Consider the following 57,060-nt stretch of genomic DNA (forward strand, 5'->3'; position numbering starts at 1 on the left):
CAGGATGCGGGCGGATCGGGATGATGGGACCGGCCTGCCGGTCACAGCAGACCCACTATTGGACAATGCCAGGGCCGGGGTGAGCGCGCTTTAGCGCGTCGATCCCCTGCCCTGTCCAATAATCAATGTGAACCGCGCGCCGCGCGCGGGTCTCAATTCACCGTTTGCGTGGTCTTGTCAGAAAACAAAAGCACGCGTGTTATCCTGCGCCGACAGAAACACTATATTTAGTATACTTACGTTAAGCACCCACAATATGATTGCTTTTGAACTCCTTTTGTTCTATTCTTTTGCTAAGCTGCCAAGGGGAAAAACTTATGTCCGAAACTGCCATTTCAGAGACACAGACAGCACTGCCAGCAACGGCAAAGCAACTTGCCTATGCACGCAAGTTGGCAGAGCAACAAAACGTCGTTTTGCCCTGGGAAATCCAGCAAGATCGGCGCGCGATGAGCCAATGGATCGACACGCAGAGATCAGCACCTCGCGTTCGCGATACAAGGCCAAGCTCGAAGCAGGTGGCATTTGCGGAACGCATCGCCCGGATCAAGCGCAGTCCTGTTCCGGACGAGTGCTTTCGGGATCGCACTCTGATGTCCCGCTGGATCGATAGCAACAAGCCCTGAACAATATCACGCTGGCTTGGCATCTTTAGCGTTGTTTTGCCATGTTGAAAGAACCTCCGATGCGGTGCTTTCATACATGCCTCGCTGCACACCATTCCATTGAATATGGCCGCATCATCCAACCATGGGATCAAACACCTATGCTCCGACCGGAATATAGCCTCGGCGACGTTTTTGTTTTTCAAGTTTATGAAGCGCATCAGCAGCCTGGGCTTCGTCATCATACGTAACCATCATGGCTTGCCCGTTTGTGCCAATACGTCCCCAGGTGCGAAGAACGGACACTTCCCCGAATAAGGTCGACTGCAACTCTATTCCGTAGAACCGTGCCATGTTGACGTCCGGGTCCACATGGATCAGGTGGACAGGTGTGGTGTCTGTCAGCTCCATGCTTCCAGTATTGCTTGGCACAGCCCAGCTGTCCAATGACATTGCGATATCTATTCTCCGGGAGCGATTCATACCCGTGATGTGAGGCGGCACGGGTTTCACCCGGCCTTATCGATCTGGTCGCACCGTAGGCTGGCTGAAGACCTTTGCAGTCCCTCCAGGCGCCGGATCGGGGTTGACGCGCCCAGCCTTTGTGGCGTCCGCTGTGTGCATGGACATAGATGAGAACAAGGTGGATGAGGCTGTCCTGGCGCTGCTCTGGTTGACGCTGCATGACGAGCGTCGTGCGTGGAAGGGATTTGACTGGGATGCGCTTGACCGCTTGCACCGCAAAGGGTTGATCCTGGATCCGGTTGGGAAGGCAAAATCGGTGGTGTTGACCGATCAAGGCCTGCATCGATCCAAAGAACTTTTCACAGAGCTTTTTGGGCGGGAGCCAAAGACATAGCCTTCGCCGTGACGAGACCCTCTATGTAACGCAGTTCGGCACAAGCTTGTGGTCTGGCTGGCGGTTGCAATCTGCGCTAGATCGCCTCTGTCCGGTAAACAGGGAGAAGCTGAAAATGACAACGGGGAACGATCTTGGTGGGTTCATTCGGTTTATCACCCGTGACGAGATTTGGCACGAGCGGCTCGCGGGTGTGTTGGACGAGCATTTTCTGCCAAGTCTCGAAGCCTTTGATCTCGATTTCGAGGATTTGGGCGACCTGCTGGGCGATGACTGGCCAATGGTCCTGTGGGGCGGTGGCCTTGAAGACTTGCTGGGCAGGACATTCGGACCGGACGCCGAAAACGCTGCAGATGCCTATCTGAAAGCAAGCGGTTCCAAGGAGAGTGCGCAATCCCGCGCCTATATCAAAGGATTGCGGGACGCGCCGGTCAGCCTTTATGAGGTGAGCGAGATAGACCCCGGAAAATCCATAGTGCTGAAGGACCTGCTTTCAGACGCAGAGCCGGTCACCGTCCGGGAACACAGCGCGACGCAGATGCTGCAGCGATGGGATCGCATTGCAGCTCGGGTTATCATCCAAGGCGATCACAATGTGATCTCGGGGGCGCTGCTTCCCTTCGAGCCGGGCACCGTCGCGTTGTTTGAGGATGGGCTCCGCTCCGTGTTGAAATTGAACCCAGACGTTGAACTGAGGCTGACACAGGATCAGCTGCACCGTTCCGCACCCCTCTTCACCAATGCCTGGCTCTTCGCACATCTGCCGAACCTGCTGGATCCGGAACCACCACAAATCAGCAACAGCGATGGCGACAACCTGCTCTTTCACGACATGCGCTTCCCCCTCGCCAGCAAAGTGACGCAAAGCCAGGTATCTGAGAAGCTAACACAGTCCGCAGAGCTCGTGATCTCAGGCCAGAAGGATTGGACCTGGCTTGACCTCGACACCCCGTCAGGCACCAAGCACGGCACCGGCCTCGTGTTGGACAAATCAATGTCAGGGGCCTCCGTGCTTGGGTCCCTAGATCTGAAAGGTCGGACACTCACACTTTCTGTGAACTCTGCAGCGCGCGCTGAACGCGGCGAAGCCCTGGTCCGGGACCTCCTGGGCGACCTGGTGAAATCTCCGCTGACATCAATCCAGACCGCCGAACAGATGATGGCGGATGACAGCCTGGAGAGCGAAGTGGCAGAAGAAGAGGACATCCCCCCTGCCCTTGCCCATCAGATTGCCCACGAACATCTCGACCATCACTACCGTGACACGCTTGATCAGCCGATCCCGGCCCTGGATGGCAAGACCCCGCGTCAGGCCATTCGCAGCACCGCGGGCAGGAAAAACGTCATCGACTGGCTGAAGACAATCGAAAACCGCAGCGCGCGCCAGACCGGCTCTCCGGTGGCTGAGTATGATTTCGGCTGGATGTGGGACGAGCTTGGTCTGTCAGACTACCGAAATTGGACCAGCGATGGTTCTTGCAAAAACCGTTCCAAAGCTTCGCCTCCTGAACCCATCGACTAACCCATGTTTTCCCGGCTGCGTCTTGCAGATATGTGGCAAGGGTTATGCTGTCGCTGCGCGTCCAGATGGTTTGCCTCGTGACAGCTGGGGCACAACAAAATTTCAGTCTCCGTGGACACACCGGTTTCATAATCGAAACAGTACTCTTGACCACATATTTCCAGCACCTCTCCACTCTTGGCCAGTTCCGAACTTGTCACCTCGCAGTGATCACAAATTCCGTCCAAGAGAGCTGATTGGAGTTCAGAAAGAACCACTGTTTTCTGAAAATTGCACACTCTGTCACTCATAACCGCTTCAGGCTTTCACAAAATGGTGAATAGAGAAAGCTTGTGAAACAAGAATTCAAGGGAATGTGACATAGCCCAATGGGTTCGAGATTTAGTTTAGCCGATCATTGCCTGTATGCTGCGGGGCGCGTCGAACTTTCACGTCAGCCTCCATCCGACAACAGACCCGTGCACATCAAAATACAATCTGGGCTAGTCCTCCCAGCGAAACGCGTCGTTGTCCGCCTTCACCCGACCAATAGACGGCAAAGCGAAGTGGTTTCCGAGCACAATACATCCTTTTTCCGACGCGCTTTCCAACATTTTCCGACGGCATGTCACGGCCATCTCAGCATCGGAATCAAACGTAAAATGCCACTCGGGATGCCCGCACTGGGCGGTTGTATGGATTGCATCACCTGTTATCAGAGCGCAACGGTCGCCACTTGTGATTTCGACCGAGACATGACCTGGTGTATGGCCTGGCGTGGGGATCAGAGTGACGGAATACACCCTGTCGCAGTCCTAAGGTTCACAGGAGGCCCGAGACAAAGTAGGGTTCTTGTGCAGAGGTAACGGCAATAGGCGTGGATCAGAATGGCGCGACAGCTCCCACTCGAAGGTAACAAGACCTTTCTGGTTTACGCCGGCACTGGCACCGACCTGATTTTCAATCATGGAGTTGAGCTTCCCGGTTTCGCGTCGTTTCCATTGCTGGAAGAACCTGGCACCAGGGTGATACTGGCCAGTCAAATGCAGGCACTTGTCGATCTGGCCCGTGAAATGAATGTCGGATGCATCCTTGATGCGCCCACATGGATGGCGAACGCCGACCGGGCAGCGCCCCTGGGGTACGATGCAGAGCGGCTCGCCGAAGTAAACAAAGATGCGGTCAGTCTAATGGAAGACGTGCGCCAAGCTGCCGCTCGCGATGATGTACTGGTGTCGGCCTGTATCGGTCCGCGTTATGATCCTTACGCCGACATCCCGCCGGTACCCATCGAAGATGCACGTCAGTACCACGCTGCTCAAATGCAAAGCCTGAAAGACTCAAGCGTCGACCTGGTCACCGCTTATACATTCAACCGTCCAAGCGAGGCAGCGGGTTGCATCCTCGCCGCCCGAGACGCTGATCTGCCGATCATCATGTCTCTGGTTGTTGAGACAGACGGGTGCCTGGCAGACGGAACCAAACTTGTGGACGGCATAGACCAAATCGACGCGGCAACCGACTCGGCGGCGCTGTTTTTTATGGTCAACTGCGCTCACCCTACCCATTTCGCCGGAGCGATTGGCAACCACCCCCGGCTGAGAGGCCTTGTGGCGAACGCTTCGAGTTGCTCGCATGCGGAACTTGACGAAGCGGATGAGCTGGACGAAGGCGATCCAATTGAACTTGGTAAACAGATTGCCGCGATTGCGCAGCAGAATCCGTCGATTCAAGTATTTGGAGGATGCTGCGGTACCGACATGCGCCATCTGAAATCGATGATCAGCGAATTAGCATAGCCAACTTGGTTCAATCTGAGCGATAACGCTGAGATCTAAGGTGATACCGTGATTTCTTTCCACAACTTGTTAGCAGATCGGCCCATTGCGGACCTTGGCCTTACCTTCAAGATGCTGCGGTCGCAGCCCGATTTGCAGTCATTCGCTGCAAGCGCGAACTCCGGGTATCGTTGAAATCTCCGATCGCGGACGAAGCAGGAATTTTGATAAGTGACACCGGTGTCTGGTTTCATTGCATTGCGGCATTTGCCCTCCTCTGTTGCCAACACGCTGGCGCAGCGTCGCTGACGCGGGAGCACAAATCGTAGCGCGAACCTGCGATAACTGACCCTCACCGCGCCGGCTGTGAATTGGGAAATAGCGGAATAGCTGCTGCCAGCAGTAGCTCTGACAAAGGTAGCTTTAGGAGCACGTATCAACGGTCATAAAGTTTCTGGATTAGTTGTAGCTTTCTGCCTAGCCTGTCTTCAACCTTTGGAGGTAGGAAATTGGAACGCCGCCTCGCCGCGATACTTGCCGCCGACGTTGTTGGCTACAGCCGTCTCATCCGCAATGATGAAGCCGGTACTCTGGAGATCGTCAAAACGCATCGCGAACGTCTATTCGAGCCAATTGTATCGGCGCGTAGCGGACGCATTGTGAAGTTGATGGGTGACGGGTTGCTGATCGAATTCGCAAGCGCCGTCGAGGCCGTTCGATGTGCAGTCGAAATGCAGCATTATGTCGGAATCGAGAACATAGGCCTACCGGACGACGCTCAGGTTCGATACCGGATAGGGCTCAATGTCGGCGACATCGTGGTTGATCAGGACGACATTCAAGGCGACGGCGTCAACATCGCCGCTCGACTGGAAAGCCTGGCCGAACCGGGCGGCATCTGCATGTCGTTCAACGTCTTCGATCAGGTTAAGGACAAACTTGACCTCACCATTGAAGATACGGGGATGCATCAGGTCAAGAACATGGCAGACCCGCTGCACGTGTTCAAGCTAGCGCTTGATGAAAAGGCCACGACTTTAGTATCACCCATCGTGAGGAATACAGCAAAGCCTTTACAACGTCGGTTGGTAGTTGCCATCGGCGTCGTGCTCGCCCTGTTCTTTGGGATCATGGCATGGTGGCAGCCTTGGAACCCGGATGCGATATCTTCCGTTAACGGCGACCAATATTTGCCTGTGTCTGGTAAGCCGTCCATCGCGGTTATGGCTTTCGACAATCTCAACAACGATCCGAGCCAGGATTACCTGAGCGATGGCCTGAGTGAGAGCATCCTGACGGCGCTGTCCCGGTTCTCCGACTTTTTTGTCATCGCGCGTAATTCGACCTTTTCATACAAGGACAAACCCGCAGAGGTGCAGCAGATCGCGCAGGAACTTGGCGTGAGATACATCGTCGAAGGCAGTGTTCAGATCGCAGGGGAACGCTTGCGCGCAAACGCACAATTAGTCGATGCCACTACAGGCAAGCATCTCTGGGCCGATCAATATGACCGCGATCTGCAAGACATATTTGACGTTCAAGATGAGATTACCCGTACCGTCGCTTCGACGTTGAGTACCAGTATCGATCTCGCGGAGTATGACCGGTTAAAGCACCAGCCCACTGACAGCCTCGGGGCCTATGAACTCTCCAGGCGTGCTGAGGAACACTCGCTTAGATTCAGCAAGATGGACAATATTCAAGCCCAGCGACTGAGTGAGCAAGCAATTGCGCTAGATCCAAACTTCGCGGGCGCATATGCCGAACTTGCCTGGGCTCATTCCTTTGGTTACCGCTTTGGCTGGAGCGAAGACCTTTCACGCGAAGAATCGCTCGATCTTGCCTTTGAAATGGCCAGAAAGGCAATTGATCTGGAACCACTCGATTTCGCCGGCTACGCCGTTCTGGCTTATGTGACGATGTATAGCGGCGATCTCGACCGGGCGTTGACGCTGTATGACAAGGCTATCTCTCTAAATCCGAATTCTGCAGGAACCCTCGTGAACTCAACTGACCCGCTGGTCTATAGCGGACGCGCCGATGAAGCCGTTGAACGGATGCTTTCGGCCATTCGCATCAACCCGCATCATCCCGATTGGTATCTGTGGAATCTGGGATGGGCACAGTATTTTGCGGAGGATTACGCAGGCGCACTTGCTTCGATCGAAAAGATGAACGAGGTACCCGATCGCCTAAGGCGCACGCTTGCGCCGATACTCTTGCGGTTGGGGCGAGAAGAGGAAGCGAAAACGATGATCGACCAATTTTTGGAAGACAACCCTAACTACAGCATCGAAGAGGCAAGGAATGCGCCGTTCGAGAGTGACGATTACCTCAACCGATGGCTGGATGACTTACGCAGACTAGGGGTCCCGGAAACCAAGATTTGAATGGCTGAATTGGAATGACTGTCGCGACAAAGGCTGCGCAAGGCAGGCTGTGACAGTAATACAGACTACTTTAACTCAGAGCATCCGGCATTCCGCTTGCCGCAATTGACGCAGATGTCCACAATCGGGAATACGTCTGAACTTTGCAAGTGTTACTATGCACGTGTTTCCGCCATTCATGCCTCTCGCAGCACCTGTCATTATGGCTTCCTTGCTGACGTCGGAGCGTTCGCGTCATATTTTCGATGGCCCCACCTTGCTTAGGTGTGGACGGCCCATACCGGACATTGACCTGCTCATCAAGTTGCTGCGGCTGCATCCACTTACCCGTCGTTCGCTGCGGACGCAAAATCAAGGCTTGAGTGAACTCCCAGATTGTCGAGCTTTCGGGATATTGGTCTCAACAACATGCTTCTTCGCTCAGCGGTCTTGCTGATAAGGGCAATTCTACAGATGGTTGGAAAGCCGATCAAACCTATCGTGATGTGTTCATGCAGTCCGGACTTGAAAATCGGCTGTCTATCAGTCAGCGCGACCTCCCACTTTCAGTTTGGTGCGACCGACGTATCACGCCGCATCAGATTAAAGTTAGCCAGTCGCGAAGGCATCACATCAGGCTTCCCCAAACGCCAAGGATGGCTACGGGGACAAATAGCCAGCCCTGAGGAAGCTCAGCGAAACGCAGGTCTGATTTTGAGAACTGCCCAAGTCCGATACCCCACATTGCAAAGAGTGCGGCCATGACGGTACCGAGAATAGCAAGGTCGTTGCTTCCACCCCAAAGCGCAGGCCACAAAAAGAGCACGCTCATCATGCCAAGGCTGATTGAGACAAGATGCCAGCAGTAGTAGGCCACGTATTTTGCGCTTTTTTCCAGATCAGTGGCGGCCAGCAGCGGGCGGGCGACTTGCGGTCCGCCCATGAAGATGTGGACCAGACACCATATCGCGGACAGTCCTCCGGCGAAGAGAATGGGAAAATCCATCGTAAAAACCTTTGTCGTCTAAGTTTCGGGGTTAGGGGAATTCTCATTGGCAAGCCAAAGGAAGATCATGTGAAAAACGTGCCCCCTAGGATTGCGGCAAGAAGCAGGAACAAGACCCAGGACAAATGGCGCCCCCGCGTTGCGACAATAGCTGCCAGTCCGCAAATCCCGCAGGCGAAGGCGAGCGAGATGAGGAGCGCCGGGCCCGCCGCATCTTGATCTACACTCATCGTCAAAAGCACTGCTGCCAATGCCCACCAAAACAGGGTCAAGGCGTGCCATCCAAACCAAAGCGTGACACGCCCATTTCGCTGGCTTCCGAGGATGACCGGAAAGCCCTTTTGCCGCAGCAAAGGAGTGATCAACCTCGGTCCCCCGGCAAAGCTGTGCATTGCGCCAACCAAGACCAATAGTACTGCAGCCGTTTCAAGCATGATTATCTCCTCCTAAATCAAGGGTTTGGGTTTTGATCCCAAGCTTTTCGGGGTTCCTGTGCATGAAGATCCATGCGATCTTTCCAAAATTGTCAGGGACCACCTGAACGACGCTGTCCAATTGCCCATACCTTTGTCTTAAGATTGCAGGCTTCCCATTCACGATGGCAGCTTTCGTCTCCCACCCCTGTTCTGTCTTCGCCTTGTCATGCAACGCGCGAAACACCTGGATGATCTCCGCCCGTCCGATCAGAGGGCGCCGGGCCGCGCGTTGCTTGGCACCGCCATCTGAAATCGCGACGCTATCGGGCGTCAGCAGGTTCAGTGCAGTGTCAAAATCTTCCGCGACAACAGCCAGAAAAAACCGTTGGCTAAGTGCGGCGACCTCTTCTGGTGTCGCGTCGAACCGGGGCCCTGCGTCCTGTAGCTTCTTTTGAGAACGGCTTACCAACTGCCTGCAAGCCGCCTCGCTTGTTCCCAAAGTGCGTGCAATTTCTGGATAGCTCGCATCAAAAGCTTCTCGCAGGATAAAAGCCGCCCTTTCTTTTTCGTTAAGGCGCTCCATCGCCCATAAAAGAGCCAGCTCGCATTCCTGTGCGAGTTCGAAATGCGATATATTCTCTTCCATTTCAGAGGGGATTACAGGTTCAGGCAACCACGGCCCGACATAGACCTCGCGTTGCTTGCGTGCCGAACGCAGTGTGTCGATGGCGATATTTGTGGCCACCCGCCGCAACCAGGACGCCGGGTTTTCAATCTGGCCCGGATCCGTCGCCGCCCATTTCAGCCAGGTTTCCTGAACGACGTCCTCCGCGCCCGCAGTTTCGCCCAGCATCTGATAACAAAGTGAAATTAGCTTGGGGCGCTCCGTCTGAAACACATCTGTCTGCATATTCATTTTTGGCGTCCCACCATAATCCGGTCATCCGCGACTTTGACGTCAAGGCAGGTTTGACCAAAACCCAAGCCGCGCTTCAGAACGGGATACACCCGGCCGCTTGATGCCGCAAAGGACGCCGCGATGAGGGCCTTTCTGCCAAAGTTTTCCTCAATCTCGGCGCGCAAGGCGTCCAGATCCGACCCGCCAGAAATTGCTGCTTGAGAAAACCGAAACCCAAGCCCAACGTCACCTGCATCTTCTGCGCACCCTTTCAGGCAGCAGGCCAGATCATCCGCCGGGACATTAGCCTCGATCGCCATGTCGATGACAAGCTGCACGCACGGTCCACAATCCCCATCCAACGTCGATGCCAGTGCGGCACCGGCTGCAGCATTGCGCGCCTTCGGGCCACCGCTGTACTGACTATAAAGAGATAACAGGGACAAACGCAGACCCGCCGATGTTGAAGTGTCCGCGACGTAGGACATGTACCTCGCGTCATAGTCGTAGCGCGTCGCAAACTTCCGAAAGCTGCTTTTGAGGAGGGTCGCGATCATTCTTGCCCCTCCCCGGTTGGGAGCGAAAGTGCAGCCCAAAGGGCAAGCGCGGCCGGGACCTGAATTCCCAAAACATTCGTCAGCGCGACAAGATCCAGCTGCATGCCCCGCACGATCCATATCCAGATGTGAAACACCGCATGTGAAACAAGCCATGCCGCACCACAAACGCCTATGGATTTGTCACCACGATATGCTGCAAAGATGAGTGTCAGTCCACTGCACAGGAAAGCCAAGCCAACATCCCGCGCGAAATGCAGATTCAAAGGACCCGTCTGGGACACGCCGGGCGTTCTATCGTACCAAAGCTCAGTTGCGCCCCAGATCAAGGCGGCGTTGAGGATCGCGAACACGCCAACGCCAAAGAGAATGTTTCGTTCCACTGATGCCTCCAAAACGCATGCTTTGGATATAAGACGATTTAGGGGCCGGTTTTGTGACAAGACTGAGACTGACGGCAAGGCCAGGCAAGAATTTGAAACCACTCCTCTGTCGCCGCGGGGGTGTGAAACGCGCCCGACTCCACATCGGCACCGCCGTCGGGTACATTGCAATTGTGGACCAAAAGCAGCATGTTCCAAATTTAGCCAGCAGCGCACCTACGCGGACGGCCCAAACCGGCCCTTGCCGTTGTCGTCAAGAGCTGCGGCGCAGCTTCACCAGACCAGACATTCGCTGCGGCTGCAAAATTGAGCGCACGGCGAACTGGTGGTCTGCGGGACAAAGCGCCAATTCGCTGCGGTTGCGCCAATGGCCGCTTCAGGATTCGGAAGGTTTCCCTACAGAGAAACTAAACCGACCAGTCGAAAAGAAGTGCTCCCCGCGTGCATTCAGTGAGGCTTGCTCATCTGCCCACGCCTGCAGTTCATCATCTGGAACAGTTTTTTGTCCCTTCACGTAAGCCACAATAAAAGGTACCACCATTTCCCCATAGCAACCATCGTACCTGTCCGTATTTATGATGGAGAAATAGCTCACCTCATTGACGACCAAATCCGCGTTGCGAAGACGAGCACCAAGCGTTCGCGGAAGTTTGCTGTCGGCGCAATGCGGTGCAAAAGCTTTGAGCACCTTGTCCATTCGATCCGGATACTCGCTATGCCAACAGACTCCTTCCCAGTCTGTCGCAAGGATCAGAGCACGCCCGCCGGGCTTGAGAACACGAAAAACCTCGCTGCAAAACTTCGCTACATCAGGCACATATTCAGCAACTTGGGTGCTAACGACCACATCGAAGTAGCCGTCTTCAAACGGGAGTTCGGTCGCGTCGGCGCAACGATAGCTTAGCCAATCGTGCTCACTTCGTTTCGCTGCGCGCTCTACCATCTGTTCCGAAATGTCGACGCCTACAACTTCACCATCGGGTCCTGTTTGATCCGCTATTTGAGCCGCGAGAAAGCCGGGGCCGCTTCCAATATCCAAGACACGCTCGCCCTTTTGAACCGAAATCCTTCGAAGGGTATCGTCTCTTTGAGAAACTACGTCCGGCCCAAGGTAAACCGCCTCCAATCGCTCCGCCGCGGCGTCGTCGTATTCCATACCCATAAAGTGATCCCTCCAATTGTTGGAAGTCACGCTAGCATTGCGTCTGCTGGTCGGGAAGTAGGGCGGCATCGCTGAGCTTTATCGATACGACGGCAATTCAGACATTGGCGCTCTCTGCAGCAACCTGCAGATTGGGCTCGAACCAGACATCGGAGGCGGCACAGGATCCTGAGTGGGAGGTGGTCTTCAGACCACCACTCCGGCCCAAACCGGACATTGACTGGTGATATGGGTTGCTGCGGTGCGGCCCGCCAGACCGGGCATTCGCTGCGCGCGCACTATCGGAAGATGTTCTAACTCACGAACTGCGGGACGAAGCGGTCCATCAAAGTTGTGTAGTCAATGGCAGGTTTCTCGGCGGACCCGAATTTTGAAATTTGTGTGACGCGCTCGACCGAGCCTCAACCTAGTCTGCCTCGGAACGCATAGTTGCCAACTTTTTGAGATCATTGATCGTTCTATGAAGCGGCCTCAGTTCTTTGACTCTGCACCATCCCCCTCGACGTTACACAACAAGAGCCAAGCGATACTGGCAAAGGCGAATTCGAGCACCATGTAGAAAGTCAGGAGCGGGTGTGGCCACCCGTCAACGACAAGGCTCAGAAGGCGCCCCAAGGCCAGGCCTGCCATGAAGATTAGTAGGCTCCAGAGAGCCGCCATACGAAGATTTGCCCGAAACGCGCCTGCGATCCAGAAGCCGACCAGCGCGAGATAAAGCCCCATCACCGCGCGAAAGATGTGGCGGGTGTTGACACCATCGGCGTCGATACCAAACAGCCAAGGCAGGCTGGCGCCCGGCGCGAAGCCATAGGACAGCGCGATAGGGGTAAGGCCTGCCGCAGTTACAAGCAGGAATGCGGATTGCAGCTTGTTTCTTGCACCCATCTCAATTCTCCAGTGCGGCGGCAAAGGTCTTCTGTATCCGCCGGTTGATCACGCGCAGCGGCAGAGATTTGCTGACCGTGTGGCGCTCGGCGAGGGCCAGAAGATCGTTCATGATCACGCGCACATTCCCGGCTTCGTCCTGCACGACCAGAACCTTCTGGCAGAATGCGTCGAGCCCGAGGCTGGGCGCCGCCGACATGGCGCGGCCACCCGGTCCCGGTCCGCCGAACAGCAGCAGTTGCGCCGGTTCGAGCGCAACACCAACCGTCTTGGCCCGTTCGTCGAAGTCGACCTCGCCGAACCAAACGGTGTCGTCCTGCGCGTTCACCGCATCGCGTAAGCGACGCAGGGTTTCGTCAAAGCCGTGCGGGCTTTCAAGCGTGATCAGGCCGTCGCCTTCCAACCCCTCTGCGGCAAGTACTGCAATATCCCCTCGCGCGATACCAGCAAGCGCGGTCTCGGTTCCGGCTCTGTAGTTGTCCCTGAGTACCTGCGGTAGCGTGACGTCATAGCGGTTTTCGAGATAGCCAGCGTCGCTATAAAGCAGCTTGCTCGCGCCGCCGGGGCTGGTTTCATAGGCCAGGATACGCAGCGGCAGGTCCAGCCCCAGCCTCGGGTCGATCGCCATCAGCGCGGCATCAAGCGCCGGGTCGGAGAAGATCAAGACTCGCGACGGCGGCATCTCCTCGCCCACATCGGCCGCAAGACGCGAATGGTCGATTTCCGCGATGATATCCAGGTTCTGCGCCACGGCGACATTCGACATCATCAGGCCGAACAACGCGTCCGACAGAGCGTGGTTCTGTTCGGCGCGGGCGGGTGCGGCGGCCATGCTGGCCGCCACTGCAAGACAGGGAATAACGAGGAGGAGAGACCTCATTGCGACAAGCCGCCTTCCTGGTTGATCTGAGCTTCCACCTCGGCGGCATTGCCCGGTGCCATGCCGCGCGGCGGAAATGCCTGGAAAGACTGAAGATGCTGGCGAACCACGGCATTGGCCGGGCCAAAGGCCCACATCTTGTCCCCCATCCAGCGAATGAACATGCCGGATTCCTCCATGGCCTTTTCATAGGGGTCGCGGCGCAGGTTGGTCAGTAGCGGCGCGTTCAGCTTTTCCTTGGCCCCCGCCCAGCCGTGATTCTGGACTACGAAATGCGCCTTCCAGTCGCCATACCGGATGGCCTGCAAGTCTGTCCGTTCATAATAGATGACCTCCTTGCGCTGGCTTTCAGCCTCCCCTGTCAGAAAGTTCAGTTGGTTGTATCCGTCCAGATGCACCTTGTAGCCCTGATAACCTTCGCGCAGGCGCTCGGGCAGGTCGTCGGGGCCGCCGGCGGCCGCAATCAGTGTCGGCAGCCAGTCGAGCGAGTCGAAGATGCCGTTCTTTACCTGCGCCGCGGGAACCTGACCGGGCCAGCGGATAATCGCGGGCACCCGGAATCCGCCCTCCCAGGTCGTACCCTTTTCACCCCGGAACGGGGTTGTGCCGCCATCGGGCCAAGTCAGCGTTTCCGGGCCGTTGTCGGATGTGAAGACGACAATCGTGTTCTCCGCCACGCCAAGGGTTTCCAGCCGGTCCAGAACCTTGCCGACATTGTCGTCGAGTTCCTTCATGATCACGTCCTGCAAGCCGCGCCCGTTGCCCAGCATGGCCTCGTATTCGGGACTCAGATGTGTCCAGACATGGGCGCGCGCAGGGGCCATCCAGACAAAGAACGGCTCTTTGTCTTCTACCGCGCGCTCGATGAAGTCGATCGTATGCGCGGTCACTTCGTTCTCGACCGTCCGCTGACGTTCGCGTGGCAGGGGGCCGTCATCCTCGATTTTCTGAAACCCCACCTTGCCCCAGCGCGGGTGGACGCTTTGATCCTCGGTGTCGGTCGCCCAGGCATGCAGCACGTTACGCGGGCCGAACCGGTTGTTGAATTCTTCGCCGCCCGGCCAGTCGGGATCTTCAGAGTATTCCATGGCGTTCAGGTGATAGAGCCAGCCCCAGAACTCATCAAAACCCCGGTTGGTCGGCAGGAATTCGTTGAGATCGCCAAGGTGGTTCTTGCCGAACTGCCCGGTCCGGTACCCTAGATCGCGCAGCAGAACCGCAAGCGTGGGGTCATCGGGTGACAGGCCCACCGGATCACCCGGCAGCCCTACCGTGTGCATGCCGGTTCTGATCGGCAGTTGCCCGGTGATAAAGGCCGACCTTCCGGCCGTACAGGATGGCTGGGCGTAGTAATCGGTCATACGGACGCCTTCTTGCGCCAGTTGGTCCAGGTTCGGGGTCTGAATGCTCTTGATGCCCTGATGATAGCTGCTCAGGCTCGCCCAGCCCACGTCGTCGGCCATGATGAACAGGATGTTCGGCTTGCCCGTGTCTGCCAAAGCCGGAGAAATCGTTGCAACCAAGGCCCCCGCGAAGGTTGTGAAAACGAGTGTGGCAAGTCTTCGTATCTTGAGCATTTTGATGGTTCCCCGTTTTGTTGGGAGCAGATGTTACCGCATTCGGACCCAATTTGAAGCTCGCCGGTTAACGGAGCGATAGGCGATGTGCAAACTTCCGGAAATTGGTATCATGGTTGCGAATAGTGCAACTGTGAAAGCGGCGCGATGCTCAACCACAAGGCCCTGTCCGCAGTAATCACCCTCATGGAATGCGAGAGTTTCCAAGAGGCAGCGACCCTGTTGAACATGTCTCCAGCCGCCTTTTCCCGTCACATCAAGGCGGCCGAGGACTATGCGGGCTTCCGACTATTCATCCGTGGGCGCACCTCCGTCCGACCGACTGGTTCGGGTGCGGCTTTCATTCGGCACGCGCAGGACCTGCAAGAGGCGATTGCGCGCTTCGACCAGGCAACACACCAGATTCAGGAGGGGACACAAGGCGGCCTCTTAAGGATCGCCTGCGGTCCCCTGACAACGCAGACGCTAATCGCACCGGCCCTGCGCGAAGCGGCCCGCCAGTTCCCCGGCCTTCGTTTCAAAGTCTTAGTTCGGGCGACTTTCGAGCCGATGCTTGCCCTTAAGCGGGGCGATATCGATCTCTTCGTCGGAGACCTGACGCATACGCCCCTGGTCGACGGCATTGAAGTTCGGGTCGTCGAAAAAAAGCCTGTCATCTTTGTTGCAGCGGCGGGCCACCCTCTGCTGTGCGGTGGGCCCTATGGATTGCCGGATATCCTGCGTTTCCCGCTCCTGTCGCCTTTCCTGCACCGCCACTGGCGCAACACCATTGCCAAGACTTTGGGAGATGATGAGGCTGCGAAGAACCTGATTGAGGGTATCCCGGCGATCGAGTGCGACGACTACGCTTTGTTGCTCAATCTGCTCGAAGACAGCAATCATGTCTGCGGTGGGATGCAGGAAAACTTTGCCGAACGCCTCACCTCGGGCCAGTTGCAGGAGATCAACATGGCCGGCCAGATCCTGTGGAACATCAGTGTCGTTCGCCGAAATCAAGAAGTGTCCGACGCTCTCGAAGCTGTCTGGGAAAGTTTGGTTGGCAGACATGACCAATGACCTCGGTCGATGGTTCCGCTGAGAGGAGGTTCATCTACCAAGTTTGTAAGAAACCTAGCCTTCAGGTTGCTCCCAGTCCCGGATCTAGGCGGATGTATTTTGGTCGCCTGAACGGATTGCGCGGTAGCCACCATGGAATTGCTGGATGACCATTTCCCCACATCGTCCATTGTGTCTGTCAAAATGAACTGAACACATGTGGTTGTTCACCGATGTTCACCATCTACACCGAAAAAAACCAGCCGTTGCTACTTCACGCGGCATTGGTAGAAATGGGCTGAGGCTGTGTGGAAACTCCGAATGATGTATGCTTTTGGTCAAAGACTGGGGGGCAGGCATGTCGGGATATATTGAGAGCGCGGAGCGCAGCCAGGCGACGCTTTTTCCGGACCGACTTGAGGATTGGATCGGTGAAGACAATCCGGTCCGCGTGATTGATCTCTTTGTGGAGGAGATTGATCTTGAGGAGATAGGTTTCCAGCGGACGGCGCCGGCGCGGACAGGGCGTCCGGGCTATCACCCATCTGTCTTGCTGAAGTTGTTCATCTACGGCTATTTGAACCGCGTGCCCTCCAGTCGCGCGCTGGAGCGGGAGGCTGGTCGTAATGTCGAGGTGATGTGGCTGACGGGGCGACTGGCCCCGGACCATAAGACAATCGCCGATTTTCGGCGCGATAACGGTCCCGCCATTCGACGGACTTGTGCGCAGTTCGTCGAACTATGTCGTCGGATCGGGGTACTGAAGGGGGATTGTGTTGCCATTGATGGCTCCAAGTTCAAGGCGGACAACAATCGAGACAAGAACTTCACCAAAGGCAAAATCGCCAGCCGTACAGGCCATCTGATCGCCAGCATTCAGCGTTATCTTGACGATATGATCCGGATCGATCGCCAGGAAGAGGGTGAGGTTCGGGCCGAGAAGATAGCCAACCTGGCACAACGCTGCGAGCGTATCCGGCAGGAGATCGCGCGCCTGGTTGATATGCGCGAAGCGCTTAATCAGAGCTCAGACAGCCAGATTTCTCTGACCGATCCTGACAGCCGTTCCATGGCTACCAGCGCTAGGGGGAGTGGTTTTGTCGGCTACAATGCCCAGTCCGCGGTGGATACTGAGACCCACTTGATTGTCTCACATGACGTGATCAATGCCGGGCATGACCGCGATCAGCTGTCCCCGATGGCCAAGGCGGCGAAGGCCGCTCTCGGGCGCGATAAAATGGATGTAGTCGCGGATAAAGGATACTTTAGCGGTCGGGAAATTCTGGCCTGTCATGAGGATGGGATTACCACGACCCTCCCCAGACCTGAAACATCCGGCAACCGCAAGAAGGGACGGTATGTGAAGGCTGACTTTGCATATGACGCGGGCGCAGATGTGTACCGATGTCCGGCGGATGAGGCGCTGACATACCGCTACACGACCCAGGAGGGTGGCCTAACAATACGGAGATACTGGACCAATGCCTGTCTGAATTGTCCTTTAAAATCGCGTTGCACAACTGGCAGAGAGCGCCGGATCAGTCGCTGGGAGTACGAGCATCTGGTCGACGAGATGCAAGACCGTATGAGCAGCAAACCTGCTTTGATGAAACAGCGTCGCTCAACTGTCGAGCACCCATTCGGCACAATCAAAGCCTGGATGGGCGCGACGCATTTCCGGATGCGAAGGCTCAAGAACGTGCGCACCGAAATGGCCTTTCATGTCCTTGCCTATAACATCAAACGGATGATCTCTCTGGTCGGAGTACAGGGGTTGCTGAAAGCAATTCCAGCCTAAGCCAGGGAATTTAGATCAAATGGCACCCTGAGAAACCCGATGAGAACGCTGTTGCCGCCCACCCACCGTGTAATGAACGCCAAAATGACCCAAAAAAAGAAAACCTGCCAATTTTTTTGAAAAACGCACGCACGGAAAAACCAAAAGAGTTTCCACACAGCCTCGGCTCGCTGCCGCCATTCTCTGCGGCTCGCACCGACTGGTCAAAAAGAGCCCCAACCGGCCATTGCCTCTCAGCATAGGCGCTGCGGATGCATTCGGCGGCTTTCGGCGTAGCCCGGACATTCAGTTCCGCCAAGTGAAAGGGGAAGGCGCGGACGAAGTGTGAATTCGCTGCGGCTGAGCTAACGTCCGCTATCAGAAACCATGCCAAAAACGGTCGTTTTTGTCACGCGGGTCGATTGTGTCAAAATCCTTGAAAGATCTTGTGCCACAAACCCTTGGCAAAGCCATCTTTGATTTTGTCACGTTTTGGCCGCACCCGGAACAGAGCAGACATTCATGCAAAGCGCAGCATCGATCAAAATGGGCTCGTTGCCGTCATCGGAACAACCGCAGCATCTCATTGGAAGGCCTAGATCACGACGATGAGGACGGCCCAGAGCTGCCATTGATCGACCGGTCATGATGCTGCGCAGGCAGCCCGTTAGACCGGACTTTCGCCGCGCTGCAAAAATCTTAGCCATTCGAATTTACAGATCGCGGGACGAAGCCGCCTTGTGCACACGCAGCCTTCGCTGACGCAGAAACCTCTCGCGGGCGCGGCACGCCTTTTGTTGCATTTCAGAGGATTTCCCGATTGCGGTCATTCATCGGCGCAAGATCCGGCAAGCCTGCCGATACATGCGGGCGGGCCATCTTCAACAAAGGAGAGATTGACCGGCGGCCTCGAAATAGCGGGCGATGCAACGTTGTGTGTGGCGTTCGATCAGGGTCGTAGGATCGGTTGGCATTTCACCAAACTCCAACCCCATGAACGCTTGGGACACAAGCGTTTCCGGCAGAGGCTGCATTTCGAGAGACTCCAACAAGGATGTCAGCGCCGCGTCGACAGCTTGGTCGGTCCAGTAGTAGCGAATACGATCACTGTAACTGAAGATTTTCAGCGTCTCCAAAGCCTGACCGGTGCCGCTGTAATAGTCCCGCCAGAACTCCGGTTGCGCATTCATTCGTTCAAGCAAGACATCGCGGATGCTCAATTGGCGTTCCGGTTCGATCTGGTCTTCGATGCCCGCAAGAGCCCAGACAGCCTCCCGGAAACGGAAGGTCAGTTCGGGGCCGACTTTCAGGAAAAAGAAGTGGTTTCTGACCAGATCAGACAGAGCTTGGGTCGATTGGTAATCCGTCGAATGCGCCTCGAACGTCAGGCCGTCCTGGGACAGGATTGCAGCCGCCAGAGGTTTGGCCTTTTCCGGTTGAAAGGGATAGATCGACGTATGCCCGAAATCCACGCCGGGTTGTGTTACGACAGAAACGATACGTGACCAGGCGGCGTCCAATCCTCGGGCGGTCCAGGCATCGCGGTGCGTCTGGATGGTGTTCTCGAAACGCGCCACCGAGGTGACGTCGAGCGCGTCAGGCTCCTCGCTTTCGCCGCCGGGAACGGGGACCTCGGTTCCGACAACATAGATCAGTCTGTTGGGGTCGGGCGCATGTGCCTCGGCCACCGCGCATAGGTCGGCGGCCCGCTCGGCGATTTGTTCGAATCTGGGGTTCGGCTCTCCACCGCACGCCATGCTGGCATCCAGGTGGATTTTCGTGAAACCAGCTTCGACATATAGTTTGACCAGCTCGCGTGCCTTTTCCATGGCTTGATCGAGCGGCTCAGACCGCCACGGATTGGGACCAAGGTGATCGCCACCGAGAACGAGCTGATCCATGGGCACACCAGCCTCATCCGCCATTCCGCCAAGCCAGACTATGAAATCCTGCGGCGTCATGCCGGTATAGCCGCCCTCCTGATTGACCTGATTGCAGGTTGCTTCGATCACCGTGGGCAGGCCTGTTCTGGCTGCATAGGAAAGAACCGCGCGCAGCACATGTTCATTCGCGGTGCAAAAACAGGGCAGGCCGACAGGCTCGCCGTCCCGGTTTCTGGCGATCAGATCGTGGACAAGGCTCATGCGCGCCGCTCCGTTTGTGTTGCGCTGTCAAGGAAATCGGCGATCTCGGCAGGGGTGGAGTTGCCCTCCATCGGACCACGGCGCGTCACCGCAATGGCACCGGCGGCATTGGCGTGTTGGCCTGCCTCGAAAAGCGACGCACCTTGCGCCAGAAGGGCGACAAAGGTGCCGCAGAATCCGTCGCCCGCGCCTGTCGGATCGATTTCATCCACGGCATGTCCCTGGAAGTCGTGCCGTTCTCCTTGGCCAACGATCGTCGCCCCTTTGGCGCCGCGTTTGATTGCAATCACTTCGGCCTTTGCGTCGAGCAGCTGTTGGACGGCGGCGTCTTCGTCAAGATCGGGGTACAGGAATTGAAGATCGCTTGTGCTGGGAAGAAGGCAATAGCTGCGGTCCATGACCTCGCGGACGGCGTCCAAGGCCGCGCTATCGCGCATCAGTTCGGGACGTGCATTCGGATCGCATGTGATCCAGCCGCCTGCGTCCGACACGCTGCGCACGGTGCTCAGTATCTTGTCGCGCATCGAAGCGACGCCAAGCGAAGATGCCGATACATGCAGGACGGTTCCGGCAGGATCTGGAAACGCAGGGACCTCGAAGGTATCAGCCGCAGTTCCAGACAGATGGAAGATGAAATCACGGTCGCCACTGTCATAGTAGGAAACGAAGGCGACACCGGTGCTGTTGTCTTGCGAGATATGTATGCCATCAACGCCGACGCCGTCGGTTTCGAGCCTTCGCAGCACGCTGCGCCCGAACCCGTCAGCACCGACGCCCCCGATCATTTCGGTGCGTGCGCCCATACGGGCGACCTGATCCAGAAAGATCGCGGGCGCACCACTGGGATAAGGGCCGGAGTAGTCGGCAATCTGCTCCAGAGCACAATTCCTCCGATGCGATACAAACTCGACGAGGATTTCGCCTATGGCCACAATTGTCCGGTTGTCCGACACGGGTTCTCTCCTGTTTGGAGGAAGTGTGTAGACATTTTTTTTACATGTGTCAAAGTTGAACTGAAGGCCCTGCTCGATTATGAGTCTCGATGCAGGCTGGCACAGAAAGGCGTTCGGCAGATGGCTAAGAGTAAGAGAAAGATCGGCACAATGAAAGAGTTGTCGGAAGCCATCGGCATTTCGCGCCCGACATTGTCCCGCTACTTTCAGGATCCTTCGTCTGTCCGTGCCAGCACGTCGCAGAAGATCAGGGAAAAACTGGAAGAGGTTGACTATGTCTATAACTTCATTGCCACCCGTCAGAACAGAAAACGGTCGGGCCTGGTGGGCGTTATCATTCCTTACTACAACGACCTGTTTTTCACGAGCCTTCTGAAGGCAATAGAAAGCGCCGCCCGCTCTGTCGGTTTCACAGTGATCACGCAAAGCTCGGACGGCGAGGCCGAAGGCGAAATCCAGGCGCTTGCGCGGCTGCGGTCGATGAATGCCGATGGGGCGATCATCGCGCCATTGGGCTTGGAAAGCTCGACCGAGGCGCTGCGGATTGCGCAAGCAGATTTCCCGATCGTCTTCACCGACTCGCGTCCCGCCGAACGGATTGAAGGCGCCGATTTCGTGGGAACAGATAACACACAAAGCATTGCATCTATTGTGGAATACCTGTCTCGCACGGGGAGCGCTCCGTTGTTCCTGGGAATGCCAAAACTCAACTCCAACGCGATGGAACGCGAAAACGCTTATTCTGAAAAGATGCGCGCACTTGGCTTTGAGCCTAGGCTTATGAATACGGAAGGTGCGCCCGACTCGTGGGAATTCGAGGCTTACGGCCTTGGCGTGATGGATCAGGCCTTCAGCCGCCAGAAGCATCTGTCGGATACCATCCTTTGCGCCAATGACCGCATTGCGATCGGGGCGATCCGCGCGGCAAACAAGCACGGTTTGTTTGCCAACCACCCGAATGCCGCGGGCGGGCTTCGAATTGCGGGGCACGATGATCATCCGCTCAGCCAATACATGTACCCCGCCATCACAACGGCCGCGCAGGACATCACCGGAATTGGTGAAGATGCCGTGCGCGTGCTGGCAGAGCGCATCCGGGGCGAGCGCACGGATGCACCGGTTTCGATCTTCAGGGAGGCCACGCTCAAGATTCGCGAGTCGGCCTGAATCTTGCGCCAGCATTGACGGATCGGCATTGTTTTACATGTGTAAAAGATTTCTTGACTCACCGCCACGCTCACGCAATTATTTACATGTGTAAAAAAGGGAGGATTTCATGTCTTTGGCCCTGTACGCACGAAGTGGGGTAAAAACGGCAAGATTTCAGAGTTTGGTTTGAGCTATTGACATTGGGTGGTGTTCCGTAAGTATATTCCGGTATTGACTTGAATTGGAATGTGCATGCAACAGATTTGGTCCGATGAGGAGCTGAGGGAGCGTTGGATTGTGAGTGACGCGGAACTTGGCCTGTTGAAGGGCATGTCTGAGCCGCGGCGTCTGACGTTTTGCTATTATCTCAAGTATTTTCAACTTCACGCGCAGTTTCCCACGTCGTTGGATTTTGTCTCTGCGCAGGTACTTGAGTTTTTGGCGTCGCAGATTGGTAGCGCCGATGACAATGGGCTTCCGGTTGTTCCGAAGAGAACGGCTCGCTTTTACCGACGCCAGGTAGTTGCGTTTCTCGACATCCAGCACTTTGACAAGGAGGCCCGCGCGGTTTTCCTGGACTGGCTGGTCGAGACCGTTTTGCCGACCGCCCCGAATGAGGCGACATCGGATGCTGCCGTCACAGAATGGTTCTTGGCCATGCGAATGATCCGCCCCAGGACCAAAGCCCGGGCAAATCTGATGGCGAAGGCAGAGCGCCGGTTTGAGCGCATTCTGTTTACCAGGATCGCAGGGAGACTTTCCGATGACCATCGGGCGCGCCTTGATGCCCTGCTTGAGACGGCGGATGGCCTTTCTCCCTTTGCCGAAGTGTCACGCAGTTCCGGTGCAGCCAGCGTGGAAAATGTGCTCAGAACGGTGACACGCCTGGAAACCGTTCGTGCAGTCGGTTTGGATCAGTCCATCCTGGCGGATGTGCATCCGGATCTTGTTGAACGGTTTCGGTTGCGGGCGGGCACAGAAGATGCGTGGGACATGCGCCGGCACCCGGATGAGACGCGATATGCGTTGCTATGCTGTTTTCTTATTCCCCGCGCTGCTGATTTGGCCGACGAACTCAGTGATCTTCTGATCAGCATCACCCACAAGATATCGGCCCGTGCGGAAACCAAGGTCATCAAGGAGCTTGTGGCCGAGTTTCGCAAGGTCGAGGGTAAGACGACGCTGCTGTTCAAGATGGCGCTTGCGGCAGAAGCTGAACCGACCGGTCGCGTGTGCGATGTGATTTTCCCAGTGGTCAGCCAGAAGACCATCAGCGATCTGGCGAACGAATATCGTTCGGAGAACCCGTCATTTTCGTATCGTGTGCATCGCAAGATACGCCGATCCTATGCGCAGCATTACCGGCGCATTCTTCCCGTGATCCTCAAGACGCTCACCTTCAGGTCAAACAATCAGAACTGGCGCCCGCTTTTGGATGCCATTGAGGTCTTGGCCGCAGATACAAGCAGGAAACCGCAATACTTTTCTCTCGATGAGGTACCGCTTGACGGTGTTGTCAGACCCAAGTGGCGGGATATTGTCATTGAACCCGGACCCGGCGGGCAATCCCGCCTCAACCGCCTCAACTATGAGATTTGTGTCCTTCAAAGCCTGAGGGAGCGTCTGCGCACCAAGGAGGTATGGATTGAAGGTGCGGCCAGATACTGCAATCCTGACCAGGATCTGCCACAGGATTTTGATGACAATAAAGAGCAATACTTCCAGGACATTGGACAGCCATTGGAAGCGAGTCATTTCGCCGAACGCCTCAAGGGTGATCTCATCACCGCCCTGGATGTGTTCAACCGCGATTTGCCTTCGAACAAAAACGTGGCGCTGAAGTCGCGGGTCGGTAAAACCCGGATATCGCTCAAACCACTGCAGGCCCAGGATGATCCGGCCATGCTGGATACACTGAAGGAGGAATTGACCCGCCGATGGCCCATGACCAGCCTGTTGGATGTGCTCAAGGAGGTTGATCTGCGCATCGGCTTCACCAAGTCTTTCCCCACGGCGGCCGCGCGACAAGCCCTGTCCGGCGATGAGGTATCCCGCAGGCTTCTACTGGCGCTTTATGGGATCGGCACCAATATCGGGCTAAAGGCTATCGCTGCCGGGCCGCACAATGTGACCTACAAAGAGCTGCTCTATATTCGGCAACGGTTCATACACAAAAATGCACTGCGCGCGGCAACCCGTGCCATTGCCGATGCCACAAACCGTATCCGCGCCACAGACATCTGGGGCGATGGCAGCAGCAGTTGTGCGTCAGATTCTACCCAGCTCGGGTCCTGGGATCAGAACCTGATGACCGAGTGGCATCAGCGCTATGGCGGGCGCGGCGTCATGATCTACTGGCACGTCGATGCGAAGGCGACTTGCATCCATTCGCAGCTCAAGCAGGTATCTTCCTCAGAAGTGGCGTCGATGATCGAAGGCGTTTTGCATCACGGGACCGATTTGGAGATTGATCGCCAGTTCGTTGATACCCACGGCCAGAGCGTTGTCGGTTTTGCTTTCTGCTATTTGCTGGGGTTTGAGCTCATGCCCCGGTTTAAAGGAATAGCGCGTCAAAAGCTGGTACGGGCTCTTCCAAAATCCGAACGCACCTATCCTAATCTTGAGCCGCTTTTTGTGCCCAAACCGATCAATTGGGATCTGATCGCTCAGCATTATGATGAGATGATCAAACTGGCGACAGCCCTGAAACAGCGAACCGCGGAACCAGAGGCCATTCTGCGCCGTTTCATCCGCGGCCAAAGCCACCCGGTGTTTGCGGCGCTTCTGGAACTCGGCAAAGCAGCCAAGACGATCTTTTTGTGCAAATATCTTGGCGACAAGGATTTGCGGCGCGAAATCAACTCCGGCCTCAATGTGATTGAACGATGGAACGGGGTGAACGACTTCATCTTCTACGGCAACGGTAATGAGCTGGTATCCAACCGGCGCGACGACCAGGAGATATCGGTTCTGTCGCTGCATTTACTGCAGGCCAGCATGGTCTATGTGAATACGCTCATGATCCAGGATGTCCTTGCGGATCAGGGCTGGCGCAAGAAAATGACCACCCGCGACATGGCGGCACTGAACCCGCTGCCACACAGCCACATCAATCCATACGGTGTCTTTGATCTCGATATGAGCACGCGCCTGCCCCTGAACGACATGCCGGTGGCGGCATGATCTGTTCCGAAACTTATAACAAACGGAACGATATTTTCCGGGCGCGAAATCAACACCTTGCAGAATCCGTAACTCCGTTCCGTATCTATACCCGAAAAACAGGCGTAAAACCATGCTGATCGGCTATGCACGTGTTTCCACCACCGGACAGAACCTGGAAAGCCAGATTGAGCACCTTCAGGCTGAGGGGTGTGACAAGGTATTCCAGGAAAAACTGACCGGCTTTGATCGTCGCCGCCCGCAGCTCGAGAAGATGCTGAAGCAGATCAAGCCAGGTGATACGCTCCTGGTCACAAGCCTCGACCGGCTGGCCAGATCTACTCATGATCTCTTCGTCATTACCCAAAAGATAGAGGCCGTCGAAGCGTCCTTCCGTTCGATACGTGAACCCTGGGCCGATACAACAAGCTCCATGGGGAAGTTCTTACTGACTGTATTTGCAGGACTTTCTGAGCTGGAGCGAAATCTCATCAATGAACGAACCGACGAAGGCCGGACATCAGCCAAAAAACGTGGTGTGAAGTTCGGTCGAAAGTCCAAGCTTACCCCGCACCAGCAAGATCAGGTCAGAACCATGCTACAGGAAGGCCAATCCATCCGCGCCATCGCTCGACATTTCAACGTCGGCGTCGCTACAATCGACCGCATAAAACGAGCAACACCTCTCCAATAAAATCTTGCCGTTTCTGACCCACTTCGGGCGTACAGGGCCCTTTTGAAAAGAGTCAAAAATTCACACGCATATGCCACCTAGGGATACACATCTGAGATGCTATCGTTGGAGCGAAGGTCATTAAATTCGAACCTGGCTTCATCTCTCCACCTGTAAACAATTGTACATGATTCAAAATTCTTTTCAGTTCTTTGCTCATAGGCCTGTCGGTACAAATCATTGCTACAAACAAGGCGAATTTTGGCTTGGAGCGTTTCTCCGTCCCTGTTTCGCCGACAACAAGGAGGAAAGAAATGTTCAAGATTTCAACGGGACTCGGGTGTGTATTTGCTGCGGCAATTACCGCCTCGGCGGCCCAAGCGGACGAATGCGGCGAAGTATCTATCATGCAAGGCGACTGGGGGTCTGCGCAGATCGTCACAGCGGTTGCGAAGTTCCTGATGGAGCAAGGTTACGGGTGCGACGTCACCGCAATGCCGCTCTCGAGCAACCCCGCGCTGGCATCCGTATCCGAGACCGGAGAGCCCGATATTCTGACTGAAATCTGGACAAACGGCGCGCCGGCTTACCAAGGGCTGGTTGACTCAGGTGCGATCATTCCTGTGACCGAAGTTCTATCAGATGGCGGTGTCGAAGGGTTCTTTGTTCCGAACTACCTTGTGGAGGAGCATCCGGAACTGGCAACAATTGAAGGCATCGCAGCCAACCCCGAACTCGTCGGAAATCGATTTCACAACTGCCCCGAGGGATGGACTTGTCTGAATGTCAGCACCAACCTGATGAAGGCAGGCGGGCTGATTGATGCAGGCATTGAAAACTTCGTGCATGGATCAGGCGAAACCCTTGCCGCTTCGATCGCTGCCGCCTACGAAAACAAAGAGCCATGGTTCGGCTTTTATTGGGCGCCGACTTCAGTACTGGGTAAATACCCGATGACTCTGGTCGATATGGGCCCCCATGACCCTGAAAAGCATGCCTGCAACATCACAGCGGAATGCGGGACGCCAGCAATGAGCGCCTTCCCTCGCAGCGAAGTGGTTACAGTTCTCTCCAAGGAATTCATGGCCGAAAACGCAGCAGTGTCTGAGCTGATGACAAATCTGTCCTTCACCAACGCACAGATGGGCGAAACGCTGGCATGGGTCGAGGACAACAATGCCTCCTACGATGAAGGTGCGGTGCACTTTCTGACGACCTACAAGGATGTCTGGGGGGCGTGGCTTAACAATGCTGCGCGCGACAAACTTTCCGCATTGCTGCAGTAATCTGCACGGAAAGGGGCATCCTCAGTGATGCCCCTAACGTACTGAAGAAGATCGGAAAGTGTAGATAATGGCCTTCTATGACAAGTTATTTAGCGTATTGGGTTTGAGCGAATGGTGTGGCACGTCAGACGATAAAGCGCCTCTTTCGCTGGCGGAGCTTGCGGCGCAAGCAGGAGGAGAAGAGGCCTCTGGGTCGCTCATTCCAATTCCCTCGTTTGATAATCTGCATGAAAGCTGCAACCGCATATGGCAGTCGCGCGATGTAACCAACGGGATCGAAGAAGGGTTTCTGGCAGCCAAACCGGTCCTGAAAACTGTTCTAGACCCGATCACACAACCATTGAGCTGGATGCTGGATGGCGCACTTTGGCTGTTTGAAGCGACGCCGTGGTTCATCATGGTTCCGCTTCTGGTGGCGATTTCCTGGTACGCGTCGCGTTCGCGTCCTGTGACGATCTTCGTCGCCGTCTCGATTATGCTACTGGCCGTCGTAGACCACTACGATGTGGCGATGCAGACCCTGTCGATCATCTTTGTATGTACGACAATATCGGTGCTGTTCGGTGTGCCCATTGGAATTGCCATGTCGAAATCCGACCGGTTGCAAAAAAGCGTCGTTCCGTTACTCGACCTGCTGCAAACGCTGCCGACCTTCGTGTACCTGATCCCTCTGATTTTCTTGTTCTCGGTCACGGAGTCCAAACTCTACGGGATTGCGATCATCCTTTACGCGATTGTTCCAGTGATCCGCCTGACAGATTTGGGCATTCGGCTCGTGGATCGGGACGTGATCGAGGCGGCCAATGCCTTTGGCATGAATGACCGCCAGAAATTGATGCGAGTACAATTGCCGCTGGCGCTGCCGAACATCATGGCCGGGATCAACCAGACCATCATGATGAGCCTTGCCATGGTCGTGATCGCCTCTCTTGTTTCGGCCCCAGGCCTTGGCGTGAACGTGTTGCGCGGAATCCGAAACCTTGAACTGGGTGTGGGCATCGTCGCTGGCATCGGCATCGTGCTGCTGGCCGTGATCCTTGATCGCGTGTCCAAAGCGGCTCTCACACGGGTCGATAAAACCCAAGTCAAGCATTAAGGAGCCGGTTCGATGACACAACCAATGGTCAGCCTGCGCGGGCTCTACAAGATCTTCGGTTCCAGCGACAAGGACGTGTTGCACCATGTCCAGCGTGGCATGGGCAAGGAAGAGCTGCTAGCGCAGCACAAACATGTTCTGGGCCTCAACAACATCAACGTCGATATGCAGGCCGGCGAAATCACAGTGGTCATGGGCCTGTCGGGTTCGGGAAAATCCACGCTGATCCGCCACCTGAACCGGTTGATCGAACCCACTGCAGGCGAGATCATCGTGCAGGGTGAGGACGTGATGGGCCTTTCAGAGGACGGGCTGCGCCATGCCCGTCAGGAAACGATGTCGATGGTGTTCCAGAAATTCGCACTTTTGCCGCACAAGACCGTGCTGAAGAACGCAGGCATGCCCTTGTCGGTACGTGGCGAGTCTGAGGCTGATTGCGATAAGGAAGCCGCCAAGTGGCTGGATCGCGTGGGTCTGAGCGGGTTCGAGAACCATTATCCAGCGCAATTGTCCGGTGGGATGCAACAGCGTGTGGGCATTGCCCGGGCGCTGACCGCGAACACACCGATCATGCTGATGGACGAGGCTTTCTCGGCTCTTGACCCACTGATCCGAACCGACATGCAGGACCTGCTGCTCGAGCTGCAAAAAGAGCTGCACAAGACCATCATCTTCATCACTCACGATCTAGATGAGGCGTTGAAGCTGGCCGATCACCTTGTGATCCTGAAGGACGGCTTTGTCGTGCAGCAGGGTGAGCCGCAGCATATCCTGCTGAACCCCAACGATCCTTACATCGAAGACTTCGTGAGTGACATCAACCGCGCACGGGTTCTGCGGGTCCGCTCGATCATGACCCCGCTTGTCGGCGGCAACGTGCCAAGAGAAGCCCATGGCGAAGTGGACGTGAACGACACGCTCGAAAGCATGATCGCGCGGTCCGGCGGGGATACGTCACACGCCTATCTTGTCAAAGATGGGGGGCAGACGGTCGGCACACTGGATATGACCGAACTGGTGCGCGCTCTTGTCCCTCGCGTCGCATCCGAGGCCGGTGCGCGTCAGTCCTGACGCGCGCTGACGGCAGAGCTGGAATTCAACAGATCAGGCCCGAAATAGCCGCATGGTTGGGTCGGCCTCGATCTGTTCGAACAGCCAGTCGATAAATGTATCGAGCTTGGGGTTGGGTGCACGCTCTTTTTGCGTCGCCAAATACCAGCGGCCTGGCTCGGGTACTGAAATGTCGAAGGGTCTAACCAGACGCCCCCTCTCAAGATCACGCGCGCAAAACGGTGCCCTTGCGACGCTGATACCGTGATTATTTAGAACAGCCTCACGGACAAGCGGGTAATTGTCGAAAACAGAGCCAAATTTCATCGTTTCGCGATCTAAGCCCGCCGCATCCAACCAGCAGTCCCAGTCATCCGGCTCATTCCATGTGTTTGGGACACTCAGCAACAGGAAATTTTTTAGCTCTTCCAGCGGCATTCCACCGCTTGCCGTTTTCAAGGCCTCCGGAGCACATACCGGGTAGATATCGGTTTCGAACAACGGGCTATAGTCAAAACGTTTGTCAAATGGTGGTGCATTGAACACGCCCACATCGAACCGGTGCATGTCATAATCACCGTCTTCAAAGGTAGAGACTATGCGCACGCGTGTGTCTGGATTATCCTGAAGAAATTCAGCCAATCTGGGCTGTAACCACATTGTATTGAAACTTGCGTAGGACTGAACGAGCAACACGTCCGGTTCTTCAGGTGTCTGGATGCGCCGTGTGGCTTTGATGATTCCCTGAATGTGTTCGCGTACTGGCGGGTAATACTGCTCGCCAGCCGGTGTTAGCTCGACCGAACGGCTTGTGCGTTCCAGTAGTTTAACGCCGATTGATGTTTCCAGTGCTTTGACTTGGTGGCTGACTGCCGCATGCGTCACACAAATCTCGTCCGCGGCCTTTCGGAAACTTTTGTGACGCGCCACCGCCTCAAAAGCGCGCAGTGAAACCAGCGTGGGCATGTGGGTGGTCATTGCAGCATCTCCTCGATGAAATCAATCGCTTACCCTCAAGCAGAGTTATCCGACGACCGGCGCGAATTTAGCAGGGTTTTGATACTGTTTTTCATAACCTGTCAGGGGGTAGCACGCAATTCGCGGTGCGATGTTATCGGTTAGAATTTCTTGATGAAAGGAAATTTCTTTCAATTCTTCGACTGGGTGAGAAATGCCAGATTAGCAGATAGAAATGTTATGGGATTCCACCGTCATGCCACCACTTTCACCATCGCCAAATGCATATGGCTATCCGTTGCTGATCAAACACTTGCTGGCCGGATCCCAGCTCTCGTCAGCCAGCCAAGAGATCGTCAGCGGCACCGAAATGCGGCTGAGCTACGCGGAGTTGGGCAAACGCGTGCGCCAACTTGCCAATTCTCTAAAGGCCAGCGGGATACATGAGGGCATGCGCGTCGGTGTCATGGATTGGGATACGCACCGCTATCTTGAATGTTTTTTTGCGGTCCCGATGATGGGCGCAACCCTTTTCACGATCAACGTGCGGCTGTCTCCTGCGCAAGTACTATATACGATCAACCACGGCAAACCGGACCTGATCATCGTGCATCGCGATTTCATGCCGCTCATTGAGGGTATCAAATCGGGCTTTGATCGGGACATCATCGTTGTACCGATTGGAGACGGTGAAGGGTATGAAGAGTGGATAGGTAAGGCCCCAGGCAGCTTTGACTTCCCAGACTTCGATGAAAACCAAACGGCAACCTTGTTTTACACAACCGGGACCACCGGCAATCCCAAGGGGGTGAGCTATTCACACCGGCAGTTGGTCCTTCACACGTTGGGCCTGATTGCCGGCTTCGGTGCGTGGCCCGGAAATGCCGGATTTCATCGCGGCGACGTTTACATGCCGCTGACGCCCTTGTTTCACGTCCACGGCTGGGGATTTCCATATGCCGCAACGATGCTGGGGCTGCGTCAGGTCTATCCCGGTCGATATGACCCTGACACAATCTTGCGATTGATTGCAGACGAAAACGTCACCTTTTCCCACTGCGTGCCCACGGTTCTGTCAATGGTGCTCGACCATCCGGGCTGCCCGCAAACTGACCTAAGCCAATGGAAGGTCATCATTGGCGGGGCCGCTATGCCGCGCAATCTGCAGGACCGGGCGGCGGCGGCGGGCATATCATTGCATGCGGCCTATGGGATGTCCGAGACCTGTCCGTTTCTGACGGTGACCGATTTGTCCAGCAATGATCCAGGGGTGCAGGCGCAAACCGGCTTTCCCGGCCCGCTTGTCGACCTTCGTGTTGTGACACCGGATATGAAAAACGTCCCGCATGACGGCGAAACAACCGGCGAAGTTGTTGCTCGGGCTCCCTGGTTGACACAAGGCTATCTGGACAACGCGCAAGCCTCAGATGAACTTTGGGATGGTGGGTATCTGCATACCGGGGATGTTGGGTGTATCCGCGAGAATGGGTCGTTGCAAATCACTGACCGCCTCAAGGACGTGATCAAGACCGGCGGCGAGTGGATTTCATCACTGGCACTGGAAAACATAGCATCGTCTTGTGGTGGTATCGAGGACGTCGCCGCGATCGGACTGCCGCACGCGAAGTGGGGCGAACGGCCAGTGTTAGTCGCTCAAGTCGCAAAGGATGCCGACCCGGATCTTGTACGCCAGAGCGTTGTGGAAGAAATCCAGTCGCGTGTCGACGCAGGTGAGATATCAAAATGGGCAGTTCCGGACGAATTAATCTTTGTCGACCGCCTTCCTAAAACCAGCGTCGGCAAGCTCGACAAGAAACTCGTGCGGCAAGATATTTCAACGCGCTCGGACTTAAAATCATGACAGACAAACAACACCGTATTCAGGCGCTTATCGGGTCCATTGTCACCTATCTGCAGGCTCATAGAGCCGTCACGCCCGGCGTCGATCTGACGTTGGACAAGCTGGCAACCATGGACCTGTCTGACGAGAGGCTCATTGACTTACCCTCCCAAGGAACCCGGCATGATGAGGTTCTGAAGAACGCCATCGACGGGGTTGTCGCCCCCGAATTGCAGGAAATCGCAGGTTGTCTGAAAGCGGCGAAGGATGATCTGATCTGGCGCGAAGACAACGCCCAATTCTATCCCCCTGGTGCCGAATTGGGCGAGGGATACACAAAGTGTAACCTACATACTCTGCTGATTGGGCCAGACGCATGTGGACATCACCATCCCGATTTCAACCTTGGCATTTTCATGCTGGGTCCACGGACGCTGTATCGCGACCACAACCACGACGCGCCAGAGCTTTATCTGAACCTGTCCGAAAAATCGGGTTGGCGGTTTGGCACTCGCGATTGGCAGGATTATCCGGCTGGATCACTTATCTGGAATGCGGCGGGCGATCCCCACGCCACCCGGGTCTATGATCAACCGTTCATCTCGGTCTTTGTCTGGCTCGAGAACGTGCATTCACCCTGCAATGTAATCCATTTCGACGACTGGGCAGAGGTCGAACAGGATCTTGCCAAACAGTCCAATTGAGGTTTCCGAACATGATTTCCATTAAACACACTGAGGGTGTCGCTTTCATTGAGCTGAATGCCCCACCGGTGAACGCCCTTGGCCTGAAGATGCGGCAGGCGCTTTCCTCGGCCATCCACGAGTTGGACGCCGATGAACAGGTCCAAGCTATCGTTCTATGCTCGGCTCTGCCGCTCTTTTGCGGCGGCGCTGACATCGTCGAGTTCCGAACCGGGGCAGTTTGGGACAAACCGGACCTGCCAGACCTGTGTGTAACGATTGAAACCAGCAAAAAACCCATTATCGCCGCGATTGCAGGCCCCGCTATGGGTGGTGCGCTGGAGATCGCGCTTGCCTGTGATTACCGTGTCGCCACGCCGGATGCATTGATGGGGCTGCCCGAGATCAAGCTGGGGCTGCTGCCAGGCGCCGGGGGCACCCAAAGGCTGCCACGGACTGCCGGGCTGGAAGCGGCAACGCAAATGATCCTTTCGGGTGATCCCGTGAAAGGCGAATATGCCCTGTCTTGCGGGTTGGTCGACGCACTGTTTGAAAACAACCAGGATTTTCGCGCGCATGTTTTGGGTTTCGCCACCCGTGTCAGCCATGAGGGCGATCCGAAACGCAGTTGCGCGGATATGACCGTCACACACCCTGATCCAAAGGGTTTTCTGACGCGATTCCGAGACCAGATAGTACCAAAGTCCAAAAACCTCGTCGCCCCTGAACGATGCTTGGTATCCATCGAGGCCGCGTGCGAATTGCCGCTGGTCGAGGGGTTGGCACAAGAGAAGGCAGGTTTTGCCGAACTGCTAGACACACCTCAATCGCGCGCCGGGCGGCATCTGTTCTTTGCAGAGCGTGAATGCACCAAGGTTCCGGGCGTTACTCGTGCTGACCGACCACGTGACATTTCATCGGTCGCCGTGATCGGCGCAGGAACAATGGGGCGCGGCATTGCCATCGCCTTTCTGCAGGCGGGGTATCCGGTCACGCTTCTGGAAACCACACAAACTGCGCTGGAACAGGGGCTGGATCAGGTCAGGGAGCATTTCCAACGCGCGGCCCAAAAAGGCCGGCTCAGTGCCGATCGGGCAGAGGCAATCGCCGCCAACGCCACAGGAACGCTCAACTACGGCGACCTTACAGAGGCCGACCTGATCATTGAAGCGGCGTTTGAGAGCATGAATGTCAAACGCCAGATTTTCGAAGCGTTGGACCAGCACGCCAAACCTGGCGCGATACTGACCTCAAACACATCGACGTTGGATCTTGATGAAATCGCCGCAGTCACGTCACGCCCGGAGGATGTGATTGGTCTCCATTTCTTCAGCCCGGCGAACATCATGCGCTTGCTAGAGGTGGTGCGGGGCGCCAAGACCGCTGCGGACGTCATTGCAACGGCAATCACGGTAGCAAAGAAGATCCGAAAGCTCCCTGTAACGGTTGGCGTGTGCTACGGCTTTGTTGGAAACCGGATGCTGGAACCATACTTCCGCGAAGGATCCCGTCTGCTTCTAGAGGGGGCGACGCCGAAACAGGTGGATGACGTCCTTGAAGGCTTCGGCATGGCCATGGGCATTCATGCGATGGCAGATCTGGCGGGAGTCGATGTGGGCGCCCGCGTGCGTCAGGAGCGGCGTAGTGAAATCGCGCATGACCCGACATACCAGGCTGTGCAGGACAGGTTGTTTGAACTGGGCCGACTGGGTCAGAAAACCGGGCGAGGAAGCTATGTCTACGAGGGGCGGACACGGGTCGAAGACCCTGAGATAGTTCAAATCAGTGCCCATTTGGCGGACCTGCATGGTGTGAAGCGCAGGGACATTGACGATCAGGAAACCCTTGAACGGTGTCTGTTTCCCCTGATCAACGAGGGCTTTCTCATCCTTGAAGAGGGCATTGCAACGCGCCCGGGTGATTGCGACCTGATCTGGACTAATGGCTATGGCTTTCCGAACTGGCGCGGCGGCCCAATGCACTATGCCGACGAGATTGGGTTAAGCCAGATTCTGGAACGCATGAACCACTATCGGCAGTCGCTTGGCGCCTATGGTGAGATGTGGTTCACGCCTGCGTCTTTGTTGGAAGAACTCGCAACCTCGGGCGTGACACTTGCCGCGCATTTTGATGCCAAAAAGGAAAAATCATGAGAGAAGCCGTTATCGTCTCAACCGCACGAACCCCTATTGGGGTGGCCTTCAAAGGTGCGCTGAACAACATCAAATCCCCTACCATGATGGGGCACGCCATTCAGCACGCGGTTGAACGTGCAGGCGTGGACCCCGGTTTGATCGAAGATGTCGTCATCGGATCGGTCCTGACTGCGGGAACCGCAGGCATGAATGTCGCTCGTTTGTCGACGCTGGCTGCGGGCCTTCCCAATACGGTGGCAGGACAGACGATCGACAGGCAATGCTCCTCCGGGTTGATGGCCATAGCGACGGCTGCAAAGCAGATCATCGTGGATGGTCAGAACGTCGCCGTGGCTGGCGGGCAGGAGAATATTTCCGCCCTGCAGAATGCCTATCTGAATTGGGCTGGCGATGAGAAAGATCCAAACGTTATCGCCCGATCTGAGCATGCCTACATGCCGATGCTGATGACGGCGGAAAATGTGGCGCGGACCTATGGGATCAGCCGCGAAGCGCAGGATGAATACGCCGCCCTGTCGCAAGCCCGGACGGCCCAGGCTCAGGCCACTGGCGTTTTTGACGACGAGATTGTCGCGATCACTGCGATCAAACGCGTCAAGAACCGCGAAACCGGAGAGGAAACCCTGGAAGAGGTGACCTTGTCAAAAGACGAAGGCAACCGGCCGGGCACGAGGGCCGAAACACTCGGGGCATTGAACCCGGTCGTCGAAGGAGGCCTGATCACTGCCGGAAACGCAAGCCAGCTTTCTGACGGGGCCTCGGCTTGTGTGCTCATGGACCGCAAAATGGCTGAGCAGCAGGGCCTGACACCGCTAGGTGTCTATCGCGGTATGGCAGTTGCTGGAAACGCACCGGAAGAGATGGGAGTCGGCCCGATCTATGCCATTCCAAAGCTGCTGAAGACGGCAGGTCTCCGCACGAGCGACATCGGCCTTTGGGAGCTTAACGAAGCCTTTGCCTGCCAGGTTCTCTATTGCCGCGACCATCTTGGGATCAATCCCGAAATCTATAATGTGAACGGCGGTGCCATCTCGATCGGCCATCCCTATGGCATGACGGGCGCGCGGCAAGTCGGGCATGCTCTGCTTGAGGGGAGGCGCCGTGGCGTAAAATACGTGATTACGTCCATGTGTGTTGGCGGAGGCATGGGGGCCGCAGCGTTGTTCGAAGTCGCCTGACCCTGCTGAAATGAGTTCAAGCAGAGCGTTATCTGGTTGAGACATTGACATTCAGTCATCTGCGAAAGCCACCATCTGCAAGCCTGCGTTTCATGTCGACCGGAATTGGTGATACCTCCTGAGGCGTTATGACCAATGTCACGCCAACGATCCTTTCCACGGTTTCCAGCCAGTTTGTCGATGACTGGCTGGCGGCGCTGCGTGCCCTGTGCCCAGAGGCGCAGATGGCGGCGCTGCTTAGCCGGTCCGGTCTGAACGCGGATACGCGCTCGCCGAATGGTCGCGTCACGCTGGATCAGATCGTTTGCCTCTATCAACTTGCCGCAGTTGAGACCGGTGATGAGATGATGGGGCTTTGGAGCAGACCCGTCCGGCCAAGGGCCCTACAACACCTTCTGACGACTGTCAGAGAGGCCACGTCTCTTGCATCTGCACTCTACCGGTTTTCGACCTTCTGGAACTTGCTGTTGGATGATTATCAGTTTGATCTGGATGACGCTGAAGGTGCGTTGGTGCTTACCCTGAAACCACAAGGCGATGTGCCGGTTCAGCGCTTTGGGCATATGCTGATCCTTAAGCTGGCGCATGGGCTTATGTCCTGGCTGGCCGGGCACGAGGTGCCGGTCAGAGGCGTCGATTTCGCATTTGATCGCCCAGCGTTTGATCAGGATTACGCGATCATCTTTCCCGCACCCTTTCAGTTTGGCCAGCCCGCCACCGCGATCTCGTTCGATCCGAATGCACTGGGCCGTGTGCAGGCGCGCAGCACATCTGATCTTGATCGGTTTTTGCAAAACGCGCCCCGGGACTGGATCTTCACCTCTTCGCGTGAACACACACAATCGCTGCGGGTGCGCACATATCTGGGTCAAACGGGTTGGGAGGCGGCGACCCTGACTCGGACTGCATCCGCGATGCACATGACCCCGCGCACCCTGATCCGCAGGCTGCAGGCGGATGGGACGTCGTTTCAGGCCATAAAGGATGCCCTGCGGCGCGACATCGCGATCCGCGACCTGCAGGCGGGGCGCAAAAGCGTTGAGGCCATCGCACATGATGTCGGCTTTTCCTCGGCTGCCAATTTCCACCGGGCCTTTCAACGCTGGACCGGCAGCACCCCCAGTTCGTACCGCAAGACGAATATCTGAGACGCGCTTTTTGTCACTTTTGGACAATACCCTGTCACCACGCGAGATAGAGCGAAGAAGTCTCTCCTGCTAAATCTTGCGCAATACAAAGCGTTCTCACCTAGTTCTCCTCTAGAAGCTTGACCCGCTGCCTGCTCAGCAGGTGCTGAAGTGTGGCGTCATGTGAAAGGAGCCGCTCACAAAAGGACCGACCAATGTCAGACAAACTCGCCACCATACTCCAAGCCGCACGCGACCACGCCGAGCAGGTCATCCTGCCCAATGTGGACGCCTGGAACGCCGCAAAGACATGGCCGCGCGAGGCCTCGGACAAGGCCGGGGCCGCTGGCCTGACGGGGCTCTATGCCCCCGAAGAGTTTGGCGGGCAGGGCTTGCCGCTGGCAGAGGGCATTCAGGTCTATGAACAACTGGGGCTGGGGGACGGCGCTTATGCCTTTGCCCTGTCGATGCATAATATCTGTACCTTCGCGGGCTGCGGCTATGGCACAGATACCTTCAAGGAAAAATGGGCGCGGGATCTGACCTCGGGCCGCAAGCTGGCGAACTTTGCACTGACCGAACCGCAATCGGGGTCGGACGCAACAAACATGTATTCGCGGGCCGTGATCAATGATGACGGCACTTGGACGATCAGCGGTGCGAAGGCATGGGTCAGCTTGGCGACCGAGGCTGATATCTATTTCACCGTGGTCAAAACCAGTGATGCACCCGGCCACAAGGATATGGCGATGATCGCCATCCCGGCCGACACCCCGGGCCTCAGCTTTGGTCCGCTCTACGATACCCCATCCTACAACTTCCTGCCTCTGGCCGAGATGTACATGGACAAGGTGGTGGTGAGCGAAGACAACATCATCCTGCCGATCGGTCAGGGCTTGCAAGGCTCGCTCATGGCGATCGATATCGCCCGTGTGTCGATTGCGTCAGGATGCTGTGGATTGATGCAAGCTGCCTTGGATACGGCTCTGTCCTATTCCAGGAACCGCAAGATGTTTGGCGGCCAGAACCTCGATCTGGACGGAATCCAGTGGATGCTGGGCGAGGTTGCAACCGATCTTGAAGCCTCCAAGCTGCTTTATCGAAAGGCGGCAGAATCCCTTGGCACACCCGAAGGCCCTCTGATGGCCGCCCATGCCAAACGGTTTGTTCCAGATGCAGCGGTGAAGGCTGCGAACACCTGTACGCAAGTGTTGGGCGGTATGGGGCTGTTGCAGCCTTATGGTCTGGACCGTTTGTCCCGCCTCGCGCAAATGCTGCGGATCGTGGACGGGACGACGGAAATCAGCCGCGTGGTTATCGGACGGGCCTTGCAAAAACGTGCTGCAGCCTTGCCTGATCTGCCAGTACCATTAGGATTTGGTGAGACCAGCTGAACGTCCCAACCTGCCGGAGAAGCGGAACCGAACTGAAAAAACCCTCAAGGATCGGTAAAATCGAAAGACCGGCCGCACATTTGCGGCCGGTTACTCGAACATTGCAGACCTTGGTGCAAACGCAGCGAATTTATCCTTCGTCCGCGACCTGTAAATTCACCCCTTAAAAATTGCTGCTTGATGCACGAATGGCCAAAATCGCCGCCGCACCGCGTCATGGAATTTCGTGCTTGCGCAGAATATTCGCCGCTGCGAGCGCGCGCAGCACGAAATCACAATGGCCGCCATGGGGCTCACACACGCTGCGTGAGCGGATGATCGAAGATATCCGGATCAAACGCCCGATTAGAGAAGCTGACATCGTACCCAGCACGATGCGCGGCCGATTATGACCGTGAACGTGCTGCAGTCAGGGCATTGCCCATATCGCTGTTTGGACCTGCCACCCGCTGTCTTCGTTGCGTCTTAGGACGACAATCTGATCGATCACCTTGGGTATGGCACCTGAGCGGTTCGACGTGATCGTCGCGTTGTTCGTTATGACAGCGAGATCGTCCCGACCGGCAACATCCCAGTCCGTGTAGGTGACCCTAGCGCCTTCCGACATGTTCTTTTTCACGAACGCCACGATGTTATCGCGGCCGATGACCCGTGGATGATTTACCGGCATTAGCACAGCCGTTTCCGTGAACGTGTTGGCGAATTCGTGAATCTTCCGTTCTTCGAGATACCGCGTCTGTATCACGATGATGGACTTGATGCTTTCGACTTCAGCGTCGGACAAACCCTGGATACCGAGCGCATCGTGATCCTGCGCTACTGCCGCCGTAGCGATCAGTGCCAGGGCCGCCCCAGCGGCCGCAATGGTGCTCCGGTTCATTTCGGTCTCTCCATATTGGGCTTGCAAGAGTTCGACAAAAAGGCCAGTGCGGCGCACTATAGCCGACTCCGCACAGCGACGCCACCAGCCACGGCTAGCGCAACGGACGGATTTCGTGTTGAATGGTGCAAACGTCCGCCCCGAACCGGTTTCCGGATCTTCCGATCAGGTAGCTCACACTTGGTGGCGAACCCGGAATTCCTGAAACAAGTATCCGTCGCAATAGTCCCGTGTCTCGGTGTGTTCAAGGCGTGGCGACACTCTGGTCCCTCCGAACAACGGGACGCCGTCCCCGAGAACGATAGGTGCGCGTTTCAGTCGAAGGACCTCGAGGCGTCCCATGGAAAGAAGCGATCCGGCGAGTGCACCTCCGCCACAGAGGTATATCGGCCCGCTGGATTGGGCTCTTATGGCGTCGATTGCCTCGGCGTCGCTGGATCTCTGCACTGTGACCTCCGCGCCATCCGGCAGGTCGAGCGACTTCGAAAGGACAATCGTTTCCATGTGCGCATAGGGGTTCTGGCCCGGCTGCATGCCGAAGCGATATCCGAACTCATAGGTTGCCCGGCCCATGATCGCGGTCGCGTAAGTTTCGAGACGGGCTGAATAGTCTTCGACCACCGCGCCTTCCTGGGCAAACTGCGAGATGTCACCGCCGGGCCCGGAAATATATCCGTCGATTGAGACGGCGACGTCGTAAATGATCTGTTGCATTTTATTCACCTTTAGTTGCGATGTTGGTGAGCGGAAATTCCAGCCGGTCAGCGCTCCTGTAACGCCAGCCTGATCCCAAGTGCACAGTAGATGCATCCCGCGACTTTCGATTGCCAGCGCTGAACTGCCGGATGTTGCCGGAGAAACCGGCCAACATGGCCAGCCGCGACAGCCGCTATCAGAGTCGCCAGCGTGCCCATGAGCACGAAGAGCAATCCGAAAATCGTGAGTTGCAATGCAATCTGCCCGAGGCCCGGATCGACGAATTGCGGTAGGAAGGCGAGGAAGAACATCGCGGATTTTGGATTCAGGATCTCAGCGAGGCAGGCTTGTCGGAATGCCTGACCTGTCGAAATCGGCGGTGCGGCTTCGGAAGTCTTGCGACGGCGGCCCTCGAATAGGGAGCGCAGGCCGATATAGATCAAGTATCCTGCCCCGATTAGCTTGATCAGGGTAAACGCCTGCGCCGAAGTCAGCAGGATCGCAGAGATCCCGACAATCGCCATGGCCGTATGGAAGAGGTCCCCCAGCCCGATGCCAAGGCTTGTTGCGACGCCGACGCGTATTCCAGAGGTCGATGACCGGGTAAGCGTGAGCAGGATCGACGGACCAGGAAAAAAGACGAACCCCGTCAGAACGGCGATGTAGGTCAGCAGAACCGGCAATTCGGGCATGGTGTAGTCTCCTTCATTTACAGCGCACTGGCTTAATCATTGCGGGGCTCGGCTGCTGGTCCAGCATCTGTACCAGAGACTGCGGAAAATCTCGAACGGCTCGACCAGGCCCGCTTCGGCAAAGAGCGCGCGGGTGCGACTTCCCGATATCACCGGCAATTGGGGGATCGCGTCCAGCTCCATACGCGTGGCGTCGGCGGAGACACCGACGATGTCTGCGTGCGCCAGATACATCGGGACCAACCGGTCGAAGTCTTCAATTTCATCGAAGCAAACGTCGGCATGGATCAAGCAGCCACCGGGGGCGAGCCTCTCCCGAAGGTTCTTTAGAAATTCAAGCTTGGCACCATCGTCCCGCAGGTGGTGCATCACCAGAAACGACGTGACGACATCATAGACCTCACCGGCTGGCAGATCATCGACGGGTCCGACGACGAACCGAATGTCGAGCGATGTGCCCAAGGCTCCCGCGGTGTCCCGCGCCGTATCGAGGTTCCGGACCGATGGATCGATCGCGGTAATCCGGCCGACCACGTTGCAACCGCCAAGTGCTTCGATCTCCCTGCCACCCCCGGCCCCGACGACCAGGACATGCGGTGCATCGCTGGCGTGGCTGGTGACCAGGGCGTGCACCAGGAGATACATTGCGTCGAGACCGGGAATTGAGCGCTGCATTTCCCGATACAGGGCTCTCCGGTCAGCCCGGAGGCCCGCCGAACGAGTGATCATGCCTGCCTCCTGCACCGAGGTTGCATGCGACGGCTATGGCAAAGTTGCTCGGTCCGATCACCATCTGTGAGCTGGTCGGGCACCACGGCAGTTCTCGTCAACCCCTCTCGGGCTAAAGCCTTCCCGACAGCTGGCCGGGCCTGGATGTCATCAAAGTGCTGTTGCAATGCCGGCCAATCGGCGATGGACAAGTCCTGATCTCCCATCCAATGGCAGACGGCGAACAAATAGACATCGGCCAGCGAGAAGTAGCTCCCCATCAGATATTGGTGCTCGCGCAGATGATGCTCGATCACAGTCATGCGTCGGGTCAGATGGTCTCTGCCCGGCTTCAGGAAGACTTCGGGCGTCGTTGGCCGGAAAAGCGGACTGAAACTCTTGTGAAGCTCAGTCGCAATGAAATTCAGCCATTCCAGTGCCCGCCACCGCTGCATACCCGACGTGGGCAAAAGCCCCGCATCCGGTGCCTGTGCATCCACGAATTGCAGGAGCACCGGAACTTCGGTCAGCACCTTGCCATTCTCCAGAACCAGCGCCGGAACATAGCTTTTGGGATTAATCTTACGGAAATCACATCCGCACTCTGTCAGTCGCGACCGGTAGTCGACTTCGACAAGGCTGTACGGCAGACCGGCTTCGCAAAGCGCGATGTGGGGCGCCAGCGAGCAGGCGCCGGGCATGAAATAGAGCTTCATTTCGACTCTCGCTCGTTCAGCATGGCGGGAGAACCATCGAGGACAACCAATGCCAGATCGTAGGATCCTCCATCCATCGCCTCCATCTTGTGCCCTTTGCCGCTCAGGTCCGTCGCAACAAACTGATCACCGGGTGACAGGACACGGGCATCGCCGTCGCTGGTCAGGATCTGGACGGAGCCGGTTAGGACGGTTCCGAGGACCGGTGCGGGCGCGCAATGCCATTCGTCCCGATATCCGGCGGGATGATGCATCATCAGGACTCCACGCGCCCCGATCGTTTCGGTTGTGCGATAGCCTGGGGGTGAAGGTGGCGTGAAATCGCCCTCGTGCAGCGGCCACGTTTCATTCGTGAGAAACGAGGTGCCATCGGCTCGGGCGCGGATTGTGAGATAATTCATATGTCTAACTCTTGTTGTCGTGAGGGGTGGCGGGGTTTTGCATGCTCACAAAGGCCGCTGATTAGGCCCGGCACCTCGGGACCGGGCCAATCGCGGAAGCAACTTCGGCACGTGTTTTTGGTAGTCCCGATAGTCGGCGCCGAAATCTCGCACCAGATCCCGCTCTTCATAGGTGAGGCCGATCAGGATGTAGGTGAGCATGACGCCGGCCAGAAGCAAGCCGTCCACAGTCATTGTGGGCCTGCAGAAAATCATCAAGACCAGGCCCAATTGCAGCGGATGACGGACGACCCGGTAGAGCCACGGCGTTCGGAACTCGGGCACCGCGAGTCTATACCCACGCAGATTGCTCCAAGCTTGGCGCAATCCGGTGAATTCGAAATGATCGAGCGCGAAAGTCGACAGGACGATCAACGCAATTCCGCCAAAGAATACTGCGTGGAGCGCAGTGGCTAAGATACCTTCGACAGACCAAACGATGCCCGCAATCGGCTGCCAGTAGTAGATGATTGCGCCGAGCAGGATCGACGACTGCAGCACATAGGTAGACCGCTCGGCAGCCTGTGGGACAATCCTTGTCCAGAGCCGCTTGAATCCGGGACGTGCCATGACGCTATGCACCAGCCCGAAGAGCGCGACCAGAGCAATATCGAAGCCTGCTGCAAGTGGGATTGGCAAGCCAAGCCTGGCACTGCGAATCGTGTCGAGATCAAGCAGGAACGCCGCGAACCAGAGAAACACGGCCATGAAGGCCGCATAGGCCGCGACAGCGTAGAGGAGGATAAGAAGACGGTGCATCGGATATTCCTTTGTTCTGGAGCGCCGATGGCGCGGAGCACCGCGGGCATTTGGAATGTGGTCGCTACCGAGACCCGGGCCGGATCATCGGTGCGTGTTGTCACGCGATCCGTTCGAACCCGATGTCGCGCAACAGGTGGTCAGGCAGTCGCTCAAATGCGTACATGTCGCGCCGCTTGCGCCGTCTTTCCGAGGCGCCTTTGATCCACTTGGCGAAGGCGGCAAAATGGTCATTCGTTAGGTGTTGTTGCGCACCAGCTCTAGTTGAAATCATAGTCATGTCTTGGTCCTTTTGCGTTGGCGCCCGAGAGCGGTCGGGTTTGTTCGAGGCAAGACGTGGCATCGCCCGCATTTTCACTGCGTAGGGGCAGGTTGCGGTGGCAGACCGGATGGGACAGTCAGCGGCACGAGAAACGAACGATCAATCGCCGTCGGGTCGGTGAGCGTTTCCAGAAACGCAAGGATGCTCGACACCTCTTCATCTGACAGGTCCACCGGCGCCAGCGTGTTGGCGCTGGCGATCCTGCCCCTCAGCCGTTCCGAGCTGTGCACCCAGATGTCTCGCAGATCATAGGCGACGCGTTGCATCGGGTTGAGGGCCTGGTAGCTGACGCCGGTTCTGCTCCGCACTGGCTGGATCACGGTATCAAGCGGTGGAAGCTCTGCTGGAGTGTAGCGCGCCAGCGATGCCACCGCATCGAGATGGTGACGCACCATATCCTCAAGGGAGGCAAAGGCGCCGTTATGCCCCCACGGCCCGGTGAGTGAGACATTCCTCAGCGACGGAGTACGGAACGCAAACAGGTCGGCCTCATCACCGGTTACGTTGAAGCGGCCTTGGTCCTCGACCCGATGCGGGTGACCGGAATGCGCTGCATAGCTGCCGTCTGATCCCTGATCTTTGCCGGGGCCGATCTGTGGAACCGCGATTGCGTGAAACTCGTGATCCGTCAGCAAGGGGCCGCTGTGACAGGAGCTGCATCCAGCCTTGCCGTAAAACAGCTCCAGCCCGGCTTCTTCCGTCGCAGTCATCTGCCAGCCCGCAATACGCGCATCGAACCGACTCCAGTCAGACCGGAAGGCTACTGTTTCAAACGCGGCAATCGCCGTGGCCGCGTGATCAAACCGGATATCTTCTGCGGTCTCGACATCGTCGAAAGCCGTCACGAATTGCTGGGCATAGCCAGGGTTTGCGGCCAGCCGGTCGGCCAGAACGCGCCATGCCCCCGTGAAATCTCGTTTTGAAACTGTGTCGGCAACCGGGTTTTCGCCGGGCTGGCCAGCCATCTCAACAACGGAAAGGACCGGAAACATGGCCTGCGCTGTCAGGGCGTTGTCCAGACCCTCGGGCAATTGCTCCTTGGCCGGGCTTCTGAGGCGGCTTGGAAATCCACCCATGTGGTCAAGCTCAAGTCGCCCGTCATGAAACATGGACGTATAGGCCCGCGCACCGATGTTATAGAGCGGTTGCGCATTGCGAGGGACACGTCCGATCACGCCATCCTGTGTGACACGTTCGGGACCAAAGCCGCTGCCGCCTTCGCCGATGGACAAAGAAACACCATCACCTGTTCCGCGCGCCGGATCGTGGCAGGTCGCGCAGGCGATGTTCTGATTGCCGGACAGAATGGGATCGAAGAACAGGCTTCGGCCTAACTCGTAAAGCTTCGGGCTGGGCGTTCCGTTCCATAGAAAATCCCGGTCCTCCAGCGGGTTTGGCAGATCGGCGGCATGTGCACCGATGCAGGTGGTCAGAAGCAAGGCGATAGTCATCGGGGATCTCATGAGCGCGTCCTCGGTAGGGTGCTTTCGCCGCGCAGGGGCGGCGAAAGCTCTCGTTATCTTCCAGTGTCGTTAGTCGATGTCCGTTTGCGACAGCGCCGCGTGTTCCTCAGGCTTGACGTCAATCAGAAGCCGCACGCCGTAGCCCTCGGACATGCCCAGCAGAACCTGCGTCATCTCGCCCGACATCCCGGCGAAAGCGCCGGTACCGCCGGTGATGACACGCGGGGCCTTCACATTGACGTCCACCAACTCAGCACCCTGGTTGATCAGGATGTCCCCGTTGTCGAACTCAAAAACCTGCCGGGTGATGACCACCGCACCGGTTTGCGTGCGCATCCCGTCACCGACGAAATACCCGTCACAGGTCCAGCGACCGATCACCTTGTCTGGAAAGGCCGGGCTGCCGTCGGGCAGCGTGCCTTCGACCCCGCTGTCGAGTGTGCCGTCCTCGTAGATGTAGCCTTGAGTGATGAACGCATTGCCATAGGCAGGCGTGCCATCATCAAAGACAGGGGCAGGTGCAAAAACGAAGCGGCTCATGTCTTCGGCCACGTCGAAGGACATCGGCGTGTCGCCCGCGAAGGCAGGGGTGGCCGCCGTCGCCATCAGGGCAATTGCAGAGAGAGTTGATCTTATCATGGTATTTCCTTTTCTGGGTTGAGTTGAACAACAAAGGTCACAGACAAAGCGCAAAGAACGCGCCTCAAGCTGTTGGGGTTGGAGATCGGTAATCCCGACTACAAGAACCGGTGACGGATGATGGGATTGGGCGGCTCCGCATACTGCTCAAGCCCAACGTCACGGAGCAGGTGATTTGGAAGTCGGGACAGTGCTCTCTTCTCACGGCGAAGGCGTTGCCGCTCCCTGGTATTCGCTATCAATCCGGTGACGACTTCGGCAAAACTCGAGAGCCAACGGCGGCCAGTGCCGACATTTGTCAAAACAGCAGTCATGTCATTTGTCCTTTCTTTAGGCGCGCTCAGAGGCGGGCGATGAAGTATGCGTTCAGGGTTCGTGCGGCAGCCGAGGCGTCTGGACCGATGCAAACCCGATATCCGTCGGGTATTCCTCGGCGGCTTCCACGCGGCGCGCAGCGCCTGGGCCTTGCCCGCAATGGCCGATCAAGATCGGTTCCCTGCGGGCGGAGACTCAGGGAGGAAGTCAGTCCGCGGTCGGGAGAAGCATGGCGTCCGCCATGCAGCCGACATGGCGGTGATCCGTGCCGCAGCACCCGCCGACGACTTTCAGCGTCGGAAGCTTTCGAGAGAGATCGGCATGGAGCGCTCCGAATTCTTCGGGGTCGCCGTCGTCCAGGGTCTCTGCCTCGTCGAGTTCCGAATGGCTCAGCCGCGATGCGTTCGCGCGGACACCTCGGATGCGGTGGCACCAGACTTCATCGGTCAGAACGTCGCGAAAGTGCTCGGGATGTGCGCAGTTAATCATGTAGTAGAGCGGTGCTTCCTCGGTTGCCGCATCCGTCTCGAGCACGGCACGCTCGAGCGGCGTTCCGTCCGGCAAGCGTCCGTCGGTCTCCACCGTAAAGGAGATCGCAACCGGTACTCCCGCTTTCACACTTGCACGGGCGAGCCCGATTGCCTCCGGCAGGCTACCGAAGGTCAGGGCGCTGACCAGATCAACCCCGCATGTCGCGAGCAACGTGATCTGCGGCGCGTGGATTGCCTCTGCTGTGGCCGCATCCAGGGCGAGCGTGCTGTCATAGGCGTCGCCGGCGGGTCCGATCACGCCATTGAGCAGGATCGGTGAAACGCGATCTTGCCACCGATCCCGGATCGCCACGGCGAACCTGACAGCCTCGCGGGTGAGGTCCTGCATTTGGGCCGGCGAACGGCCGACCGCGCCGGCCCAATGCGTCCCCGAGCGCCAGGTATTGGTGTCGAGGACAAAGCCGGTTCCGGCAGTCTCGGCCATCGCGAGAAAGCGGTCGAAATACCGGTCCATCGCCGCACGGGCAACGTCGTCTTCGAGCAGGACGCAGGCAGCGAAGGCCGGTAAGTCGAACCCTTCCAGGAACAACATGGAGGTTTCGAAACCGCCGTCGGTCAGGTAGGTGCGCGGGTCGGCGAGGTAGCTGCGGGTCACGTCAGTGTGGAAGACCGCGATTTGGTTTTGAATGGTCATCAATTTATCCTTGCTAACAAATTATTGGCCTGATCGGCCGAGGTGATGGGCAAGGAGATGGACTTAACTGGCGAGTCGAGATAGGAGTAAAAAAGACTAAAGCGGTCCTTTTCGGACCAACTCAGTGGTCGGGAGGCATAAATGAGCATCAATACTGCTGTTATCGGATCGCATCTTGCCGGATCCTCAGTGGTGTTCTCGATCCTGGACGTGTTGGCCTCGGTCGGGCGTGACTGGGCCATGCTGCATGGCATCCCGGCGGCGGAACCGGTTTTTGATATCAGTTTGCGGACTCTGGACGGGGCACCATATTGGGACGTCAACGGGCGCAAGATCACACCGGACGCGATGGTGGAAGAAGCACCCGTCCCCGACCTGATCATCGTGCCCGATCTTTTGTTCTCTCCGGAAACCGGACTGCCCGACGATTTCGCATCTATCGCCAAATGGATCGGCGATGCCCATGCGCGCGGCGCCATCGTCGCCTCAGTCTGTTCCGGTGCGGTGCTTCTTGGTATGGCCGGCTTACTCGACGGGAAGGAAGCGACGACCCATTGGGGCTATGCCGACATGCTGGGCCGGGATTTCCCCGAAGTAAACGTCTGTCGCGAACGCATCCTTGTGCCGACAGGTGAGGGTCATCGCGTCATCACTGCCGGCGGAATGTCGGCCTGGGAAGACCTCATGCTCTATCTGATCGGGCGTTTCGCGGGCACCGAGGAAGCGCGCAGGATCGCAAAGATATATCTGATCGATCCGCACCTTGATGGGCAATTGATTTATGCATCGCTGACCACCTCGCGCCAGCACAAGGACCAGTTGATCGCAGATGCACAGGTTTGGGCGGCGCAGCACTACGACACGCCAAGCCCGGTTGCAGCCATGGCGGAACGAAGTGGCATGACGGAGCGCGGATTTCACCGTCGGTTCAAGAAAGCGACCGGTCAGGCACCTGTCGAGTATATTCAGACCCTTCGGGTCGAAGAAGCGAAGCAGTTACTGGAAACCACCACCACGCCGATCGACGAGATCGCCGCGGATGTCGGCTATTCCGAACCATCGAGCTTCCGCTCGGCATTCCGAAAGCGCGTCGGTATCTCCGCCTCGGCCTACCGAAAGAAATGGCAGGCTCTCTCACCTGTAGCTCAGTGATTGTTGGAAACCAACCATGACGGGAGTTCCTGCAAGAACGCATTTTTGTACGCGATCATTGTATTCTTATTGTAGTTTCGCTGGTCGAAACAGGACTTGGTCATCGGGAACACTCTTCATGGATAACTGTTGTTGTCCGCGGCTCTTCACATTTGGTGGCCGCTATTGTTCAAAATCTGGTATCGAAAAGCTCAGCGAAAGATCAAATGTCCCGCGACCTGTCAATTGGACGTTCGAACCTTGCTGTGGCCTGCATGAATGAATGTTACTTCCGCTGCACGGCGGCACCAGTTTTCTCGCTCAAACGGCAATTTTAAAGCTGCGAGCGCACGCTGCAAGATAACGTTACTTCTGGTATGGGCTCCTTGCGGCCATTCTCCGCAGGTTGCTTGGACGTCGGCTTGGCCTTGCGGACGATCTGCGCGACCGCAAAAACCTCTTTCGGCCATTTCCCCATCGGGCGTTCAAAAACCTATCCCGCTTTCTTCCTGAGCACTCTGACGGCCACTGGTCGCCTCTGATCCCCGGCTTTCCGAAACTGCACAATCACATCGATCATCGAGCGGCAGTATTCGAGAATCTCGGAATAGGTCAGCCCGGTATCTGCCTGCATAACCATCAACGCCAGGCGCGACAGCGCGGATTCCGGTGATGCTGCGTGCAGTGTGGAAATCCCACCCGGATGTCCAGAGTTGATCGCGGACAGGAAATCATAAGCCTCCGCCCCGCGCAGCTCCCCCATGATGATCCGCTCCGGCCGGAATCGCAGGCACGCTTTCAATAGAGCGCTGCTCGATGCGTTTTTGTTCACTATCAATGACACCGCATTGGGTTGGCTGGGCCGGATCTCCAGCACGTCCTCAATGGTCATGATCCTCTCTGAGTGGTCGACTTCGCCAAGACAGGCGCGCAACCAGGTCGTTTTGCCGGATGATGTGCCGCCCGATAGTAGGATGTTCCATTTGGCCTTGACCGCCGCGCGCAGGAAATCGCCAAAGCCCTTGTTCTCGTATGCCTCCAAGACAGCCGCATCTGCAGGGTCAGTACCCGATTTCAGATCGTCCATGTTGGCGTCAAGGTCCGGCAAGCCTTGCATCAGATCATCGAGCGAAAGTTGCTTTGCCACGGAGCGACGCAGGGCAAATGCAACACCATCTTCAACAGCGGGTTTTACCGCGACCTGTGCCCGCCACAATGAGCCGTCGATTTCGAACTGCGATCCGGCCAGCGGAGTGTTTGCCGAGATGGGATTACCGCCAGCCAGGTCGTGTGCAAGCGCCTCTGCATCATCCTCACCCATCGGCTCGTCCAGCAGACGCATGGCAGGCTCACCGCTGCGCTCGATCCAGATTCTGCCGTCTGGATTCAGGACGATTTCAGACAAGAGAGGATCGGAGAGCAATTGCTCTCCGAACACCCGATTCAATATACATTCCAGATGACGGCTCATCGGCTCACACTCCGGTCACCCTTGGCCCGTTCCTCCCGCTCCCGGCGCCGCTGCTCTTGCACAACCGGATCACGGTCAATTTGTCGATCGACGTCTTTCACATCCCAGGCCGTGCGGGTGACATTAACGCGCTCCGGCTCATCGGTCTCGGGGTTCCGGCGTGACCGGGTGACTTCTTCTTTGCCCGCTTTGACGAACGTGGCCTTGTCACCAACCGAGATGTTGTTCCGTGCCATCTGGTCCTGCAGGGCGGTGCCCCAGATCCGTTCAGGCTCATCTTTGCCTTCGACTTTCATATCCACATAGAACGACTTGCTGTTTGGATCATCGGGGCGCACCAGAGCCTCTTTGGCATCGACGATGACACCCGTAACGCCGGTTTCAACTGAGACCTCTTGCCGGACTGCACGGTCCTGCTGGCCTCTTTCTTCTGGCCGGTCTTGGGGCGCGTCCCTTTTGATACGCGCAGCCTCTTGCAGTGGTTCAAGCCCGCGCTGTTTCTCGCGCGGCGCACGCTCGATGTCGGTTGCTTTCCAGGCGCGGCGGTTTGCCTCGATGTTCTTTTCTTCACCGGTCTCTTTGTCGATCTTGGTAACTGTCACCCTCTTGTATCCGTCATGGGCAAGCGTCGCCGTATCGCCAACTGACAAGTGTTCGCGCTGCATCATGTCCGGCAGATCAACGCCCCAGACGCGGAATGGCTTGTCGCGGCCATCCACCTTCAGATCGACATATGGCGACATGCTGTCTTTCTCATCTTCTTTGAAGAGTGCAGACCCAGCCTTGATGATCTGCCCTCGCACGCCAGCGTCCAGATCGGGACGTTGCGGTTCAGATCCAGCGCCGCGTGTATCGGTGCGTTCACCAGACCGCGCCGGGCCCGGGCGCGCTTCGCCTTCAGTGCGATCCGGCGCGCGGCCTGTCACCCGCTCCTGTACACGGTCCTCGATTTCAAGCAGACGGCCTCCAATGGCAGCACGGTCAAAGCCCTGCCCCTTCATGGTCTGGATTTCATCCTGAACACCGGCCTTTACCTTCTCGTTCAGGAAGTCGTCACCCCTGCCCTCGGCAAAGGCGCGGTTGATGTCGCGGATCTCGCCACGGGCATCGCGGTAAATCTCGGCGGCATCGTTGTACGCGGCCTTCATGTCGACCCGCGCCTGGCTCTCGCTGAGAGAATGCGCATTCGCCAAGGTCTTAACATCGCGTTCAAACCAATTCTCGCGGGTCTGACGGTCCACGTCGGCGCCATTGCGGATGCGCGACAGTACCAGGTCGCCATTGATGCCCATGGCTTCGAACCGCTCGGCCACCTGCCTGTCGGCATCCTTCAGCACAGCCTTGGTCGCCGCGCTGCGCGGATCGTTGGCATCGGCGCGTGGGTCTCCACGCTCTTGCCCGATGGGCTGGGTGCGCGTTGGATCTGATGCATCCCGTTCAGCTGCCCGGCGCTGGCGTGTCGGATCGATGTCATCGCGGCCCACCTCAACCTCATCGTCCCGTTCCAGACGTTTGCCAAAGAACGTCTTGGTCTCGTTATCCATAAGCGGCTCATAGTCTCGCAAGACACGAGAAATCGCGGCCTCTGTCTGGCTGCGCTTGTCCTCGTCCTCCATGGCGTCGGCCTTGGCGTCCATACCTGTGATAAACTGACGTACATCCGTTCCAATTGCCTTAATCTCACCGTCTATGGCCGGGGCTTGTGCCGGGTCCATCTGGTTGGCGACTTGCGTATTCATGTCGATTTCCTCTGATCTGAGAACCCCGTCCGTCACCAGGATTGATGCTGCGCCGAGTACAGCTTTTCTGAAGGCCCCAAGGGTCTCGGCACGCCCTGGGTATTGGGTTGTGAAAATGCCCTGCTTGACCCCGGCGTGATGCGACCGGAGTGTTTCGCCCAGGGCGGCATAGTCTGCATTGCGCTGATCGGTCATGCTCTGCAGCTGGTCCTGCGCGACGGGTTGTTGGCGTCCGATCCCAACAAAGGGAAAACCGCTGCGCCGCTCTGGAGCTGGCCGCTCGCGCAGATCCCGGCCGTCGCGCCGCGCGTGAACCCGTGCGCTGCTTTCACGCTCGGGGCGCAGATTGCGGCTGAACCGGCTGGTGGCAGTCAGGACAATGCCAACGTCCCGCGCGGATTCAACCTGCAGTTCGCGCAGATCCTGTGTTGTAATCCCGTACCGGCTGATCTGAAGGGTCTTGCCAGACGCCCCTGCCCGGCTGATCACCAAATGCGTATGCGGATGGCCGGTATCGTCGTGATGGGCCATCACATATTTGTAGCGGTCGCCGTAGTCACCATTCGTCAAACGCGCGCCGAAACTGCGCGCGGCCTGCTTCGCGGCCTCCCGGTCCGTGTCCTTGGGATAAGACAGGATGACATGATAGCTGTAGTTGGTGACCCGCGCGTCCATCCGGGCCCAATCCTTCGCCCACTCGTCCTGGACGTCGCGCAGGCCATCCATCCCATGCGACAGCTCGCCGGTATCGCCACGCTCCATTTCGACGGTGCCCTTGCGCGTGATGTAGGACAACTGGCCGCCCAGACGGCCCGATGCCGTGACACCGCCACCGGGGACAACTTTGACCACTGCCTGATTGGTCAGAAGTGCATTGGCAATCATGCCGGCAACACCACCGGACGAGCTCTGCCGTTGCGGTGACCGACGCCGCGACCGCGCAGGGTTTTGACCAGGGCGCGGCTTCAGATTTGGGATAAGCTGAAACTCTCCAAAGAGCGCCTCCCAGGCCGGATCATATGCGGAGGTCAGGCTGGTCATGATCTAACCTTCGCCTTTGGTGATACACGTGATGCGCGCTGTTTCTCCGCAAACCGCTCGATCTCTAATGCACGGGTAAAAGATCGTTCATGGGCGGCGTCGGAATAGTCTTCGATCAGACGGCGCAATTCCCGAACCTCGACTTTCATGGCCTCAATCTGGTCTTCGGTACGTTTGTTGAGCCGGAACTTCCCGGCATTTGCGGCGCGAGTCATCTGGTTGAGGTTGTTTGCCATGCCGACCAGCTGGGCCAGGTGCTCTTTGAATTGCTGTGTTCGGAACTCTTCTTTTGACGGGATACCAAAGGCTATGCGGATACAGACACGCACCAATCCGGTCACACTGCGCAGCTGCATGGCCTTGCTGCGTTGTTTGAGGAACGCCAATTCGTCCTCATCAAAGCGCATGGTTGTCGTGACTGATTTAGGTACGCCTTGTGGCATCGGGGCTTTCTCCACGATCAGAAATCGTGCGTGGCCCCGTCAGACCGCGCGTATGTAGATTCAAGTGTAAGTTGATTTGGCAGCCGACTGCAAGTCTAACAGATTGTCGATAGCACAATCTGTATTATCCCGCAAAGTAAGCGTAGGATGTAGACGGTCTGTAGCACGAGGCACGATCGTTTGTGGTGTACCAATGCCGTTGATCAGCCACCCGATCCCAACCCGCAAGGCGCAAACGGCAAGCCACGGCTCCCCGATGTTGCAGGTTGCAGGCTGCCACTCGGTGGCCACCACTTGCCTGCCAGCTTACACAACGCAAGACCTGCAATCTGCAACCCACGTACCACCCATTTCTTGACAGCACACAGGCCGCAAGCATTGCAAATTGCTTAGAAAAGCAATAGCTTTGATTTCAGCGCGGGTGACGGGTCGCGCGATAACTTGCAATCGCGAGCCCGGTTGTGGCACGCCGCTCTGCGGCGTGGCTTTCGGGCGCAGACCCGGAGACCAAATTGAAAATCTATGCAGCCGTAAACTCCAAGGGCGGAGCTGGGAAATCTTCCATGCTCGTCGCCTTTGCTTCTGCTTTGCACCATCAGGGCAAACGTGTCCGTATCCTCGATCTGGATTCACAAGGAACACTCTCGGAATGGTTGAATCCGAATAATGGGCTGGACCCGATCCCCGCCGATGAGATTCTGATCGAGGCCGGGCAATTTGCCAAAGAAGATGCAGAGAATGCCAAACTGGCTTATGCCCATATTCTTGAGGCGGAAAAGGCGGGGGGCTTTGACTACCTGCTGATCGACACCAAAGGTGAGCCCAGCATGACGGCCGCAATGGCGATGGCTGTTGCCGACATGGTGCTGTGCCCGTCTGATGGATCATCGGCAGAATACAAGCCAATCCTGGTCACATACCGATCCTGCGAAGCGGCATTGCGGCAAATCGGCAGCACGGCAGACCCGAAAGAGAAGTTTCGGATTGTGTTCACCCGCCAATCCATCGCGCAATCGGCCGGTATCCAGAAGGGCAAACAGGCTTTGGCAAAGCAGTTTGCCTGCATTGGCGGCATTGCCGATTCCGCCGCGATGGATGACGCGCTTAGGGCGGGGACAACGATCGGGAGGCTGATGGGCTTTGCTGAAGAAGCAATGGAACGAGCGGAAACCCAGTCAGCCCGGTCAAATGCACGGCGCATGGCGGATCGGTGCCAAAAGGCGCTGAGCAATGCTGACTATATTCTGAACGCATTGAAGGAAAGCGAGGTGCAGCATGTCGCGGCCTAAGGACATCGATAGCCTGCTTGCCGGATCGACATCAGACATCGCGCCGACCGTGACGGAGCTTAAAAAGCAAAAGCAGGATGAGCCTGCAGCTGAACCAAAGCCCAATCCTGTCGAAGTGGGCAAGGCACCTGAACGGAAAGAACGTAAACCAAGCGCCCGCCAGCCGGTTGAGCAGCGTCGTGCCGCGATCAGGTTTCAGGTTTCGGCTCCCGAAGGCGGCGAAGTGGAGCGCGCCTTAGAGGAAATTCTGGCAGCAGTTCCGAAAACCCTTCGATCAGGCATCAGCATTGGCACCTTGTTCAGACAAGTCCTGATCGAAAATGACGCGGAGATTGCTGCAATGATCCGCAAAAGTGTTGAGGGATAAGAGCCATGAGCAAAAAATTTGTCCGACATCACGGTGGTGTTCAGGGCACCGCTGGCCGAGGGTTACCCACAGGCTGACGCTGAGATATTTTGGGTCTCTGCTTACAGCTTGCTTCGGTCAGGCCAATTTCGCCCAAGATTGAAATTGACCCGACTGGAAAACCCTCGACCGCGCAAATGGAGAGGGCATTCCAAAATTCTTGGGCCAGTAGATGTGGGCAACAACGGAATGAGCCAAGGAAAGGCCAGACAGTGCGCGCGTAGGATTTTCCATTGGATATTATCCGGTTCAATCGTCCAGGATTGCCCCTTGAAAAGGGCCGGCTTTCCCTTCCCAGCCGCAAGGCCGCGCGCCACGCGTGGCGCATCTCTGGTCCGGGTTGCGGCCGGAGCAATGGAAAGGGCGGCTTGCGCCGCCCTGCCCTCTCGTCATTCGGTGACCGGCTCGTCATCGCGCCGCTTCGGGAAGGCCACCATCTCAACGCCGGGAAACATGCTGTGTTTGACCTGGATCGAGGTGATGTTGCCGGTCTCATCGGTATTGACGAAGAGAACCCCGCACCGATCCCAGAAATTCCTGCCTTCTTTTTCACCGGTCTTGACGTTCAGTTTCAGAGTTTGAGTTGCCATTGTTTGATCCTCGCTATGGTGTGTTTCGATGAACATGGGAAAAGCGGGCATCAAGGGGACGTCAGCAGGGAATTTGACTCGCGCGGAATGCGCCGCAGGCGCAGGGGAAATTCCCTGTTGAAGCGCGGCGCCCGCCCCGGGCACCGCGCGTCTTCTCCGACTGCCCGCTTATGTTCATCCCTTCAGAAACACGGCAGCTGAGGATCATCTCCGGCAACGAGGTTGAAACTGTCAGGCCAAGTGAACAGGCAAGACTTTCTGGGATCGCTGCGGGCGGGTCATCTGAACAAAGCGATGCGATTTGTGGCGGCATCATCACCTCGTTCCATCGCAGGCGCAGTGCTCAAGTCGGAGTGCGGGTGGCCTTTCTGGGTCAGAATAACCCGCGTGGCAAAGAATGGAGGGCGACTGTCCGTGCAAACCGCCCTTTCCAACGGGCGGAGGCCAAAACCCGGACGGTCCGGCCCTGGTCCGCGCTTGTGCGGATCAGGTGAACAGCCGGACTCAATTTGGCGGGTTGGAACCTGTCCCAAAAACCACTGCTAAATCTCAGACTTGAGCTTTGCTGCCAAAAGCAGGACGGCCTGATCTAAGCTCACCGTTCGAATTGGAGCACAGAGCTTTCAAGGACGGAGTGCCTGTTCGCCCGTAAGTCTTGAACGCATTTCGAGCTATACCAATGGCCGGCTAATTGAATGCGATGGTTGTTCACTCATCCAAACGCAAAATCACTCTGTTTTTCGAATCCCCGCTCCAAGCAGAACAGGCATTGTCTGCTCATCAGCTTTGAACTCGAATATCCGTTCAATCCGAATTGAGCCAAGCCGTGCTGCCTCTAGCGCATTCCTTATTTGATGCTCGGTCAATCCAAAGCCATCATCGCCTGACGCTTGCCAATCCCACTGCACGAAATGTCCCCCCTTGTTGAGCAAACCCGCCAGCACTGCCACAGCGCCACTGTAGTCTGGGAGAAAGGCGCAAACGGAAGAAGCGCAGATCAAATCGAATTCTGAAAACCCGTTCTCTAATTCCGGAACATCTCCAGCCAGAATGTCTCCGTGAACTGCCCTAACATTTTGCAGTTGCTTTTCCTGCAGGACGGCAATCATATTCTCCGAAGTATCGACCGCAACAACTTCTTCAACATGCGGCGCAATTTTCTCCGCCAGCAATCCGGTGCCACATCCAAAGTCGAGCACACGCTTGGATCGCCAATTCTTCCCACGAATATCCAGGTGCTCGTCCAGCGTCGTGAAGGCGCGACTCGCATAGCGTCTGACGTCGCTATTGTCGTCCCAACCATCAGCATAGTCGTTCCAGTCATCAGTCATGTTGCTTGCGTTTCCTTGTGGGTTTGCATCGGCTCCGACACATCTGCGCTGAGGCAGACGCATCGATACGAACGCGCGACATTGGCTAGGTTGGCGACAACAGTCAACATGGGTTTAGAACGGCATATGGAGGGAATAAAGGCGACCTCGGCAAGCCTCTGCCAAACAGGCTCGCACTCAAGAAAGCGGCCCACCGAAGCGGGCCACAAGTTTAACCAAAGGAAAGTCTGGAGGTATTGAAGTCAGGTTAGCGCTTGCGCGCGCGATC

General features: G+C 56.9%; 54 protein-coding genes (1 of these 54 only partly in view). 22 read left to right on the forward strand and 32 right to left on the reverse strand.

Annotated features, from left to right (window positions below; all coding sequences use genetic code 11):
* The first annotated feature begins 317 nt into the window (after positions 1–317).
* Positions 318–626 (forward strand): hypothetical protein, encoded by a 309-nt coding sequence (locus ACR0KC_RS14450; RefSeq protein WP_170424915.1) that lies wholly within the window; start codon positions 318–320, stop codon positions 624–626.
* Positions 627–764: 138 nt separating this feature from the next.
* Here the strand turns inward: ACR0KC_RS14450 and ACR0KC_RS14455 are convergent, their stop codons facing one another.
* Entirely contained in the window at positions 765–1,058 is a 294-nt protein-coding gene (locus ACR0KC_RS14455) for a WGR domain-containing protein (protein WP_480791289.1), read from the reverse strand.
* 190 nt (positions 1,059–1,248) lie between these two features.
* Here ACR0KC_RS14455 and ACR0KC_RS14460 point away from each other — a divergent pair, with 190 nt between their 5' ends.
* Both ACR0KC_RS14460 and ACR0KC_RS14465 read left to right on the forward strand, forming a co-directional pair.
* A complete protein-coding gene (locus tag ACR0KC_RS14460; RefSeq protein ID WP_480796342.1) occupies positions 1,249–1,464 on the forward strand; it encodes a DUF6429 family protein in 216 nt (71 codons plus the stop codon).
* Between the two features lie 115 nt (positions 1,465–1,579).
* Positions 1,580–2,986 (forward strand): DUF7986 domain-containing protein, encoded by a 1,407-nt coding sequence (locus ACR0KC_RS14465; protein ID WP_480791288.1) that lies wholly within the window; start codon positions 1,580–1,582, stop codon positions 2,984–2,986.
* 482 nt (positions 2,987–3,468) lie between these two features.
* Here the strand turns inward: ACR0KC_RS14465 and ACR0KC_RS14470 are convergent, their stop codons facing one another.
* Positions 3,469–3,768 carry an MBL fold metallo-hydrolase gene (locus tag ACR0KC_RS14470; protein ID WP_480791287.1) on the reverse strand — a complete coding sequence of 100 codons (300 nt, stop codon included), beginning with the start codon at positions 3,766–3,768 and terminating at the stop codon, positions 3,469–3,471.
* 84 nt (positions 3,769–3,852) lie between these two features.
* On the opposite strand from ACR0KC_RS14470, the gene ACR0KC_RS14475 reads away from it, so the two are divergent.
* Together ACR0KC_RS14475 and ACR0KC_RS14480 are read left to right on the forward strand one after the other, a co-directional pair.
* The gene (locus tag ACR0KC_RS14475) at positions 3,853–4,764 is read left to right on the forward strand and encodes a homocysteine S-methyltransferase family protein (RefSeq protein WP_480791286.1); all 912 of its coding nucleotides are present in this window, start codon (positions 3,853–3,855) and stop codon (positions 4,762–4,764) included.
* Positions 4,765–5,252: 488 nt separating this feature from the next.
* Positions 5,253–7,133, forward strand: a complete 1,881-nt coding sequence (locus tag ACR0KC_RS14480; protein ID WP_480791285.1) for an adenylate/guanylate cyclase domain-containing protein — start codon at positions 5,253–5,255, stop codon at positions 7,131–7,133.
* Between the two features lie 607 nt (positions 7,134–7,740).
* On the opposite strand, the gene ACR0KC_RS14485 is transcribed toward ACR0KC_RS14480, so the two are convergent.
* The 9 genes from ACR0KC_RS14485 to ACR0KC_RS14525 form a co-directional block, all read right to left on the reverse strand.
* On the reverse strand, positions 7,741–8,118 hold the full coding sequence (locus tag ACR0KC_RS14485) for a hypothetical protein (protein ID WP_480791284.1): 378 nt from the start codon (positions 8,116–8,118) through the stop codon (positions 7,741–7,743).
* A 65-nt stretch (positions 8,119–8,183) separates the two neighbouring features.
* Entirely contained in the window at positions 8,184–8,552 is a 369-nt protein-coding gene (locus ACR0KC_RS14490) for a hypothetical protein (RefSeq protein WP_480791283.1), read from the reverse strand.
* Positions 8,545–9,450, reverse strand: coding sequence for an RNA polymerase sigma factor SigJ (gene sigJ, locus ACR0KC_RS14495; protein ID WP_480791282.1), 906 nt, complete (start codon positions 9,448–9,450; stop codon positions 8,545–8,547). Before sigJ ends, ACR0KC_RS14490 begins: the two co-directional genes overlap by 8 nt.
* On the reverse strand, positions 9,447–9,989 hold the full coding sequence (locus ACR0KC_RS14500) for a hypothetical protein (protein ID WP_475220228.1): 543 nt from the start codon (positions 9,987–9,989) through the stop codon (positions 9,447–9,449). Before ACR0KC_RS14500 ends, sigJ begins: the two co-directional genes overlap by 4 nt.
* The gene (locus ACR0KC_RS14505; RefSeq protein ID WP_480791281.1) at positions 9,986–10,372 is read right to left on the reverse strand and encodes a hypothetical protein; all 387 of its coding nucleotides are present in this window, start codon (positions 10,370–10,372) and stop codon (positions 9,986–9,988) included. Before ACR0KC_RS14505 ends, ACR0KC_RS14500 begins: the two co-directional genes overlap by 4 nt.
* A 376-nt stretch (positions 10,373–10,748) precedes the next feature.
* Positions 10,749–11,534, reverse strand: coding sequence for a class I SAM-dependent methyltransferase (locus ACR0KC_RS14510; protein WP_480796343.1), 786 nt, complete (start codon positions 11,532–11,534; stop codon positions 10,749–10,751).
* A 471-nt stretch (positions 11,535–12,005) separates the two neighbouring features.
* Positions 12,006–12,419, reverse strand: a complete 414-nt coding sequence (locus ACR0KC_RS14515) for a DUF4345 domain-containing protein (RefSeq protein ID WP_480791279.1) — start codon at positions 12,417–12,419, stop codon at positions 12,006–12,008.
* 1 nt (position 12,420) lies between these two features.
* Positions 12,421–13,251: a DUF302 domain-containing protein gene (locus ACR0KC_RS14520; RefSeq protein ID WP_480791278.1), complete on the reverse strand. Its 831-nt coding sequence runs from the start codon at positions 13,249–13,251 to the stop codon at positions 12,421–12,423.
* Positions 13,252–13,295: 44 nt separating this feature from the next.
* Entirely contained in the window at positions 13,296–14,876 is a 1,581-nt protein-coding gene (locus ACR0KC_RS14525; RefSeq protein WP_480796344.1) for an arylsulfatase, read from the reverse strand.
* Positions 14,877–15,023: 147 nt separating this feature from the next.
* On the opposite strand from ACR0KC_RS14525, the gene ACR0KC_RS14530 reads away from it, so the two are divergent.
* Positions 15,024–15,932, forward strand: a complete 909-nt coding sequence (locus ACR0KC_RS14530) for a LysR family transcriptional regulator (RefSeq protein ID WP_480791276.1) — start codon at positions 15,024–15,026, stop codon at positions 15,930–15,932.
* Between the two features lie 337 nt (positions 15,933–16,269).
* Positions 16,270–17,709: an IS1182 family transposase gene (locus tag ACR0KC_RS14535; protein ID WP_480791275.1), complete on the forward strand. Its 1,440-nt coding sequence runs from the start codon at positions 16,270–16,272 to the stop codon at positions 17,707–17,709.
* A gap of 860 nt (positions 17,710–18,569) precedes the next feature.
* Here ACR0KC_RS14535 and ACR0KC_RS14540 read toward each other — a convergent pair.
* Both ACR0KC_RS14540 and ACR0KC_RS14545 read right to left on the reverse strand, forming a co-directional pair.
* A complete protein-coding gene (locus ACR0KC_RS14540) occupies positions 18,570–19,832 on the reverse strand; it encodes a class II D-tagatose-bisphosphate aldolase non-catalytic subunit (RefSeq protein ID WP_480791274.1) in 1,263 nt (420 codons plus the stop codon).
* Positions 19,829–20,785, reverse strand: coding sequence for a carbohydrate kinase family protein (locus ACR0KC_RS14545; RefSeq protein ID WP_480791273.1), 957 nt, complete (start codon positions 20,783–20,785; stop codon positions 19,829–19,831). The genes ACR0KC_RS14540 and ACR0KC_RS14545 overlap by 4 nt, the downstream gene beginning before the upstream one ends.
* Before the next feature lie 120 nt (positions 20,786–20,905).
* On the opposite strand from ACR0KC_RS14545, the gene ACR0KC_RS14550 reads away from it, so the two are divergent.
* The 6 genes from ACR0KC_RS14550 to ACR0KC_RS14575 all read left to right on the forward strand — a co-directional run bounded on the left by ACR0KC_RS14550 (position 20,906) and on the right by ACR0KC_RS14575 (position 29,222).
* Complete coding sequence (locus ACR0KC_RS14550; protein WP_480791272.1) at positions 20,906–21,952, forward strand: LacI family DNA-binding transcriptional regulator; 1,047 nt, start codon at positions 20,906–20,908, stop codon at positions 21,950–21,952.
* Between the two features lie 234 nt (positions 21,953–22,186).
* Positions 22,187–25,117 (forward strand): Tn3 family transposase, encoded by a 2,931-nt coding sequence (locus ACR0KC_RS14555; protein WP_480791271.1) that lies wholly within the window; start codon positions 22,187–22,189, stop codon positions 25,115–25,117.
* Positions 25,118–25,229: 112 nt separating this feature from the next.
* Positions 25,230–25,790, forward strand: coding sequence for a recombinase family protein (locus tag ACR0KC_RS14560; protein WP_480791270.1), 561 nt, complete (start codon positions 25,230–25,232; stop codon positions 25,788–25,790).
* A 293-nt stretch (positions 25,791–26,083) separates the two neighbouring features.
* Positions 26,084–27,055, forward strand: a complete 972-nt coding sequence (locus ACR0KC_RS14565) for an ABC transporter substrate-binding protein (RefSeq protein WP_170512729.1) — start codon at positions 26,084–26,086, stop codon at positions 27,053–27,055.
* A 67-nt stretch (positions 27,056–27,122) separates the two neighbouring features.
* Positions 27,123–28,151, forward strand: a complete 1,029-nt coding sequence (locus tag ACR0KC_RS14570; RefSeq protein WP_170512731.1) for an ABC transporter permease subunit — start codon at positions 27,123–27,125, stop codon at positions 28,149–28,151.
* A 12-nt stretch (positions 28,152–28,163) separates the two neighbouring features.
* Positions 28,164–29,222, forward strand: a complete 1,059-nt coding sequence (locus ACR0KC_RS14575) for an ATP-binding cassette domain-containing protein (protein ID WP_170512733.1) — start codon at positions 28,164–28,166, stop codon at positions 29,220–29,222.
* A 33-nt stretch (positions 29,223–29,255) separates the two neighbouring features.
* Here ACR0KC_RS14575 and ACR0KC_RS14580 read toward each other — a convergent pair whose 3' ends face one another.
* Positions 29,256–30,179, reverse strand: coding sequence for a LysR substrate-binding domain-containing protein (locus ACR0KC_RS14580; RefSeq protein ID WP_170512735.1), 924 nt, complete (start codon positions 30,177–30,179; stop codon positions 29,256–29,258).
* A 214-nt stretch (positions 30,180–30,393) separates the two neighbouring features.
* On the opposite strand from ACR0KC_RS14580, the gene ACR0KC_RS14585 reads away from it, so the two are divergent.
* The 6 genes from ACR0KC_RS14585 to ACR0KC_RS14610 all read left to right on the forward strand — a co-directional run bounded on the left by ACR0KC_RS14585 (position 30,394) and on the right by ACR0KC_RS14610 (position 38,536).
* Positions 30,394–32,019, forward strand: a complete 1,626-nt coding sequence (locus ACR0KC_RS14585; protein ID WP_480796345.1) for a fatty acid--CoA ligase — start codon at positions 30,394–30,396, stop codon at positions 32,017–32,019.
* On the forward strand, positions 32,016–32,702 hold the full coding sequence (locus tag ACR0KC_RS14590; RefSeq protein ID WP_170512739.1) for a dimethylsulfonioproprionate lyase family protein: 687 nt from the start codon (positions 32,016–32,018) through the stop codon (positions 32,700–32,702). Before ACR0KC_RS14585 ends, ACR0KC_RS14590 begins: the two co-directional genes overlap by 4 nt.
* 11 nt (positions 32,703–32,713) lie before the next feature.
* On the forward strand, positions 32,714–34,834 hold the full coding sequence (locus ACR0KC_RS14595; RefSeq protein WP_480791269.1) for a 3-hydroxyacyl-CoA dehydrogenase NAD-binding domain-containing protein: 2,121 nt from the start codon (positions 32,714–32,716) through the stop codon (positions 34,832–34,834).
* On the forward strand, positions 34,831–36,015 hold the full coding sequence (locus tag ACR0KC_RS14600) for an acetyl-CoA C-acyltransferase (protein ID WP_170512743.1): 1,185 nt from the start codon (positions 34,831–34,833) through the stop codon (positions 36,013–36,015). Before ACR0KC_RS14595 ends, ACR0KC_RS14600 begins: the two co-directional genes overlap by 4 nt.
* 128 nt (positions 36,016–36,143) lie before the next feature.
* Entirely contained in the window at positions 36,144–37,163 is a 1,020-nt protein-coding gene (locus ACR0KC_RS14605) for an AraC family transcriptional regulator (protein ID WP_170512745.1), read from the forward strand.
* 194 nt (positions 37,164–37,357) lie between these two features.
* On the forward strand, positions 37,358–38,536 hold the full coding sequence (locus ACR0KC_RS14610; RefSeq protein WP_170512747.1) for an acyl-CoA dehydrogenase family protein: 1,179 nt from the start codon (positions 37,358–37,360) through the stop codon (positions 38,534–38,536).
* 409 nt (positions 38,537–38,945) lie between these two features.
* On the opposite strand, the gene ACR0KC_RS14615 is transcribed toward ACR0KC_RS14610, so the two are convergent.
* From ACR0KC_RS14615 to ACR0KC_RS14670, 12 genes are all read right to left on the reverse strand, one after another.
* Positions 38,946–39,416 carry a YybH family protein gene (locus ACR0KC_RS14615; protein WP_480791268.1) on the reverse strand — a complete coding sequence of 157 codons (471 nt, stop codon included), beginning with the start codon at positions 39,414–39,416 and terminating at the stop codon, positions 38,946–38,948.
* Between the two features lie 174 nt (positions 39,417–39,590).
* Entirely contained in the window at positions 39,591–40,130 is a 540-nt protein-coding gene (locus tag ACR0KC_RS14620; RefSeq protein WP_480791267.1) for a dihydrofolate reductase family protein, read from the reverse strand.
* A gap of 47 nt (positions 40,131–40,177) precedes the next feature.
* On the reverse strand, positions 40,178–40,804 hold the full coding sequence (locus tag ACR0KC_RS14625; RefSeq protein WP_480791266.1) for a LysE family translocator: 627 nt from the start codon (positions 40,802–40,804) through the stop codon (positions 40,178–40,180).
* Positions 40,805–40,840: 36 nt separating this feature from the next.
* Positions 40,841–41,533: a class I SAM-dependent methyltransferase gene (locus ACR0KC_RS14630; protein ID WP_480791265.1), complete on the reverse strand. Its 693-nt coding sequence runs from the start codon at positions 41,531–41,533 to the stop codon at positions 40,841–40,843.
* Positions 41,530–42,228, reverse strand: a complete 699-nt coding sequence (gene gstA, locus ACR0KC_RS14635; RefSeq protein WP_480791264.1) for a glutathione transferase GstA — start codon at positions 42,226–42,228, stop codon at positions 41,530–41,532. Before gstA ends, ACR0KC_RS14630 begins: the two co-directional genes overlap by 4 nt.
* On the reverse strand, positions 42,225–42,629 hold the full coding sequence (locus ACR0KC_RS14640) for a cupin domain-containing protein (RefSeq protein ID WP_480791263.1): 405 nt from the start codon (positions 42,627–42,629) through the stop codon (positions 42,225–42,227). The genes gstA and ACR0KC_RS14640 overlap by 4 nt, the downstream gene beginning before the upstream one ends.
* A 45-nt stretch (positions 42,630–42,674) precedes the next feature.
* A complete protein-coding gene (locus ACR0KC_RS14645; RefSeq protein ID WP_480791262.1) occupies positions 42,675–43,427 on the reverse strand; it encodes a methyltransferase family protein in 753 nt (250 codons plus the stop codon).
* Between the two features lie 100 nt (positions 43,428–43,527).
* Entirely contained in the window at positions 43,528–43,707 is a 180-nt protein-coding gene (locus ACR0KC_RS14650; RefSeq protein WP_480791261.1) for a hypothetical protein, read from the reverse strand.
* Between the two features lie 74 nt (positions 43,708–43,781).
* On the reverse strand, positions 43,782–45,200 hold the full coding sequence (locus tag ACR0KC_RS14655) for a cytochrome-c peroxidase (RefSeq protein ID WP_480791260.1): 1,419 nt from the start codon (positions 45,198–45,200) through the stop codon (positions 43,782–43,784).
* Between the two features lie 81 nt (positions 45,201–45,281).
* Positions 45,282–45,851 carry a hypothetical protein gene (locus ACR0KC_RS14660; protein WP_480791259.1) on the reverse strand — a complete coding sequence of 190 codons (570 nt, stop codon included), beginning with the start codon at positions 45,849–45,851 and terminating at the stop codon, positions 45,282–45,284.
* 98 nt (positions 45,852–45,949) lie between these two features.
* Positions 45,950–46,165, reverse strand: a complete 216-nt coding sequence (locus ACR0KC_RS14665; protein ID WP_480791258.1) for a YjiS-like domain-containing protein — start codon at positions 46,163–46,165, stop codon at positions 45,950–45,952.
* Positions 46,166–46,373: 208 nt separating this feature from the next.
* The gene (locus ACR0KC_RS14670; protein ID WP_480791257.1) at positions 46,374–47,351 is read right to left on the reverse strand and encodes a homocysteine S-methyltransferase family protein; all 978 of its coding nucleotides are present in this window, start codon (positions 47,349–47,351) and stop codon (positions 46,374–46,376) included.
* 141 nt (positions 47,352–47,492) lie between these two features.
* Here ACR0KC_RS14670 and ACR0KC_RS14675 point away from each other — a divergent pair, with 141 nt between their 5' ends.
* Positions 47,493–48,503: a GlxA family transcriptional regulator gene (locus ACR0KC_RS14675; RefSeq protein ID WP_480791256.1), complete on the forward strand. Its 1,011-nt coding sequence runs from the start codon at positions 47,493–47,495 to the stop codon at positions 48,501–48,503.
* A 472-nt stretch (positions 48,504–48,975) separates the two neighbouring features.
* On the opposite strand, the gene ACR0KC_RS14680 is transcribed toward ACR0KC_RS14675, so the two are convergent.
* From ACR0KC_RS14680 to ACR0KC_RS14690, 3 genes are read right to left on the reverse strand one after another with little or no spacing between them, the layout of a single operon-like run.
* The gene (locus ACR0KC_RS14680; protein ID WP_480791255.1) at positions 48,976–49,953 is read right to left on the reverse strand and encodes an ATPase, T2SS/T4P/T4SS family; all 978 of its coding nucleotides are present in this window, start codon (positions 49,951–49,953) and stop codon (positions 48,976–48,978) included.
* Entirely contained in the window at positions 49,950–52,733 is a 2,784-nt protein-coding gene (locus ACR0KC_RS14685) for a relaxase/mobilization nuclease domain-containing protein (protein WP_480791254.1), read from the reverse strand. The genes ACR0KC_RS14680 and ACR0KC_RS14685 overlap by 4 nt, the downstream gene beginning before the upstream one ends.
* The gene (locus tag ACR0KC_RS14690) at positions 52,730–53,176 is read right to left on the reverse strand and encodes a MobC family plasmid mobilization relaxosome protein (RefSeq protein ID WP_480791253.1); all 447 of its coding nucleotides are present in this window, start codon (positions 53,174–53,176) and stop codon (positions 52,730–52,732) included. The genes ACR0KC_RS14685 and ACR0KC_RS14690 overlap by 4 nt, the downstream gene beginning before the upstream one ends.
* A 512-nt stretch (positions 53,177–53,688) precedes the next feature.
* Here ACR0KC_RS14690 and ACR0KC_RS14695 point away from each other — a divergent pair.
* Both ACR0KC_RS14695 and ACR0KC_RS14700 read left to right on the forward strand, forming a co-directional pair.
* Positions 53,689–54,465, forward strand: coding sequence for an AAA family ATPase (locus ACR0KC_RS14695; protein WP_480796346.1), 777 nt, complete (start codon positions 53,689–53,691; stop codon positions 54,463–54,465).
* A complete protein-coding gene (locus tag ACR0KC_RS14700; protein ID WP_480791251.1) occupies positions 54,452–54,832 on the forward strand; it encodes a hypothetical protein in 381 nt (126 codons plus the stop codon). Before ACR0KC_RS14695 ends, ACR0KC_RS14700 begins: the two co-directional genes overlap by 14 nt.
* Before the next feature lie 428 nt (positions 54,833–55,260).
* On the opposite strand, the gene ACR0KC_RS14705 is transcribed toward ACR0KC_RS14700, so the two are convergent.
* From ACR0KC_RS14705 to ACR0KC_RS14715, 3 genes are all read right to left on the reverse strand, one after another.
* Positions 55,261–55,461, reverse strand: a complete 201-nt coding sequence (locus ACR0KC_RS14705) for a hypothetical protein (protein ID WP_480791250.1) — start codon at positions 55,459–55,461, stop codon at positions 55,261–55,263.
* Positions 55,462–56,189: 728 nt separating this feature from the next.
* Positions 56,190–56,792: a class I SAM-dependent DNA methyltransferase gene (locus ACR0KC_RS14710; protein WP_480791249.1), complete on the reverse strand. Its 603-nt coding sequence runs from the start codon at positions 56,790–56,792 to the stop codon at positions 56,190–56,192.
* 247 nt (positions 56,793–57,039) lie between these two features.
* Positions 57,040–57,060, reverse strand: partial view of a hypothetical protein gene (locus ACR0KC_RS14715; protein WP_480791248.1) — the end only. 516 nt of this gene lie beyond the right edge of the window; 21 of the gene's 537 nt are visible here — the last part of the coding sequence; its start codon lies beyond the right edge, outside the window; its stop codon occupies positions 57,040–57,042.

The organism is Ruegeria sp. CF3, assembly GCF_056537365.1.

Excerpts from the sequence above, each read along its gene's own strand:
- ACR0KC_RS14450 (WP_170424915.1), top strand. The coding sequence starts at position 318 with ATGTCCGAAACTGCCATTTCAGAGACACAGACAGCACTGCCAGCAACG.
- ACR0KC_RS14455 (WP_480791289.1), bottom strand. The coding sequence starts at position 1,058 with ATGTCATTGGACAGCTGGGCTGTGCCAAGCAATACTGGAAGCATGGAG.
- ACR0KC_RS14465 (WP_480791288.1), top strand. The coding sequence starts at position 1,580 with ATGACAACGGGGAACGATCTTGGTGGGTTCATTCGGTTTATCACCCGT.
- ACR0KC_RS14475 (WP_480791286.1), top strand. The coding sequence starts at position 3,853 with ATGGCGCGACAGCTCCCACTCGAAGGTAACAAGACCTTTCTGGTTTAC.
- ACR0KC_RS14485 (WP_480791284.1), bottom strand. The coding sequence starts at position 8,118 with ATGGATTTTCCCATTCTCTTCGCCGGAGGACTGTCCGCGATATGGTGT.
- ACR0KC_RS14490 (WP_480791283.1), bottom strand. The coding sequence starts at position 8,552 with ATGCTTGAAACGGCTGCAGTACTATTGGTCTTGGTTGGCGCAATGCAC.
- sigJ (WP_480791282.1), bottom strand. The coding sequence starts at position 9,450 with ATGAATATGCAGACAGATGTGTTTCAGACGGAGCGCCCCAAGCTAATT.
- ACR0KC_RS14500 (WP_475220228.1), bottom strand. The coding sequence starts at position 9,989 with ATGATCGCGACCCTCCTCAAAAGCAGCTTTCGGAAGTTTGCGACGCGC.
- ACR0KC_RS14510 (WP_480796343.1), bottom strand. The coding sequence starts at position 11,534 with ATGGGTATGGAATACGACGACGCCGCGGCGGAGCGATTGGAGGCGGTT.
- ACR0KC_RS14515 (WP_480791279.1), bottom strand. The coding sequence starts at position 12,419 with ATGGGTGCAAGAAACAAGCTGCAATCCGCATTCCTGCTTGTAACTGCG.
- ACR0KC_RS14520 (WP_480791278.1), bottom strand. The coding sequence starts at position 13,251 with ATGGCCGCCGCACCCGCCCGCGCCGAACAGAACCACGCTCTGTCGGAC.
- ACR0KC_RS14525 (WP_480796344.1), bottom strand. The coding sequence starts at position 14,876 with ATGCTCAAGATACGAAGACTTGCCACACTCGTTTTCACAACCTTCGCG.
- ACR0KC_RS14530 (WP_480791276.1), top strand. The coding sequence starts at position 15,024 with ATGCTCAACCACAAGGCCCTGTCCGCAGTAATCACCCTCATGGAATGC.
- ACR0KC_RS14535 (WP_480791275.1), top strand. The coding sequence starts at position 16,270 with ATGTCGGGATATATTGAGAGCGCGGAGCGCAGCCAGGCGACGCTTTTT.
- ACR0KC_RS14540 (WP_480791274.1), bottom strand. The coding sequence starts at position 19,832 with ATGAGCCTTGTCCACGATCTGATCGCCAGAAACCGGGACGGCGAGCCT.
- ACR0KC_RS14550 (WP_480791272.1), top strand. The coding sequence starts at position 20,906 with ATGGCTAAGAGTAAGAGAAAGATCGGCACAATGAAAGAGTTGTCGGAA.
- ACR0KC_RS14555 (WP_480791271.1), top strand. The coding sequence starts at position 22,187 with ATGCAACAGATTTGGTCCGATGAGGAGCTGAGGGAGCGTTGGATTGTG.
- ACR0KC_RS14560 (WP_480791270.1), top strand. The coding sequence starts at position 25,230 with ATGCTGATCGGCTATGCACGTGTTTCCACCACCGGACAGAACCTGGAA.
- ACR0KC_RS14565 (WP_170512729.1), top strand. The coding sequence starts at position 26,084 with ATGTTCAAGATTTCAACGGGACTCGGGTGTGTATTTGCTGCGGCAATT.
- ACR0KC_RS14570 (WP_170512731.1), top strand. The coding sequence starts at position 27,123 with ATGGCCTTCTATGACAAGTTATTTAGCGTATTGGGTTTGAGCGAATGG.
- ACR0KC_RS14575 (WP_170512733.1), top strand. The coding sequence starts at position 28,164 with ATGACACAACCAATGGTCAGCCTGCGCGGGCTCTACAAGATCTTCGGT.
- ACR0KC_RS14580 (WP_170512735.1), bottom strand. The coding sequence starts at position 30,179 with ATGACCACCCACATGCCCACGCTGGTTTCACTGCGCGCTTTTGAGGCG.
- ACR0KC_RS14585 (WP_480796345.1), top strand. The coding sequence starts at position 30,394 with ATGTTATGGGATTCCACCGTCATGCCACCACTTTCACCATCGCCAAAT.
- ACR0KC_RS14590 (WP_170512739.1), top strand. The coding sequence starts at position 32,016 with ATGACAGACAAACAACACCGTATTCAGGCGCTTATCGGGTCCATTGTC.
- ACR0KC_RS14595 (WP_480791269.1), top strand. The coding sequence starts at position 32,714 with ATGATTTCCATTAAACACACTGAGGGTGTCGCTTTCATTGAGCTGAAT.
- ACR0KC_RS14600 (WP_170512743.1), top strand. The coding sequence starts at position 34,831 with ATGAGAGAAGCCGTTATCGTCTCAACCGCACGAACCCCTATTGGGGTG.
- ACR0KC_RS14605 (WP_170512745.1), top strand. The coding sequence starts at position 36,144 with ATGACCAATGTCACGCCAACGATCCTTTCCACGGTTTCCAGCCAGTTT.
- ACR0KC_RS14610 (WP_170512747.1), top strand. The coding sequence starts at position 37,358 with ATGTCAGACAAACTCGCCACCATACTCCAAGCCGCACGCGACCACGCC.
- ACR0KC_RS14615 (WP_480791268.1), bottom strand. The coding sequence starts at position 39,416 with ATGAACCGGAGCACCATTGCGGCCGCTGGGGCGGCCCTGGCACTGATC.
- ACR0KC_RS14620 (WP_480791267.1), bottom strand. The coding sequence starts at position 40,130 with ATGCAACAGATCATTTACGACGTCGCCGTCTCAATCGACGGATATATT.
- ACR0KC_RS14625 (WP_480791266.1), bottom strand. The coding sequence starts at position 40,804 with ATGCCCGAATTGCCGGTTCTGCTGACCTACATCGCCGTTCTGACGGGG.
- ACR0KC_RS14630 (WP_480791265.1), bottom strand. The coding sequence starts at position 41,533 with ATGATCACTCGTTCGGCGGGCCTCCGGGCTGACCGGAGAGCCCTGTAT.
- gstA (WP_480791264.1), bottom strand. The coding sequence starts at position 42,228 with ATGAAGCTCTATTTCATGCCCGGCGCCTGCTCGCTGGCGCCCCACATC.
- ACR0KC_RS14640 (WP_480791263.1), bottom strand. The coding sequence starts at position 42,629 with ATGAATTATCTCACAATCCGCGCCCGAGCCGATGGCACCTCGTTTCTC.
- ACR0KC_RS14645 (WP_480791262.1), bottom strand. The coding sequence starts at position 43,427 with ATGCACCGTCTTCTTATCCTCCTCTACGCTGTCGCGGCCTATGCGGCC.
- ACR0KC_RS14650 (WP_480791261.1), bottom strand. The coding sequence starts at position 43,707 with ATGACTATGATTTCAACTAGAGCTGGTGCGCAACAACACCTAACGAAT.
- ACR0KC_RS14655 (WP_480791260.1), bottom strand. The coding sequence starts at position 45,200 with ATGACTATCGCCTTGCTTCTGACCACCTGCATCGGTGCACATGCCGCC.
- ACR0KC_RS14660 (WP_480791259.1), bottom strand. The coding sequence starts at position 45,851 with ATGATAAGATCAACTCTCTCTGCAATTGCCCTGATGGCGACGGCGGCC.
- ACR0KC_RS14665 (WP_480791258.1), bottom strand. The coding sequence starts at position 46,165 with ATGACTGCTGTTTTGACAAATGTCGGCACTGGCCGCCGTTGGCTCTCG.
- ACR0KC_RS14670 (WP_480791257.1), bottom strand. The coding sequence starts at position 47,351 with ATGACCATTCAAAACCAAATCGCGGTCTTCCACACTGACGTGACCCGC.
- ACR0KC_RS14675 (WP_480791256.1), top strand. The coding sequence starts at position 47,493 with ATGAGCATCAATACTGCTGTTATCGGATCGCATCTTGCCGGATCCTCA.
- ACR0KC_RS14680 (WP_480791255.1), bottom strand. The coding sequence starts at position 49,953 with ATGAGCCGTCATCTGGAATGTATATTGAATCGGGTGTTCGGAGAGCAA.
- ACR0KC_RS14685 (WP_480791254.1), bottom strand. The coding sequence starts at position 52,733 with ATGACCAGCCTGACCTCCGCATATGATCCGGCCTGGGAGGCGCTCTTT.
- ACR0KC_RS14690 (WP_480791253.1), bottom strand. The coding sequence starts at position 53,176 with ATGCCACAAGGCGTACCTAAATCAGTCACGACAACCATGCGCTTTGAT.
- ACR0KC_RS14700 (WP_480791251.1), top strand. The coding sequence starts at position 54,452 with ATGTCGCGGCCTAAGGACATCGATAGCCTGCTTGCCGGATCGACATCA.
- ACR0KC_RS14705 (WP_480791250.1), bottom strand. The coding sequence starts at position 55,461 with ATGGCAACTCAAACTCTGAAACTGAACGTCAAGACCGGTGAAAAAGAA.
- ACR0KC_RS14710 (WP_480791249.1), bottom strand. The coding sequence starts at position 56,792 with ATGACTGATGACTGGAACGACTATGCTGATGGTTGGGACGACAATAGC.